At 69.9% G+C, this 56,861-nt stretch carries 55 protein-coding genes, 1 tRNA gene and 2 pseudogenes (2 of these 58 cut by a window edge); 25 read left to right on the top strand and 33 right to left on the bottom strand.

Translation table 11 applies throughout. From position 1 onward, the window contains the following. The 12 genes and pseudogenes from VM636_RS07065 to VM636_RS07010 form a co-directional block, all read left to right on the top strand. A protein-coding gene (locus VM636_RS07065) for a hypothetical protein (RefSeq protein ID WP_338483970.1) crosses the window boundary here: on the top strand, positions 1–178 show its final stretch. Its footprint begins 236 nt before the window's first position; 178 of the gene's 414 nt are visible here — the last part of the coding sequence; its start codon lies beyond the left edge, outside the window; it ends in the stop codon at positions 176–178. A gap of 42 nt (positions 179–220) precedes the next feature. Then, positions 221–1,063 carry a helix-turn-helix domain-containing protein gene (locus VM636_RS07060; RefSeq protein ID WP_338483968.1) on the top strand — a complete coding sequence of 281 codons (843 nt, stop codon included), beginning with the start codon at positions 221–223 and terminating at the stop codon, positions 1,061–1,063. Beyond that, positions 1,060–1,575 carry a regulator gene (locus VM636_RS07055; RefSeq protein WP_338483966.1) on the top strand — a complete coding sequence of 172 codons (516 nt, stop codon included), beginning with the start codon at positions 1,060–1,062 and terminating at the stop codon, positions 1,573–1,575. Before VM636_RS07060 ends, VM636_RS07055 begins: the two co-directional genes overlap by 4 nt. Beyond that, a complete protein-coding gene (locus VM636_RS07050) occupies positions 1,572–2,807 on the top strand; it encodes an MFS transporter (protein WP_338483964.1) in 1,236 nt (411 codons plus the stop codon). Before VM636_RS07055 ends, VM636_RS07050 begins: the two co-directional genes overlap by 4 nt. Positions 2,808–2,949: 142 nt before the next feature. Continuing rightward, positions 2,950–4,152, top strand: a complete 1,203-nt coding sequence (locus VM636_RS07045; RefSeq protein WP_338483962.1) for an ATP-grasp domain-containing protein — start codon at positions 2,950–2,952, stop codon at positions 4,150–4,152. Further along, positions 4,149–4,574, top strand: a complete 426-nt coding sequence (locus VM636_RS07040) for a hypothetical protein (protein WP_338483960.1) — start codon at positions 4,149–4,151, stop codon at positions 4,572–4,574. The genes VM636_RS07045 and VM636_RS07040 overlap by 4 nt, the downstream gene beginning before the upstream one ends. A 163-nt stretch (positions 4,575–4,737) precedes the next feature. Next, positions 4,738–4,992 (top strand): annotated as a pseudogene (locus VM636_RS07035) (DUF317 domain-containing protein); the annotation flags it as partial. A 182-nt stretch (positions 4,993–5,174) separates the two neighbouring features. Next, positions 5,175–6,194 (top strand): SpaA isopeptide-forming pilin-related protein, encoded by a 1,020-nt coding sequence (locus VM636_RS07030; RefSeq protein ID WP_338483958.1) that lies wholly within the window; start codon positions 5,175–5,177, stop codon positions 6,192–6,194. Positions 6,195–6,732: 538 nt separating this feature from the next. Next, positions 6,733–7,368, top strand: a complete 636-nt coding sequence (locus VM636_RS07025; RefSeq protein ID WP_338483956.1) for a transposase — start codon at positions 6,733–6,735, stop codon at positions 7,366–7,368. A 237-nt stretch (positions 7,369–7,605) separates the two neighbouring features. Then, positions 7,606–7,959 carry a DUF317 domain-containing protein gene (locus VM636_RS07020; RefSeq protein WP_338483954.1) on the top strand — a complete coding sequence of 118 codons (354 nt, stop codon included), beginning with the start codon at positions 7,606–7,608 and terminating at the stop codon, positions 7,957–7,959. A gap of 103 nt (positions 7,960–8,062) precedes the next feature. Next, positions 8,063–8,353 carry a hypothetical protein gene (locus tag VM636_RS07015; protein WP_338483952.1) on the top strand — a complete coding sequence of 97 codons (291 nt, stop codon included), beginning with the start codon at positions 8,063–8,065 and terminating at the stop codon, positions 8,351–8,353. A 15-nt stretch (positions 8,354–8,368) separates the two neighbouring features. Then, positions 8,369–9,187 carry a DUF317 domain-containing protein gene (locus tag VM636_RS07010; protein WP_338483951.1) on the top strand — a complete coding sequence of 273 codons (819 nt, stop codon included), beginning with the start codon at positions 8,369–8,371 and terminating at the stop codon, positions 9,185–9,187. A gap of 172 nt (positions 9,188–9,359) precedes the next feature. Here the strand turns inward: VM636_RS07010 and VM636_RS07005 are convergent, their stop codons facing one another. The 9 genes from VM636_RS07005 to VM636_RS06965 form a co-directional block, all read right to left on the bottom strand. After that, the gene (locus VM636_RS07005) at positions 9,360–10,052 is read right to left on the bottom strand and encodes a hypothetical protein (protein WP_338483950.1); all 693 of its coding nucleotides are present in this window, start codon (positions 10,050–10,052) and stop codon (positions 9,360–9,362) included. A gap of 79 nt (positions 10,053–10,131) precedes the next feature. Continuing rightward, positions 10,132–10,575: a hypothetical protein gene (locus VM636_RS07000; protein WP_338483948.1), complete on the bottom strand. Its 444-nt coding sequence runs from the start codon at positions 10,573–10,575 to the stop codon at positions 10,132–10,134. Positions 10,576–10,805: 230 nt separating this feature from the next. Then, entirely contained in the window at positions 10,806–12,548 is a 1,743-nt protein-coding gene (locus VM636_RS06995; protein ID WP_338483946.1) for a mobilization protein, read from the bottom strand. 14 nt (positions 12,549–12,562) lie between these two features. Beyond that, a complete protein-coding gene (gene mobC / locus VM636_RS06990; RefSeq protein WP_338483944.1) occupies positions 12,563–13,090 on the bottom strand; it encodes a plasmid mobilization relaxosome protein MobC in 528 nt (175 codons plus the stop codon). Positions 13,091–13,521: 431 nt separating this feature from the next. Then, positions 13,522–13,713: a hypothetical protein gene (locus VM636_RS06985; protein WP_007491133.1), complete on the bottom strand. Its 192-nt coding sequence runs from the start codon at positions 13,711–13,713 to the stop codon at positions 13,522–13,524. Beyond that, on the bottom strand, positions 13,710–15,746 hold the full coding sequence (locus VM636_RS06980; protein ID WP_338483936.1) for a hypothetical protein: 2,037 nt from the start codon (positions 15,744–15,746) through the stop codon (positions 13,710–13,712). Before VM636_RS06980 ends, VM636_RS06985 begins: the two co-directional genes overlap by 4 nt. After that, the gene (locus tag VM636_RS06975) at positions 15,743–16,384 is read right to left on the bottom strand and encodes a WhiB family transcriptional regulator (protein WP_338483934.1); all 642 of its coding nucleotides are present in this window, start codon (positions 16,382–16,384) and stop codon (positions 15,743–15,745) included. The genes VM636_RS06980 and VM636_RS06975 overlap by 4 nt, the downstream gene beginning before the upstream one ends. A gap of 160 nt (positions 16,385–16,544) precedes the next feature. Further along, positions 16,545–17,258 carry a hypothetical protein gene (locus VM636_RS06970; RefSeq protein WP_338483932.1) on the bottom strand — a complete coding sequence of 238 codons (714 nt, stop codon included), beginning with the start codon at positions 17,256–17,258 and terminating at the stop codon, positions 16,545–16,547. A 2-nt stretch (positions 17,259–17,260) separates the two neighbouring features. Continuing rightward, complete coding sequence (locus VM636_RS06965; protein ID WP_338483929.1) at positions 17,261–18,160, bottom strand: helix-turn-helix domain-containing protein; 900 nt, start codon at positions 18,158–18,160, stop codon at positions 17,261–17,263. A gap of 684 nt (positions 18,161–18,844) precedes the next feature. On the opposite strand from VM636_RS06965, the gene VM636_RS06960 reads away from it, so the two are divergent. The 4 genes from VM636_RS06960 to VM636_RS06945 all read left to right on the top strand — a co-directional run bounded on the left by VM636_RS06960 (position 18,845) and on the right by VM636_RS06945 (position 21,789). After that, on the top strand, positions 18,845–19,276 hold the full coding sequence (locus VM636_RS06960; RefSeq protein WP_338483927.1) for a helix-turn-helix domain-containing protein: 432 nt from the start codon (positions 18,845–18,847) through the stop codon (positions 19,274–19,276). 368 nt (positions 19,277–19,644) lie between these two features. Continuing rightward, entirely contained in the window at positions 19,645–20,010 is a 366-nt protein-coding gene (locus VM636_RS06955) for a hypothetical protein (protein WP_338483925.1), read from the top strand. Further along, on the top strand, positions 20,007–21,206 hold the full coding sequence (locus tag VM636_RS06950; protein ID WP_338483922.1) for an MAB_1171c family putative transporter: 1,200 nt from the start codon (positions 20,007–20,009) through the stop codon (positions 21,204–21,206). Before VM636_RS06955 ends, VM636_RS06950 begins: the two co-directional genes overlap by 4 nt. Beyond that, positions 21,196–21,789, top strand: coding sequence for a hypothetical protein (locus VM636_RS06945; protein ID WP_338483920.1), 594 nt, complete (start codon positions 21,196–21,198; stop codon positions 21,787–21,789). Before VM636_RS06950 ends, VM636_RS06945 begins: the two co-directional genes overlap by 11 nt. A gap of 105 nt (positions 21,790–21,894) precedes the next feature. Here the strand turns inward: VM636_RS06945 and VM636_RS06940 are convergent, their stop codons facing one another. From VM636_RS06940 to VM636_RS06840, 21 genes and pseudogenes are all read right to left on the bottom strand, one after another. Further along, positions 21,895–22,464 carry a peptide deformylase gene (locus tag VM636_RS06940; RefSeq protein ID WP_338483918.1) on the bottom strand — a complete coding sequence of 190 codons (570 nt, stop codon included), beginning with the start codon at positions 22,462–22,464 and terminating at the stop codon, positions 21,895–21,897. Between the two features lie 370 nt (positions 22,465–22,834). Next, entirely contained in the window at positions 22,835–24,343 is a 1,509-nt protein-coding gene (locus tag VM636_RS06935) for an NUDIX domain-containing protein (protein WP_338483916.1), read from the bottom strand. 50 nt (positions 24,344–24,393) lie between these two features. Continuing rightward, on the bottom strand, positions 24,394–25,482 hold the full coding sequence (locus VM636_RS06930; RefSeq protein WP_234340340.1) for an NUDIX hydrolase: 1,089 nt from the start codon (positions 25,480–25,482) through the stop codon (positions 24,394–24,396). 44 nt (positions 25,483–25,526) lie between these two features. Continuing rightward, positions 25,527–27,508 (bottom strand): annotated as a pseudogene (locus tag VM636_RS06925) (ABC transporter ATP-binding protein). A 235-nt stretch (positions 27,509–27,743) separates the two neighbouring features. Further along, positions 27,744–28,856, bottom strand: a complete 1,113-nt coding sequence (locus VM636_RS06920; protein WP_338483914.1) for a hypothetical protein — start codon at positions 28,854–28,856, stop codon at positions 27,744–27,746. Between the two features lie 4 nt (positions 28,857–28,860). Beyond that, positions 28,861–30,903 carry a methyltransferase, FxLD system gene (gene fxlM / locus VM636_RS06915; protein ID WP_338483912.1) on the bottom strand — a complete coding sequence of 681 codons (2,043 nt, stop codon included), beginning with the start codon at positions 30,901–30,903 and terminating at the stop codon, positions 28,861–28,863. 36 nt (positions 30,904–30,939) lie between these two features. Beyond that, positions 30,940–31,995 (bottom strand): lanthionine synthetase C family protein, encoded by a 1,056-nt coding sequence (locus VM636_RS06910; RefSeq protein WP_234340341.1) that lies wholly within the window; start codon positions 31,993–31,995, stop codon positions 30,940–30,942. An 11-nt stretch (positions 31,996–32,006) separates the two neighbouring features. Further along, a complete protein-coding gene (locus VM636_RS06905) occupies positions 32,007–34,046 on the bottom strand; it encodes a lantibiotic dehydratase family protein (protein WP_338483909.1) in 2,040 nt (679 codons plus the stop codon). An 89-nt stretch (positions 34,047–34,135) separates the two neighbouring features. After that, positions 34,136–34,321: an FxLD family lanthipeptide gene (locus tag VM636_RS06900; RefSeq protein ID WP_338483907.1), complete on the bottom strand. Its 186-nt coding sequence runs from the start codon at positions 34,319–34,321 to the stop codon at positions 34,136–34,138. 127 nt (positions 34,322–34,448) lie between these two features. Next, positions 34,449–34,916: a DUF6082 family protein gene (locus tag VM636_RS06895; RefSeq protein WP_053912446.1), complete on the bottom strand. Its 468-nt coding sequence runs from the start codon at positions 34,914–34,916 to the stop codon at positions 34,449–34,451. Between the two features lie 67 nt (positions 34,917–34,983). Continuing rightward, positions 34,984–35,559: a DUF6624 domain-containing protein gene (locus VM636_RS06890; RefSeq protein WP_338483905.1), complete on the bottom strand. Its 576-nt coding sequence runs from the start codon at positions 35,557–35,559 to the stop codon at positions 34,984–34,986. Further along, positions 35,556–36,206 carry a hypothetical protein gene (locus VM636_RS06885; RefSeq protein ID WP_338483903.1) on the bottom strand — a complete coding sequence of 217 codons (651 nt, stop codon included), beginning with the start codon at positions 36,204–36,206 and terminating at the stop codon, positions 35,556–35,558. Before VM636_RS06885 ends, VM636_RS06890 begins: the two co-directional genes overlap by 4 nt. After that, positions 36,203–36,676: a LuxR C-terminal-related transcriptional regulator gene (locus VM636_RS06880; RefSeq protein ID WP_338483901.1), complete on the bottom strand. Its 474-nt coding sequence runs from the start codon at positions 36,674–36,676 to the stop codon at positions 36,203–36,205. The genes VM636_RS06885 and VM636_RS06880 overlap by 4 nt, the downstream gene beginning before the upstream one ends. 137 nt (positions 36,677–36,813) lie before the next feature. Next, positions 36,814–38,067, bottom strand: a complete 1,254-nt coding sequence (locus tag VM636_RS06875; protein ID WP_053912449.1) for an acyl-CoA dehydrogenase — start codon at positions 38,065–38,067, stop codon at positions 36,814–36,816. 86 nt (positions 38,068–38,153) lie between these two features. Continuing rightward, complete coding sequence (locus tag VM636_RS06870; RefSeq protein WP_053912450.1) at positions 38,154–38,795, bottom strand: GAF domain-containing protein; 642 nt, start codon at positions 38,793–38,795, stop codon at positions 38,154–38,156. Further along, positions 38,795–39,457: an ATP/GTP-binding protein gene (locus VM636_RS06865; protein ID WP_338483896.1), complete on the bottom strand. Its 663-nt coding sequence runs from the start codon at positions 39,455–39,457 to the stop codon at positions 38,795–38,797. The genes VM636_RS06870 and VM636_RS06865 overlap by 1 nt, the downstream gene beginning before the upstream one ends. Beyond that, complete coding sequence (locus VM636_RS06860) at positions 39,429–39,836, bottom strand: DUF742 domain-containing protein (protein WP_053912452.1); 408 nt, start codon at positions 39,834–39,836, stop codon at positions 39,429–39,431. The genes VM636_RS06865 and VM636_RS06860 overlap by 29 nt, the downstream gene beginning before the upstream one ends. Further along, a complete protein-coding gene (locus VM636_RS06855) occupies positions 39,833–40,345 on the bottom strand; it encodes a roadblock/LC7 domain-containing protein (RefSeq protein ID WP_338483892.1) in 513 nt (170 codons plus the stop codon). Before VM636_RS06855 ends, VM636_RS06860 begins: the two co-directional genes overlap by 4 nt. A gap of 68 nt (positions 40,346–40,413) precedes the next feature. Further along, on the bottom strand, positions 40,414–41,928 hold the full coding sequence (locus VM636_RS06850; RefSeq protein WP_338483890.1) for an ATP-binding protein: 1,515 nt from the start codon (positions 41,926–41,928) through the stop codon (positions 40,414–40,416). Positions 41,929–41,955: 27 nt separating this feature from the next. Beyond that, positions 41,956–43,857, bottom strand: coding sequence for a glycoside hydrolase family 15 protein (locus tag VM636_RS06845; protein ID WP_338483888.1), 1,902 nt, complete (start codon positions 43,855–43,857; stop codon positions 41,956–41,958). Between the two features lie 233 nt (positions 43,858–44,090). Continuing rightward, on the bottom strand, positions 44,091–44,465 hold the full coding sequence (locus tag VM636_RS06840) for a DUF6415 family natural product biosynthesis protein (RefSeq protein WP_338483886.1): 375 nt from the start codon (positions 44,463–44,465) through the stop codon (positions 44,091–44,093). Positions 44,466–44,765: 300 nt separating this feature from the next. Between VM636_RS06840 and VM636_RS06835 the strand changes: the two genes are divergently transcribed. Next, on the top strand, positions 44,766–46,154 hold the full coding sequence (locus VM636_RS06835; RefSeq protein ID WP_338483884.1) for a Tat pathway signal protein: 1,389 nt from the start codon (positions 44,766–44,768) through the stop codon (positions 46,152–46,154). Between the two features lie 72 nt (positions 46,155–46,226). Beyond that, complete coding sequence (locus tag VM636_RS06830) at positions 46,227–46,709, top strand: SAM-dependent methyltransferase (RefSeq protein ID WP_338483882.1); 483 nt, start codon at positions 46,227–46,229, stop codon at positions 46,707–46,709. Between the two features lie 194 nt (positions 46,710–46,903). Here VM636_RS06830 and VM636_RS06825 read toward each other — a convergent pair whose 3' ends face one another. Continuing rightward, on the bottom strand, positions 46,904–47,545 hold the full coding sequence (locus VM636_RS06825) for an ATP-binding protein (protein WP_338483880.1): 642 nt from the start codon (positions 47,543–47,545) through the stop codon (positions 46,904–46,906). A 124-nt stretch (positions 47,546–47,669) separates the two neighbouring features. Next, positions 47,670–48,443, bottom strand: a complete 774-nt coding sequence (locus tag VM636_RS06820; protein ID WP_338483878.1) for a TauD/TfdA family dioxygenase — start codon at positions 48,441–48,443, stop codon at positions 47,670–47,672. Positions 48,444–48,611: 168 nt separating this feature from the next. Between VM636_RS06820 and VM636_RS06815 the strand changes: the two genes are divergently transcribed. The 7 genes from VM636_RS06815 (at position 48,612) to VM636_RS06785 (ending at position 56,522) form a co-directional block, all read left to right on the top strand. After that, positions 48,612–49,055 (top strand): NUDIX hydrolase, encoded by a 444-nt coding sequence (locus tag VM636_RS06815; RefSeq protein ID WP_338483876.1) that lies wholly within the window; start codon positions 48,612–48,614, stop codon positions 49,053–49,055. A gap of 6 nt (positions 49,056–49,061) precedes the next feature. Then, on the top strand, positions 49,062–50,243 hold the full coding sequence (locus VM636_RS06810) for a helix-turn-helix domain-containing protein (protein WP_338483873.1): 1,182 nt from the start codon (positions 49,062–49,064) through the stop codon (positions 50,241–50,243). Between the two features lie 261 nt (positions 50,244–50,504). Next, positions 50,505–52,007 carry a helix-turn-helix transcriptional regulator gene (locus VM636_RS06805; protein WP_338486312.1) on the top strand — a complete coding sequence of 501 codons (1,503 nt, stop codon included), beginning with the start codon at positions 50,505–50,507 and terminating at the stop codon, positions 52,005–52,007. Beyond that, positions 52,004–52,720: an HAD hydrolase-like protein gene (locus VM636_RS06800; RefSeq protein ID WP_338483871.1), complete on the top strand. Its 717-nt coding sequence runs from the start codon at positions 52,004–52,006 to the stop codon at positions 52,718–52,720. The genes VM636_RS06805 and VM636_RS06800 overlap by 4 nt, the downstream gene beginning before the upstream one ends. Positions 52,721–52,763: 43 nt before the next feature. Further along, a protein-coding gene (locus VM636_RS06795; RefSeq protein ID WP_338483869.1) for an IS5 family transposase occupies positions 52,764–53,638 on the top strand; the annotation gives its coding sequence in 2 pieces (ribosomal slippage) (positions 52,764–53,108 and positions 53,111–53,638; 873 coding nt in all). Between the two features lie 1,295 nt (positions 53,639–54,933). Next, positions 54,934–55,131, top strand: a complete 198-nt coding sequence (locus tag VM636_RS06790) for a helix-turn-helix domain-containing protein (protein ID WP_338483866.1) — start codon at positions 54,934–54,936, stop codon at positions 55,129–55,131. Next, the gene (locus tag VM636_RS06785; protein WP_338483864.1) at positions 55,128–56,522 is read left to right on the top strand and encodes a site-specific integrase; all 1,395 of its coding nucleotides are present in this window, start codon (positions 55,128–55,130) and stop codon (positions 56,520–56,522) included. Before VM636_RS06790 ends, VM636_RS06785 begins: the two co-directional genes overlap by 4 nt. Before the next feature lie 262 nt (positions 56,523–56,784). Here VM636_RS06785 and VM636_RS06780 read toward each other — a convergent pair. Then, positions 56,785–56,861 (bottom strand) — tRNA-Arg (locus VM636_RS06780); it runs 8 nt beyond the window's last position.

Below are 56,861 nucleotides of genomic sequence, written 5' to 3'. Positions count from 1 at the left end.
CGACGGCATCCGCCGGCTCACCGAAGCCGTCGCCATCCGCGAGACCCAGGCCAAGTCGGCCGCCGCCGTCCTGCAGAGCCTGGTCCGCGTCCCGGCCTCGACCTCTGCCTCCCCGGCTCCCACGCTGCCTGCCCCGGCCGCGCCCCTTGCGGCGCAGAGCGCGGCACACAGCCGCTGACCTGCAGGCACCCCCCTTTCCTTTCACCCAGGAGTTCCTCCCTTGGCCATCACCGCTCTGCCCCCCGATGCCGATGCCGACATCGCCCGGGTCACCGAGGCCCTCGCCATGATCACCCCGCGCTGGAACGTGAGGATCCTGCTGGCCCTCTCCGGCCCGCCGCTGCGCTACAGCGAGCTGGCGGCCAAGGTGTCCTGGCTGCAGAACGGCCAGCTCCACCCCAAGCTCAAGTCGCTGTGCGACGCCGGCCTCGTCGAGCGCACCGAACACACCGCACGCCACGTGACCTACGGCCACACCGAGCGAGCCACTGCCCTGCTGCCGATCCTGCCGGTGATCGTCACCTGGGCCGAGGAGCACTTGGAGAAGGCGGAACGCCCGCTGGCCGCCATCGAGCAGATCGAGGACAGCCTCACCCTGCTTACCCGGCGCCACGCCGCCGCCATCCTGTGGGTGCTCAAGTCGCGCGAGGAGGTCAGCGGCCGGGGTCTGGCCCGGATCGTGATGCCCAGCAGCGACTGGACGAACATCTATCCGCCGTTGCGGCAACTCGTTGCCGACGGTCTGGCCGACACCGAGGGCAACGGCCGGCCCTACCGGCTGTCCGCCGCCGGCGACGCCCTGGGCCCCGTCCTCGGCACGCTCTCCGCCTGGTCCGCCGGGCAGCCCCTCGACCAGGCGGCCCACCACCCCGTCTGGGGCCAGCCAAAGGCCAAGAGCAAGCCGAGGCCGTGGGTCAGCAGCCCATCACGGCCGGCGCCCGCGGCGCTGCCGCCCGCTCGGGCGGTTGGGTCGTCCCCGGCGTGGCACCACCGTGACCTCTTCTCGCACGCTATGACCAGCTACCCGACGGCAGCCCTCCCGGCGGGAGGCCCGCGCCGATGAGCACCCCCTTCGCCTCTGCCGCAGCGCGCCACGCTGTCGACGTGCTCGCCTCGTGCTCCCTGATCCGTCTGGTCACCGAGATCGACGACAACGGCGCCATACCGCCGCGACGTCTGGCCGGGACTCTGTCCGACCTCTCCCCGCACCAGCTGCGAAGTGCCTCCGACACGGCCCGCACCTACGGTCTCGTCCGGGTCGCGCCCGGCACCGGCCTGGAACTGACCGAATCCGGGCGGGAACTGGCTGACCTGTACGACGCGCTAGCCCGGTGGGCGCGGTGTCACTCGGTCCCCGCCGCCGTCTGCGAGTTCAGCAGCCGTGTCCGGCATGTCCTCGGCCTGCTGGCACCATCGCTCACTCCTGGGGATGCCGACCGCCCCGGCCCTCTGGCCCCTGTGCGCCCCATCAGCGTTGAGGCTGAGTCGGAGCTGGCCTGTGCCCGCACGTCTTTGATCCAGTGGCTGATTAGCAACCCCCAGGTGGCCAAGGCTGAGCCCGAGCGGGCCGCGTGAGCGCAGCGGTCACACCCCGGCACGCACGCCACACGGCCGGGCTGATGAGCAGCATCTACCTGCCGCGCACGGCGGATGCCTTGGCGTTCGCGATGTCCACCTACGGCATCCCGTTGCTCGTCTTGGCCACGACTGGCTCCGCCGTGCTGACAGGGGCCGCCTTCGCCCTGGAGTGGATCCCGCGCCTGGCTGCGTTCGGGTGGGCCGGATCGATCGTCGACCGGCGCGGCGCCTCGGTGGTCTTCCACCTCGCCTCCCTGGGACGGGCGGTGGTGCTCGCCGCTGGCGCGGTGTTCCTGTACCTCTTCCCATCCGGCACCGTGGCGAGCGCGACAGCGATGGTGCTCGCGGCGGCGACCGGCGTGCTCACCGAGTTCAGCTACATCGCGACCGAGACCGCCGGAGCCGCCGCTGGCCGCCGAGCCGGACCCCGGGCCCACCGTGTCCAGGCCGTCCTGCTCGGCATCGACCAGACCGCGACCTTGGCCGGACCGGCGCTCGCCGGCGTGCTGCTGCTCGCCGGGCCGCCGTCGATGCTCGCGGTGGTCACCGTGCTCTCGCTGCTCGCCGCGCTGCTCGCCCTGCGCACACCGCCCTCGCCCGTTGCCCCGGCCCGCGCGCGAAAGGGGCGGCCCGGCGCCGGGCTCGTCACGGGGTGGCGCACCATCCGCGCGCTCCCCGCGCTCGGCTGGCTGGTGGCCGGGCTGACCCTGTCCAACCTGTCTATCGGCCTTCTCCAGGCAGCCGGTCCGGTGATCGTCGTCCAGCACTTCGGGCAGTCCACTACGGCCGTCGGCCTGGTGTGGTCCGCCGCAGCGGCAGCCACCCTGGCGGCCGTCACCATCTGTCGGTTCGTGCTGGATCGCCTGGGCCTGTGGCCAGTGGGAGCCGCCTGCTCCGCCATTGCTTCGCTCGCCTGCCTCGCCGCCGCCCTGGCCCCCGGCTACCTGTCCTACCTGGTCATGGTCGCGGTCCTGATGGCAGCCGATGGCGGCCTGGCGGTTGTCTTGCGCACCCTGCGCTCCCGCCTGATCCCTCCAGAGGCGTTTGGCAGCACCCTGTCGGCCACCATTCTCATCCTCCTGCTGCCCTTCCCGGTCGCCGGCGTGCTCACTGCGCTCACCCCGCCCGACGCGCTGGGACACGTCATCACCGCCTGCGCCGCCCTGCAAACCCTCGGCCTGTTCTGCGCCTTCGCCCGCCTGCGCACCGACCCTGCCCTGCGCACCTGACCCAATTGTCCCCAGCCCGTGGAGAGCTGCGCCGTCGCCGCGCCGCCTGAACACCCCCTTTTTTTCCTGCCCTGCCGTCCCTCGATACGGAGAAGCTCTCTTGCCCGCTCGCCCTGTTGTACTTGTCGTCGCTCCCGGAGATGTGAACTACCGCGGCTACTGCCTTGAGCAGGTCGCCGACGTCTACGACATCGTGCTGCTCACCGGCACCGAACCCTCTTGGGAGGAGCCGCACATCACCGATCACGCCGTCGTGGATCTCAGCGATCCTGCCGCACTGCTGGCAGGAGGCCACGCCCTGGCCGGACGCCACAACCTCGCCGGCGTCATGACCTGGGACGAATGGAGCGTGGTCCCGACCGCCCGCCTCGCCCGCCAGCTCGGCTTGTCCACCACCGCACCCGAAGTGATGCAGGGATGCCGCAACAAGGCCACCGCTCGCTCGCTGTTCGCCCGCCACGGCGTGCCCTCGGCCGCTTCGGTGAGCGTGCGTACCCGCCAGGAGGCCGAAGCCGCCGCCGAACGGATTGGCTACCCCGTGGTGCTGAAGCCCGCCTCACACGCGGGTGCCATCGGCGTGCGCCGCGTCGACGACCGCGACCAGCTCACGGCCGCCTACCAGGCAGCCGAACGGGCTGCCGGTCAGGGCACCGAGAGCACCAGCGTCCTCGTCGAGGAGTTCCTCGACGGGCCGGAGATCTCCGTGGAGTGCGTCACCTACCGCGGCGCCACCACGGTGGTCGCGGTCAACCGCAAGACCATCAGCCCCCCGCCGCACTTCGAGCAGCTGGCCCACAGCGTGGACGCCGACGACCCGCTCCTGGAAACCGTCGCGCCAGCCGCCCGGGCGGCCATCAACGCCCTCGGCATCACCGACGGCGTCAGCCACATCGAGATGCGCCTCGTCGACGGCAGGCCCCGTCTCATCGAGGTCAATGCCCGCCTGGCCGGAGACATGATCGGCCACCTCGTGCGTCTCGCCACCGGCATCGACCTGCCCCGCGCTGCCGCCGATATCGCCTGCGACCGTGCCCCCGACCTCACGCCCACCAGGTCCTCGGCCGCCGCCATCCGGCTGCTCTACCCGGACACCTCCGGCACGCTCACCCACCTCATCTACGACGGGCCCCACCCGACGTGGCTGGACCGGGTGCACTACCAGTGCCGCCCCGGCGACCAGCTCCTCGTCCCCTCCGACGGAGGAAACCTGTACACCGGCCGGATCGGCTACCTCATCACCACCGCCACCACCGGCCAGCAGGCGCGTGCCCGCGCCGACCAGGCCGCTCGTGCCGTCACCGCGGTCCTCGACCGGACCCGCGGTACCCGCAGCACGGCGGCGTGAGCGCGGTGTCTGCGGCCGACCGGCACAGCCGGGCGCTGCTGACCTGCTACTTCCTCGGCCTCGGGGCCATCATGGCGGTGTGGGGTGCCCGGATGCCTGCCGTGCAGCAGACTGCCCACCTCAGCACCGCAGGGCTGGCCCTGGTCCTGCTGGCCGCCGCCATCGGCATGGTCGCCGGCCTCCAGATCGGAGGCCGCTACACGCGCCCAGCGCGGCTACCGGCCCTGCTCACCACTGGGTCCCTTGCCCTGGCCGGATGCCTCGTCCTCGTGGGCCAGGGAGAGAGCCTGTCCGCGTTGCTCGCGGCGGCTCTCGCGTTCGGCCTCGCCCACGGCGTCCTTGATGTTGCCGCCAACAGTGCGGCCGTCCGTTGCCAAACGGCCTTCGGTCGGCCCATCATGTCTGGTCTTCACGCCGCATAGTCCCTCGGCGCCCTGGCTGGCGCCGCCTGGCCGCCCTCACCGCCCAGGCCCCGCACAGCACCCTCTTCACCGCAACAGGCACCCTCCTGGCCGGCGTCGCGATCGCCCGTGCCGGTCACCCGAAGCCTGAGCGGCGCAGACCGCCCCGCAATGCGCGCCAGCGCTGGGAAGCTGCCTCTGCTTCCGTCGCCGGGAAGGCTCTGGCTTCTGGCCGCGCTGGCCGCAGCGAGCCTGCTGCACGCAGACCTTCCTGCCTCCAGAGGGCCTTGGCGGCGTGCGCCACCGGTACGCCACCACTGGGTCCAACGGTCCGGTCTGGCGGGTCTGGGGCGGATACCCGAGCGAGCCGCACTGGCAGGCCCAGTTCTCTGCCGCCGCGCCCACCACCCTCGCCGCGGCTTTCACCGCCTCGCTGATCTCCACCGAACCGCTGCACCGGGCCGTGAAGCAGATCCCCTTCCACACCCGTCGTCACCTCTACGTCCCACCGGCTGCAGCCCCGCAGCCGCCTAACCACATGCCGCCCGCTCTGCCGTCCGCACCCACCCCCTCGGCCGCGCCCGCTGACCTCCCCCGACCGATCAAGGAGCCTTCTTCCTCGTGCACGCACGTCTCGTCCGATCCGCCGCCGCCATCGCCGTCGCGGCGGCCGGCACCCTCACTTGGGCACCGGCCGCGAGCGCCGAGCCCACCGAACCGACCCCCTCAGCCTCCGCCGCCGAGACTCCGGCCCCGGACCCGGGCAGCGTCGAGATCACCACCAAGGACACGGCCGGAGACGCCCTGCCCGGCGCCGTGTTCCTGCTGCTCGACTCCGCCGGCCAGGAAGCCGGACACGGGAAGACCGACGCACAGGGAAAGCTGACCTTCTCCGACCTCGCGCCCGGCGTCTACCGGCTCAAGGAGACGGCCTCCGGCAGCCCGCTCCACGAGGTCGTCGTCGACCAGGACGTCATCGTCACCCCGGGCGCGACCACCCGGCTGACGATCACCGATCCCTTCAAGGCCGCCAAGGTCCTCCTGCAGGCCAAGGACGACAAGACCGGCAAGCTCCTGCCCGGTGCGACCGTGAACATCGGCACCGGCACCTCGACGCTGCTCACCCTGACCACGGGAGCCGACGGCACGGCCTCCGGAGAGCTGCCCATGTCGAGCCGGAAGGCCCAGTTCTGGGTCAAGGAGATCAAAGCCCCCGCCGGCTACGACCTGAACAAGCCCACCAAGACGTTCACCGCTGCTCCCGGCGACCCGGTGACCGTGACCGTCAACAACGCCAAGACCCCCACCGACTCGAAGCCCGAACCCTCGGTCAAGCCCACGCACACGCCCACCGACACCCCCTCCAGCCCCGGCAAGCCGAACAGCGGTACCGAAGGGGCCACTCCGTCCGCGTCGGGCAGCGACACACCGGAATCCGACTCCTCCACCGTCGCCGCCACCCCAGTTGGCGACTCCACACCGAAGACGCCGACGGGTACCCTCGCCCAGACCGGCGCTAACGCCACACCATGGCTGATCGGCGGAGCGGCCGTCTTGATCGTCGGAGGCGGAGGCGCCCTCATCATGGCCCGCCGCCGACCCGTGGACGACTCCAACGATGACGGCTCCGCCGAGAGCTAACCCAACCGACCCCATGAAGCCCCCGGAATCATTCGATTCCGGGGGCTTCATCGTGCGAGCGTGAACGGAGGCGCAGCTCCTTGGCTTGAAAACCAGTGACGGTACTTTGTTTCAGGCTGATGAATGTGCGCTCTACCGTGCTCTGAAAATCACCCTAAGGATCCGCTCAGCCCTCGCCCTCATCTGCGGATCAGGGTGTGCGAGTGCTGCGGCGAACAGTGTCGTGAGCAGGGCGAAGATCGGGCAGGATGTGATCGTGACCTGCGTTTCGAGTCCCATGCGAAGCGATGGTATCGGATGCCCACTTGCGGCTCGAGTTTCCTCTAATGTGCCCCCGAGGGGGGAATTGTGTTTAGGTAATAGAGTCACCTCGAAAGGATGGCTGGTCACGCGCATAAAGGTGCCCGGATTCTTCGCCCCGCCGCCGGAGTAGGGTGCAATTCGACTGTGACAGATCTCACTTAGAGCTCGTAACGCGATCTTGTTGAAGTGGCCTGGTAGGCCGTGACCGATGTGAGGATTCGGCCGTTCGGAGGGTGTGACGACCCGGCCGTGGATCGTGGACGACGACTTGTGGGCGCTGATCGAACCGCTGCTGCCGCCCTGGCCCGAGCGGTCGCCGGGGCCACGACCGGTGGCGGACCGGCTGTGTCTGCAGGGCATCCTGTACGTGCTCCACAACGACATAGCCTGGCAACTCCTGCCCTTGGAGCTGGGGTTCGGCTCTGGACAGACCTCCTGGCGCCGCCTGGAACGGTGGCAGCGGGCCGGCGTCTTCGACCAGTTGCATCGCATCCTGCTCGCCGAGCTGAACGCGGCCGGCGCACTCGACTGGTGGGAGCGTGCCGTGCAGGCCCAGGAGGAGCTGGAGGATGACGTTGCCGCTGCGCTGGGCGGGAACATCATGGCCCAGCCCGGCCGCAAGCTGGCGCCGGAGCACGAGGCCACACTGCCGCCCGCCGTCCGGCACCTCCCGCCGTCCCTGGACGACATCCGCGCCGCCCTGCGCCACGAGAGCGTCCGCGCACGGTTCAACCGGGAGTTCATGGACGCGATCCCGCCGCACTATCCGGCGCTGCTACTGCGATGGTGGGACATCGCCCGCCTGATGGCCGACCCTCGCGGCGATCGGGCCGTACGCGCTGTTATCAACGGCCGTCGCGCCTCGGACTAGGGCGTGCCGCAGGGCACTGTCATTGACCTGCGCTGTCTCACGGCCGCCTCACAAATGCAGCCGATATGAAGTCGGCCGTGAGAACGTGCAGCCGAACTTGAGCCCCCACAGTTGGCAGCGGTCAGTAGTTCGCCGGGGGCAGACAGGAAAGACCTCGGAAAGACTGGTCAACGGGCGCGAGCGCATGTCAACGTAGACGACCTTGCAAGTAACCCCAGGTCAGAGAGGTGATTGCCCGTGACCGTGGCTCCCCTGGGCCCTGGTCTCTCCACCACCGTCGAAGCCTTGCGCCTGCGTGAGTGGCAGCTCGGCCCCGGCCAGCCCACGCTCGTCACGGATCAGTTCTCCGCGGAGGACTTCCACCTCATCGTGGACGACCGAGCGGACGTGCACATCAGTTCGAAGGATGGCCGCTTCTACCTCGGCTGGTTCCCCAACGGCCGCCCCGGCACCGACGGCGAAGGTTGGACGATCGCTGTCACAGGCACAGCCAAGGTGCGCGGCTACCACCTGTCGTTCGACACTGAGACGCCGGCCGACATCGTCGCCGCCACCGTGGCGAGGGTGCTGGAGACCTCGCGCCGCCTCTGACAGCGCGGACGCTGACACGTAGTGCCCGCCCTGTGAGCGCTGGCCGTACCGAGGCCGGCCCAACTCCACCGCCCCCGTTTCCCCGAACCCCAGGAGGCTGTCCGTGACGTCCCCGGAGATGACCGTCGGCACTCTCATTGACCTGTTGTCCGGCTGCGACCGGAGCGCTCCGGTCCGCCAGGCCATGAACCCGTTCTTCCCGATGGCGCACCGCTTGGCGCAGGTCCTGCAGTCGGTCGACGAGACCGGCCGGACCGTTGTCTACCTCGCCGAAGGGCGGGACGAGGATGCACAGCTCGGCCACCTTCCGCCGGAGGTCGCCATCGCCCTGACCTGGCAGGGCCCCGTCCAGGCGCCCCCGCGCCGCCCTCGCCGCCGCGCCGGCGGCAACTAGACACGAACCGAGCCCTTGGAGGTGCCCCTGTACCCCGACCTTCCGCCCGACCAGTCCGCCCCGCGCGGCGGCCAGCCCGCGTTCTGGGTTGGCCCCCGGCACCTAGCCGGTGACGACGGACGGCTCTACGACGTCGTCGCCGACGCGCTCGCCGGCCTGGGCTGGACGAGCCTGACGATCGTCCGGGGACGGCACGAGCCGGACGAGGAACCGGAGGACCGCCAGGTCCTGCGCAGCACCGTCCTGCACATCAGCCCCGACGCCTTGCGTTGGGCCCAGTGGGGGCTGGCGGACGAACCGTTCCACCTGGGTGGGCTGCCGATCGCCTGGCAGATCTCCGCCCGAGCCGAGGCGAGCAGCCCGCTCGCGCAGTGGTCCGCCTACTTCACCCGTGACGTCCCCGGCGAGGCGGTGGTCGACTTCCTCGTCGCGCTCGACGCAAGCAACCAGCCTGCCGTGCCGCTCGCCGGATCTGAGCTGGTCCTTGACGCTGTCGCCGCCCACGGATGGTTCCGAGACATCGACCAACCCCAGGCGGCGACGGACCCGACGTTCACCTCGCACATCAGCCTCGGCGAGGTCCCGCCCCTCATCCAGGACGGCGACCTACGGGCCTTGCCCGCCGAGGACGACGAGACGCGACCGGCCGGCTGGCAGGCGTGGGCCGAGCCCGTGCTCGGCGACCCGCTTCTGTGGGTGGCCTCGTTCGCCGCCAGCGTCCCGCACGATCTCGTCGCCGCCTTCGCCGCCTCCCTCAGCTCGACCGCACCGGTCCTGCGGCGGGTCCTGCCCGAGGCCACCCAGGAGCGCCTCCTGCGCGCGCCGACCATCTAACGTCCCGCGCACCACTCTCGATGATCGCAGTCCGGCATCCTCCCAGTTGGGGGTGCCGGACTTTCTTGCTTACCGGGTGAAGTGGCCGGTCGGGTCGTCCATGCGCAGCCCATAACGCACTGCTGCCCCCGACCAGCGGTGGTCGGAGGCAGCAGCGTGACGCGCGCGCGGGTCAGCTCGTTGCCGTGGCCTTGGCAAGGGCCTTGTCGAGGTGGCGGTCGACGAGGGCCGGGGAGCCGGAGACGACCAGCAGCAGGTTGCCGTCGCGGATCGCGGTCTGCTTGACCACGGTGCTCCGGCCCTCGGCGATAAAGGTCAGGAGCAGGCTCCACCGCTCATCACCGCCGACGGTGGGTGCGGGCAGCTTCTGCGAGGTCACGTCGACCGGGGTCCCACCGGAGACGACCTGATAGGCCGGGCAGCCGGCCATGGCGTCGAAGATCCGGCCGACGCCGTCGGAGAGCTTGTTCACGCTGTCGCTGTACAGCTCCTCGGAGATCTCCGAGGAGCTGCCGCCGTATGTGAAGTCCACCTCCGCCTTGTGCGGGAAGGCGAGTGTGCCGCCAGTCGCCGCGTCGCCGCCCAGCTCGCTCAAGGCCGGGCAGCCGATGACGGTGACGTCGTCGTGCTGGGCCGGACGCTCCGGCTTGGGCAGGTAGCCGCTGCCGAGGTCGCGCGGGTCGAGCAGGCGGGACTCGAGCGCGGCCGAGGAGAGCGCGGCCGGCTCCTGGGCTGTCTCGGTCGGCTTTCCCGTACGGGAGGAGGAGGTCTGGTGCTTGGATCCGGTGGTGTCGGTGGAGCAAGCGGGCACGGCGAGGAGGGCGGCGGTGATGCCGAATGCGGTGGTGGCGACGCGAACGCGCATGACGGAACTGACCCCTTGGTGCTAGGCGACGGGTGGTCAGTGCGGGCCCGCGGGCCCGGTGGGGTCGTAGGAGTGGTGGTCAGTGCCCGAGGTGGCGCAGGCAGTCCTCGAACGTGGCGTGCGTCGAGTCCGCCGGCCCGGAGTGCCGGTTGTACCAGGCGGTGTCGATGCGGGTCTCCAGCTGCTGATGTCCGGCCCGGCAGCGCAGCCAGATCTCACCGCGGGTGGAGAGGATGAGCCAGTCCCGGTACGCGCCGCACTCGGCGCAGGCGGCCAGCTCACCGTCGAGGACCAGAGGCTGCTGCCACGGCATCATCCTGCCTTCGACCTGGTCGTGGCTCGGCACCCGCAGCTCCGGCGGGAGGAAATCGTCCACGACGGCAGCCGGTTCGACGGACTGCGGCTCAGGTGCCGGCACTCCGAAGCCGGGCGGGACCTGGCCCTGCAGCTGTGCGTGCAGCTCGGCGAACCGCTTCTGAGCTTCGCTCGGCTCCTTGGCCCTGCGACGTATCCGGTGAAACACCCTGGCGTCCTCCTCTACCTCGGCACCTCGTCCTGCGCGTTTCATGATCGTGCCTCACGCCCCCGTGGTTTCAATTCACAAACTCCACAGCCCCCTCCGGCCAGGTCAGCAGGGGCACTCGACCGCTCGTCTGCCCGGATGACGAGTGGGCCACGATGCGTGCTTAAGTCGCCGTGGCGGCATCACAACGGCGGCGATGCGGTGAGACTGCGTGCCGATATCCGGTGGGCTCACCGCGTCTGACGCGATGTCTCCTCTCCGCTGCGCCGCCTGCCGGGCGCGGAGGGTCTGGCGGCCATCCCGCGCGTCACGGACCGGTTCCCTGCGGTGCTGGTCTCGGGAAGCTGGGAGGCATCGGCGGGCAGATCGGCTGTCCGTCGCATCCGCCACACGAGCACGTCGCTGACGGAGTCCGCGGTGCCCAGTTCGCGCCGAGCGACAACGTCGGACAGGAGAGCGGCTGGGTCGTGGCCGGCGGCTTCGGCTTCCGCAATGGTTGCAGCCAGGGCGTACCAGCCGGGTTCGGCAAGGATCTGCTCGGCCAGCTCCGGCAGCGCCTCGCGCAGCAGCACGGTCTGACGCTGGAGCATCGGTCGGCTCAGACGCCGACCACGCTGGTAGAGCACACCGAGCGGCTGGGCCGAGGCGGCCCGGTAGGCGGTGCGCAGGTGCTCGGCGGCCCGGGCGGCGGCTTCTGCTTGCTGGGCGTGCCCCTTCCTGGCGTGCCAGTGCGCGGTGGCGGTGATCAGGAAGACCAGCATGTCGATCGCCATCGCCGTAGTGGCTCCGTCCTCACCCCGGCCGAGGGCCGGACCGCCCTGGACGAGGTCGCGGGCAGCCTGTCGCAGGGCTCGATCGTGCCCGCGTACGGCGCGGACGTGAGAGCGCGAGGCCCGTTCGAAAGCCGTTGCCGCGTCGCGCAGTTCGCGGCGGGTGTGAGCGGCAGACGTCTTCGCGAGTGCGTCCAGGACCTCGCCGACCGCGGCGATGTGGGCGGCGGCGACCCCGTCCTCGCCGTGTTCGACGACGAGCACGGCCTGCCACACGGCCGATGCCGTGCCGCGGCGCGCGGAGGCCGGACTGCCCGGCCCCGTACGAATCGCTTCCTCCCGCCGGGCCGCAGGCACATCCTGCGCATCACCGGACCACCGCTCGCGGATGCGAGGCAAAGACAGGTCGGGAGCCAGGCGCGCGCCAGGGTAGAACACCGGCTCGCCGTCCTTGTTCAGGTCGTCGGGCAGGGCGACCTTGTATCCGAGCAGGTCACCGGAGGGCGCGGCGCGCTTGCGGATCAGGAGGCCAGCGGCGGCGAGCCGGTCGAAGAACTCCTCGTCGCTCCGCGCTCCGCTCACCGCGCGTCGTACGGTTTCGCGTAGCTCTTCGCGGGCGGTGCGCTCGCGACCCTGCCGCATCGCTTTGTGGCGTTCGGCGCTGGTGGGCCGCTTCGCTGCGGTGCCGTCGCCGGGCTTGAGACGGCGCAGGCCCAGCTCCTTCTCCAAGCGCCGGGCCTCGGCTTGGACCCGGTTGGCGTCGCGGTCCAGGTAGGGCCGGTAGCCGTCTTCACGGGCGAGCGTGGCAAGTATGTGGATGTGGTCGTCGGCGTGCCGGACGGCGACCCACCGGCAGCCTGCGCCCTGGTCGGGGTCGTCGATGCCAGCGGCGGACACCATGCGGCGGGCAACGTCGCCCCACTCCTTGTCCGTGAGGATCCGGTCGGTCGGACCGTTGCGCACCGACAGGTGCCATACGTGCTTCTTCGCCCGCTGCTTGTCATCGAGGAGCGCGAGGGGCTGGTCCAGGAGTTGCTGGAGTTGCTGGTAGGTGGCCTGCGCGTCGCGACCGGGGTCAGGGGCGGCGTGGTCCCAGGACGCCACCAGATGCGGGTCGATGTGTTCCTCGGCCTTGCCGGGGCCGTAGAGGTAGTAGATCAGGCCGATGGTGCGCTTCCCGCGCTTGTGGATCTTGGGGACCATGACGGGTGGGATTCCTAGCGGTGTTCGAGGAGAAGGTCGGCGACGGCTTGTACGCGGGCGGTGGCCCGTCGCACGGCGGTCAGCACGGCGTCGAGGTGGGCGTCCGCAGGCTGGCTGCCGGAGTTGATGGCCTTGGCTATCTGGTTGAGGTTGTTGCCGACCTGGCCGAGATTGCGGCGGGCGGCGAATACTTCGGAGATCAGTTCGCGCTCGCCGGCGATGGCACTGGCGGCATGCTCGGGGTCATGGGCGGCGGCGAGTGCGCTGCGGGCGAGGAACGCGGGCAGGCTCGTACGGGCTGCTGCGGCTGCGACGGCAATGCGGTGCTTCTCGTCGTCGTTGAGACGCACGCTGCACACGTAGTTGCGCTTGTTGACGGAAGGCTTCGGCGAGCGCTTGCGTGAGGCGTTCTTCACAGCGCGGCGCTCGCGACGCGGTACAGGCTTCTCCTCTGGCTGCGACCCGCCCTCGGTCGCAGCCTGACGGTCCAGCACCCCCCGGTGCTGGACCGCTTCCGCCGCTTCTGGGGCGGCATTGGCCAAGACGCGCTTCCCCGTCGGGGAAGAGTGTCTTGGCCGATAACTTGCTCGCCCCGAGACCGTGTTGGAGCCGGGATCAGGTTCCGGGGTGGTGCCGTTCTTGGGTGCGTTCGTCATTGAGATTGGGGCATCGTAGAGCGGGTGCGGTGCTGGATGGTTGCGGCCAGCGCGAGAACTTCGGCTGGGCTGGCAAGGACGCGAACCGGTCTGTTGGGACGGTCCTGGACGAGCCACTGCCCGGTCGGCGTGAGGACGACGGCGTGGAGGAGTTGCCGGCGGACCAAGACGTCCGCCCAGGCACCGGCCTCGGCGGTGGTGGGCCCGGAAAAGCGAGGGGGACGAGGAATCATGGCGTACCTCCTAAGCGGGGCGGTGGCCCGGCGTGGAGCCGGGCCACCTTTACGGATACGGGCCTTGTGCTGGGATTTGCCGGTTCAGCCGCATTCGGGGCAGCGTCCGACGTGGCTGTTGAGCGCGCGGGCCATCCGCTGTTTCGCCGAGGCTGCCTGCTTCGCACTGGACTTTGCCGCCGGCCTGCCCGCATGCCGCTCGGAGTGAGCGAGCATGAATCCGATCTCGCGCTCGTACTCGGCGCGGACCGTCTTGAACTGGTGGCAGGTCTTCATCGGGTGGTGCTCCTCGTCGTCGTGATGTCCTCGTTCCGCAGCTCCTGGAGGACCAGGCCGAGTCGGTCGTTACCGACACCCGTCAGGCCCTGGCGGCGGATGATTTCGCGCAGCTGCACTCGGGTGATCGCGCCGTTGCCGTCCCGTTCGAGCAGGGCCGGCACATGGGGGCGCACCTCACGGACAAGCTGGCGCTCGGATTCACCCAGCTCGCGTGCCTGGCGCTCCGTCTGCGAGCGGGACCGTGCACGCTTGTCCTTGTTCTTCGTCCGGGAGGTCCTGGTCGGCTTCCGGCGAAGCGGGACCTTGTGTCCTCGGTCCTGGGTGGTCTCGGTCCCGGACTGTGGGGCGGTGGGTCCTCGGTCCTGGGTGGTCTCGGTCCCGGACTGTGGGGCGGTGGGTCCTCGGTCCTGGGTGGTCTCGGTCCCGGACTGTGGGGCGGTGGGTCCTCGGTCCTGGGTGGTCTCGGTCCCGGACTGTGGGGCGGTGGGTCCTCGGTCCTGGGTGGTCTCGGTCCCGGACTGTGGGGCGGTGGGTCCTCGGTCCTGGGTGGTCTCGGTCCCGGACTGTGGGGCGGTGGGTCCTCGGTCCTGGGTGGTCTCGGTCCCGGACTGTGGGGCGGTGGGTCCTCGGTCCTGGGTGGTCTCGGTCCCGGACTGTGGGGCGGTGGGTCCTCGGTCCTGGGTGGTCTCGGTCCCGGACTGTGGGGCGGTGGGTCCTCGGTCCTGGGTGGTCTCGGTCCCGGACTGTGGGGCGGTGGGTCCTCGGTCCTGGGTGGTCTCGGTCCCGGACTGTGGGGCGGTCGGTCCTCGGTCCTCGGTGGTCTCGGTCCTCGACTTCGTGATGCTCGGTCCCCGATGAAAGTCCGGTTCCTGAGCTGCTACTTCTCGCGTGCTGTGGCCGGTCCTCATGGCCGCTGCGTCCCGCGCTGCGGCTTCCGGGCCGGCGAGTTCGGTCCCTGGGACCGCACCGTCTTCAGAGGGCTTGGTTCCCGCGGCCGTTCCCGTTGCGTCGCCCTTGGCCCTTGCGCCGACCTCGGCTTCCGGGTTCTCGGGGACGGGGCCCCGAGGAGCCCTCGGTCCTCGGTCCCGGACCGGCTCGTCGGAACCGTCGGGACCGGGGACGGTGGCCGGCACATCCGATGTCGGCTGTACAGGGACCGTAGCCGCCGATGTGCTGCTGTGCGCCGGGCACCAGGGAGAAGGGAGCGGGACCGTGGCGAGCGCCAGCGCGTGTCGCCGAGCGGCGAGCTGGTCGAGCAGCTGCGCCCGCTGGTGAGGATCGGTTCCGACCGAAGCCCTGCCGACCGCCTTCGACAGGCGTCGCGTCAGCCGCCGGCCGCGACGGTTCCGCTGCTGCTCGGGTGTGCGCTCGGCGAGGCGGGCGGCGAGGGTGACCGCACGGGCGGTGGCCCGGTCCCGGGTGATCTGCGCGGCGTCGCGGTCCCGCGCGGCGATGCCCAGGCGGGACAGCAGTCGCTCGCGTGCCTCCCGGCCCAGGACGGCGAGCAGTCCGTGCGAGGCTGCACCCGGGGTGCGCAGGCGCAGTTCGATGCCCATGGCCAGGTGCCACAGCATCGCCGCCATGACCGGTCCGACGAAGGCGCGGACCGTGCCGCCGATGGGGCCGCTCTCGGCGTAGGCGGGGATCACCTGCACTGTGGTGATCACCCAGACCAGCGTGCCCGGCAGGCCGGGAGCGCCCTGGACGGCGAGGTTCTGCCGTGCCATCAGCGCGGTGGCGAACAGGGCGAGTTCGGCGGCGGCGAACATGCCGGCGCGCTCGGCGGTGCCAGCCATGTCGAGGTAGTCGGCCGCAAAGCGCCAGCTGGTGTCGGCGCTGTATGCGGTGCAGCCCAGGGCGGCGACGGCAGCGACCTTGACCGCCGGGCCGCCGAGACGTTTCCGCGGGCGGGTTCCCCGGCGCCGGATGGCCCAGGCGGTCAGCATGAGCGCGAGGGCGGCGGGCACGACGGCGGCGAGGAGGAGAGGGAGGTCCGAAGGAGCACCGAAGGCGAGGACAGGGTCGGTCATGCTGCCTTTCCGAGAGGGGCGTGCGCCGGGGTCAACGCCGCCGGGCGGCCTGTCGGCTGCTGAGTGCCGGGAGCTGCGGGCGCGGGGGTGCCCTTAGCCTTGGAGGTCTTCTTCCGCTTCTTTTTGGAGCGGGGCACGCCGTAGTTGCGGTCACGGTCGAAGACCTTGTTGGCCGCTTGCCGGAGCAGGTCGCGGGCGTGCTTGTGGCTGATCTGCAGGGCGGCGGCGAGCCGGTCGGGCTGCCAGCCCCGGACGTAGGCGTGGTCGATGGCCACCTGCCGCTCGGCTTCCGTCAGGTGCACGTCGCGTCCCTTGAAGAAGGCGGTCACACGCCGGTAGTCCAGGCGCCGGTGCAGGTTGTCGTGCAGCGGGCGCCGCTCGGCTTCGGTGAGCCCGCCCCAGACGCCCTCCTTGAGGACGTTCTCCAGGGCGAAGTCCAGGCACGCGCGGCGGACGGGGCACCAGCCGCACAGCTCCTTCGCCTCCGCGATCTCCTCGTGGTCCCGGGGGCCGGGGAAGAACACGGCGTCGGCGTCCTCGATGTCCATGCCGTGGCACGCTCCGCGGACGTGCCAGCTGGTGTCTCCGATGCCGCGCAGGCCGGTGGCTGGCGCGTCGTGGGTGGTGATGTGGCGCAAGGCGAGTCTCCGATGTGCTGCCACACCGGCCGGCTGGCGCAGTGCATGGCGGGTGCGGCGTCGGGCACCGGCTGCGGCGCGTGGGTGTGCGCCGCAGCCGGTGCGGGACGGTGAGGTTGCGGCGGTGCAGCGGACGGGATGCACGCGCCGGAGGCGCCGGTCAGGCCAGGGCGGGCTGCTGGGCCTGCTCGGCATGCTGGGCCTGCTGGGCGGCGAGGTCCACACGGCCGGGGTGCGGGGTGGCGCGCGGCGTGATGGCGCGTACCCCGTCGTTGGGGCCGATCCGGCGGCGCCGGCACGGCTCGCCGACCGGGGCCAGACACCACTCGCATCGCACGCTCAGGGCATCGGGCAGCCCTTGTGCGACGGCGGCTTCGCGTGCTGCCCGGGCGGGCCGGAACGGTGCGAGAGCGGCGCGGGCAGCGGGCGGTACACAGGAGCCGATCTGGTCCAGCCGAGCCTGCAGCCTCGGGTTGATCCCCTCCTGACTGCTGGTGATGGCCGGGGCATACGCGGGCTGTGCTATGCCGGCGGCGACGGCACGGCGGGTGCCGACCAGTTCTGCGGTCCAGGCGGCCTGGTCGTCCGGGTCCGCGGACGGTGTGGGGTCCCAGTGGAGGGCCAGGCGGTTGCGCCGGTAGCTCTCCCAGGGGCGGACCACGTCTGCGGGTTGGATCTGGTACGGCGAGGTGCGGTAGTGCTGGCGGGCGGCGATGCGGGCGTCCCAGCCGTGCGGGGTGGCCATCGGCACGTCGCCGAGCAGTTCGTGCCACTGGGCGAGCTGGTCGCGGGCCTCGCCCTCGTCGGTGCGGATGCTGCGGGGGTCGAGTCGGCCGATGTAGGCCAGCAGGGCGGCGATTTCGCGGCGGTCCACGGTCAGCCCTCCGTTCCGGTCGGCTCGTCCAGGGCGGCGAGAAGGGCGGCGGTGTGCTTCTCGGCCCGCGTCATGCCACCGGGCGCGGCGGTGTTCTGGCCGGGCACGGCGTAGAGGTTCGGGCGGTTGGGGGCGTGTTCCCGGGTGATCCAGGCTCGCCAGTCGGCAGCCCAGGCTTCCGCCGGCCTCGGGGCATGGGCCGCCCGGTGGGCACGCCACTTCGCGTCGGCGGCCTGCAGGCCATGCTCGCCGAGGCGGTCGAGGTGTCCCTGCTGGCGGGCCCAGGTGAGGGTGGCGGGGTCGACTTGCCACTCGGCAGCCGAGGTGACCGCAGCACCACCACTACTGCTGTACCTCCGGTTCAAATCAGGTTCACTACGGTTCTGTGTGCCGGTGGCCGGTACATCGCTGTGCCGGTGGCCGGTACGCCGCTGTGCCGGTTTCCGCCTGGACCTGCCGGTTTCCGGTACTGCCGGTTTCCGGGCCCTAGCGGGGGATTCCGGCACCTCACGCGGGCGGATTCCGTACCGCCGCAGCGCCGACAGCCGGAGCTTGGCAGGACCAGTGGGCTCGTCCGGCACCGCCGTGTCGCCCGCTTCCTCCCGCTGCTCTCGCAGCGCCTGTGCGACTGCTTCGGCGGCGAGCGGCAGGCGGTAGACCGTGCTGCGCTGCGGGCCCACCAGGTCGTCGAGCTGTTCCAGCTCGCCGGCGAGGACGAGGCGTTCGATGGCTTCGCGCACCGTGGAGACCGAGGCGTGCGTGCGCTTGGCCAGGCTGGACAGGGAGGCCCAGGAGATGCACTGATCGTCGGCTACCCGGTCGGCGATCGACAGCAGGACCAGACGCGCGGCCCCTCGGCTGGAGCTGTGCTCCCACACCCACTCGCGGGCTTCGCTGCTCATCGGCCGCTCCCGGCAAGCGAGCGGGAGCGTCGGCTCGCCGGGGTTAGCGTGGTGCGGTCCGGCTCGGGGCGCTGAGGCGCCGAGGCGGAGCTAGCTGCCGCGCAGGCCGGACGCCAGAGCCTTTTGCGCAGGGCGGAGCGCATGCAAGAATCTCCTTCGGTGTTGCCACGCTGAGACACCCCGTGGAAGGGATCAGCGTGGTGATGGTGGCGATCTCCGCCCTTGCCGGGGCGGTACAGCCGTTAAGCGTCCGGCGTCCGGGAGTTGCAGCTCTCGGGCGCCGTCGCTGTGTCCTGGGACCTATGAGGCCCGGAGGTTGTGCACGTCATTGCTCCTGTGCTCGTCCGCGCGGGCGGTCTGCCCAGCGGGGGACGACGAACATCGCACGGCTCCGCGTCAAGGTCCAGAGTTGGTTCTTAAACCCTGTAGAAGCCGCGTGAGCTGCTGCGACGGTGGTGGAGCGAGCATGGGCAAGTCCTAGCGCGTACGTAGGCCACGACGGCCGGGCAAGGAGCGCTTACCGCACCCCGCCGGCGTCACAACACTTCAGTGAAGCTGTGATCGAAAACCTACGCCAGGGTGATCCCAGTCTGTCAACACTGAAGTGAAGACTCTCGGCCTTTGATCCTGGGAACTACACTGCAGTACAGTCCGGAGTCGGCGTCTAGATGAGAGGAGTCGGTGATGGTGGAGTCCAGCGGACCGGCCGACGCTCGGCGCTCATTCGCCGACAAGCTCAACCACCTGTTCCAGACCGTGACAAACCGGGAGACCGGCAAGCGCTACACCAATGCCGAGGTCGCCCGGGCGATCTCCGTGTCCGAGAGTGCGATCTCGCAGCTGCGGACCGGTGCGAAGCCCAACCCCACCTACACGACGGTGGAACGACTGGCCGGCCACTTCCACGTCAAAGAGCAGTACTTCTTCTCGGACTACGACGCCGAGGAGGCCGAGAAGGTGCGCGCCTCCATGGAACTCATCGAGGCCGTAGCCGACAGCGACGTCCGCGGCCTTGCGCTTCGAGCCAATGGCCTCTCGGCGGACAGCTTGAGGATGATCACGGATGTGATCAACCAGGCGCGACGGTGGGAAGGGCTCGACCAGCCCGAGAAGTGATGTGACCTCCCTCACCTGCTGGGTGGATTTGACTGGTATGCCGTACATGGCCCTTCAAGTTCGCCTGGGCAACCATCTGGACATATGCAAAGCTCCGATAGAACCACGCGGAATGGCGGGTTCCAGTTAGCGCAGGCTGTGTCAGCGCTCATTCGGGGGCTACAGCAAGGATCTCGTCCATGTTTAATCGGCAATTTGCGCGCAGAGAGGCGCAGCTGAGGCGACTGTGTGAGGAGCAGTTTCGGGGGGTCGAGATATCCGATCCTTACGCGGTGGATGAGATATGCAGGCAGCTCGCCATCAAGCGTGGCCGCCCTTTGCACGTCCATGAATTGCCTGAGACCGGAGGGGCCAACGCTCCTTGTGGAATGGTTCTCTCGTTCGACCACGGGGATTACGTCTTTCACGTCGCGGCTACCAGCGAGCGGCATCGTGCGCAAATCGTGCGCCACGAGCTAGCGCACCTGCTGCTCGGTCACGCCGGGAACAACGAGAGCGTCGTTAATTCACTACTGGGAGTGCTCCCTGACGGGGTCGACCCCTCTGCCGTGCTCTCCGCTCTCGGTCGGACGAGCTACGACAGCGAGACCGAGTACGACGCCGAGGTGGCCGCCTCCTGCCTGGGAGAACTCTTTCACGATCTTGCTCACTCGGGCCGGGAACGAGGCCGGTCCGGCGCCGTGGCTCGACTCGACGACGCCCTGGTCCACCCACGGAGGAACCGCCGCTCATGAGCACACCCACCATCGTTGCCGGCGTCCTCTGGCTGGTGGCTCTATGGCGACTGCCGTCCCTCCGGCACTCTCACAAGCAGCGAAGCCTGGCGCTGACCCTGGTGACTCTCGCGGCTGCCATGACGTTCGAGGTTCCGCCGGTCAAAGAGGCAGTCGATGCCGCCGTCGGCGCAGACGCCAGGCTGTCGCCGCTGCTGAAGCACCTGCTCGGCGTTACCTCGGCGGCATATCTGCTCGACTTCGTCATCGCAGTCGTTCGACCGCAGGGCCTGGCAAGTCGCACCCGGCTGGTGGCCGCCGGCGTGACGTTGCCCCTCATGATCGCCTTCTACGCCCTGGCCAACTGGACGTCAGGAGGGCCCGTCAGGCTTGGGGAGGGCCGTGGCGCCCTCTTCCCCGTCCTCTACATGACGGTCTTCACGCTCTACATCGGCATCGCCATGGTCGTAGCGACATGGCTGTTCCTCGGAGGCGTACGCCACAGCCGGACTCTCCTTGGGAAGGCCGGCCTCGGATTTCTGGGCTTGGGAACCCTGCTCGGAAGCCTGTACGCCCTCCAGCGCATCGTCTTCGTGACGGTTCAGCTCGCCTCCGGCACCAGCTATCCAGCCTTGGAGAACCTTCTCTCCACAACGCTCAAGCAAGCCACCGTCCTGTCGGTCGCAGTCGGCGTCTGCTTGCCTCCCCTCTCCGTCGCCGTGGAATACGTCGCCGCGTGGAGCACCCTGCGGAAACTGCGTCCCCTCTGGGTGCAGCTCACGGAAGCAGCCCCGTACGTGGTCCTGGCGACATCTGTAGGCAGGTGGCGTGTCCGCTTCCGGCTGGAGCGGTGCGTCATCGAGATCGAGGATGCCTGCCTGGCGCTTCGCGAGTACGTGTCAGTCGACATGCACACAAAGGCCCGGAGGTTCGTCCGTCAGGAAGGGGTCGCTGCGCAACTCTCTGACGCAGTGGCGGAAGCCTGCTGGTTGCGTGCAGCCGTCCAGAGCGCACGAAATGGGGAACGGCTGCGGGGAGTTGAATATCCACCCCTCGGCGTCACTGGCCGAGACAGAGCGAGCGAACTGTCATGGTTGCGTACCGTTGCCCGCGCGTACCTCTCCTCGCCAGTCGTTTCCGAATTCGTCCGGCAAGAACATTCGTCCATTTCCCACGAGCAGGGCGCTTCGGAAGGGATCTCCTCAAATGGCAACTGATGTCCGCCCTAGCGAGTCGCGGCTGGCCCGCCGCATTACAGACTGGCTTGAGCCGAAGAACTGGATCATCGCTGTCACGCTGCTGGTCGGCTGGCACACCGCACAATGGACAGGTGTTGTCTGGGGTGTGGTCGGCGCCCTCTTCGCGGCCGTCATCCCGATCACCTTCATCAAGTACGGCATTCGCAAGGGTCACTGGGGCGACAGACACGTCGGAGCGAAGCCAGCACGGCTAGTCGTGATGGCTGTCATCCTGCTCTCCGTAGCCACCGGCATCGTCCTGATGCTTGTCGCGGGGGCGCCGCGCACCATGGTTGCCCTCATCGTCTCGATGCTCGTGACGCTCGCGATTCTCACCGCGATCACCTTCGCCTGGAAGATCTCCGTCCACCAGGCCGTGTCCGCAGGTGCCTGCGCGATGCTCGTGCAGACCTACGGCCCGTGGATGGCCCTTGGCTTCCTGTTGGTCGTCGTCGTCGGCTGGTCCCGCGTCGAGCTGCGGGACCACACACGCAACCAAGTGATCGCAGGCACCATCCTCGGCACCATGGTGGCCGCAGCCGTCTTCCACCTGGCGCGCTGATCCGAGGGAGGGGCGTGGTTGAGAGCGACCGCTACGCCTCTCAGGTATCTCACCCGGCTTTCGGGCCCCTGCATCCCCGAGCTCGGGGGCCGGCAGGATCGGGTTTCAGTGCTCGTAGGACCAGGCCCGTCCGGTCTGCCGGTACTCGGTCACGGAGATGGGCTGTACTCCGGGGCGCATCCGGGCTGTGTACAGGTGGCCGTCGAGGTGGTCGATCTCGTGTTGGACCAGACGGGCGAGGCCGCGTTCGTAGTCAGTGGTCACCGTGGTCCCGTCGAGTGTCGTGGTCTCGACCGTGACCCGGAGGGGGCGAGGGACGGGGCCGCGTACGTCGAAGAAGCTCAGGCATCCCTCGTACTGGTCGTCGGTCTCCTGCGAGGCGGCGATGATCCGGGGGTTGAGCAGTACGATCGCGCCCGCTCCTGGCTCGGCGGGCTGGACGACGGCCGCGGCCCGGCCGATGCCGATCTGTGGGGCTGCAATGCCCATCCCCTTGGCGAACGTGTGGACGCCTGCGATGCGCTCCATGGAGGTGAACAGGCTCTCCACGGCTTGCTCGGCGGCCTCACGTTCGGCAGGGAGTGAGAAGGGGCGGGCTGGCTCGGCAAGGATGGGGGCGCCTTCCTGGACTACGCCGAGGTTGCGCATCTGCTCGCTGGGCCGCACCTCGTTCACGTGAACTCCTGTTGATTCGCGTCGTGTTCGCGCCGCTCGAAAGCGCCATTCAAGACGATAGCGGGCGTGCAGGAGCGGATGGCCAGTCGACCAGGTGAAGACGGTGGTGCCGTTCTCCTCGCGCCGGGTGGGTGCCGAGTTCAGCGGTGACGCCTCGGAGGTCATCGACGTCACGGTCCCCTGAGCACGTCCCGGTGGATCACGTCCTGGCCCACGATCGCGATACCGCGGCCGTAGTGATCTCGCAGGCCCTGGGCCACGCTGGACTTGCCTGACACCGAGTTCCCGCGGATCACCACGAGGCGGGTGTCGTGACGACCGGTAGCCGTCGTGGCGGGCGCAGGGTGGTGTGTGTGGCTCGGGGGGCGGGTCATGCGGGCCAGCCCGTCTCGCTGTACGGCTCGCCGTTCCGGATCTTCGTGATTGCCAGGCGGGTATAGGGGACGAGGTCGTCGGGAAGGGCGGCGGGATCCCAGAACTTCCACTGGGTGCACTTGTCCGGCTCGCGCAGCACCGGCTTGCCGCCCCAGGTACGGGCGCGGAAGAACAGGGCCATGCGGGGCGGGTTCCTGGGCTGACCGATGTGGTGGACGACATGGACGAGTTCCACGTCCTGGCGCTCGATGCGCAGCCCGGCTTCCTCCATCGCCTCCCTGATCAGGCAGTCGATGGCGTTCTCCTGCTCGCAGTGGCCGGCCAGGACGTGCCAGGTGGACGGCGCGAACGCGGAGTCGGGGTGGCGCAGCCCGAGCAGCACCGTCCCGTCGGGGCGTTCCAGGTAGAGGTGGACGCCGATGATGTGGGGGACCGTGCCGTGCGGTGACGCCGGACGATGTTCCGCGGGCGCGGGCGCGGGCGCGGGCTCGGGTCCGGGTCCGGGCTCGGGTCCGCTCCGCATCGGCGGGAGGCCGGCGGCGTGGCGCCGTACGAGGGCGCTGGTCGTGTCCGCGATGCGCAGGCGGTGAAGGTCGTCGGGGGCGAACCAGGCGAGCATCACCCCCTCGGTCAGGCAGAGTTCGCGCGGGTCGCCGTTCCAGCGGCCGGCGTAGACGGCCATGGGTACGGTCGTGCCGTCGTCGTGGGAGGCGTACTCGGTGGTGAACGGGGACAGGTCGGCGAGATCGAGGCCGGCTTCCTCGGCCAGTTCGCGCCGCACGGTGTCTTCCAGGGTGGCGTCCTGGGGCTCTCGGCCGCCGCCGAGCAGGGACCACATGCCCGGCTCCCAGATCTGTCCTGGGAAGTAGTCGCGGAGATGGAGCAGGTACTCGCCGCGGTCGTTGTAGATCAGGGCCGAGGCGTTGGCCGCCTCTGGCTCGACCGGGAGCGGCAGTTTGAGCAGCTTAGTGCGCAGCGCCGGGGAGGTCACCTGGTCCACGGGACGCCACTCGATGCCGCCGACCTCCTCTTCCTGCAGCGCGACTGACACCTCGGTCGTCTGCAGACGGAAGAGGAACCGGAGGTCGAAGTGCTGGTGTCCGGGCTCGCCCTTGCCCGGACGGGCGTCGATGTCGTGAATGTCGATGTCCAGCGGCACGGTCTCGTAGCCCGGCCACGGCGTGACGGCCCCAGGCGGGAACCCGGTCTCCTCGTGCAGTTCACGCAGAGCAACCGCTGCCAGGGAGTCGTCGGTGGGCTCGGTGTGCCTGCCGGGAACGAGGACCTTCCCGCTGGCCAGGTGCAGCACGTGCAGGGTACGGCCGAACTGGTCGACGACGATCGCGCCGCAGGTGACGTGCCCGGTGAAGGTCGAGCGGCTGGCGATGTCCTCGCCAGGCCGGTCGAGGGCGTCCAGGAGGACGCTGAGTTGCTCCCGCTCGTGGGGGTGACGGGCGAGGTAGGTGTCGACGGTGGTGCGGATGCGGTGGTGCGACAACGGCATGGGGACAACCTCAGAGGTGCGGGAAGGAGGCGAGGTGGGCGGGGCCGAGGTCAGCTCAGCCGCATCCCCTCCGCAGGGATCTCCTCGATGGCAGAGGGGGAAGTGGTGGGCAGGCCCCACCGCTCGCGTGCCGTGTCCGCCGCGAGTTGGGCCTGCTGGGCTCCGGGCAGGCCCCAGCCCAGCAGGGCGGCAGTCTGGGCGGGGGTGGCGAGCAGGCGGGCGAAGGGATGCCCGGTGGCGGGGCCGACGGCCGCCAGCCCGATGTCGGTGACCCGGGCGGCCAGGCGGAGCCGGGCGTTGGGTCCCACGCCTCCGTAGACCTCGCCGGTCTTGTCCAGCACCCAGCCCAGTCGCACCGGGTCGGTCAGGGTGAGCTGGGCTTCCTCGGCGGCTTCGCGATGCAGGGTGTCCTCGGGCGTCGCGTCGGTGCTCTCCACGGTGCCGCCGGGCAGCATTGGCAGCGCGCCCCGCGGGCCGGGGTCGGCCACGACGACGACCCGGCCGTCGGGGATGAAGCACCACGCCCAGGCTTGCCGCACGGGCAGCCGCTCGGGCACGGGGCTGCGGTGGAGAGGGCTGTCCCACAAGGGCCGGTAGCGGACGTGGACGTCGTGCCGGTCCAGCGCCGGGACCTCAAGGATGTGCTGGCCGTCGGCGAGGTGCGCGGTGGCGGTGTTGCCGAGCCGGGCCCGGTAGGCGGCGAGCATGATTTGCCCGTCCACGGGGCGCAGCCGCTGGACCGCATCCCGAGTGTCCAGGAAGGCGCACTCGGACAGCTCCTCGTGCGGCAGGCGGATCGCCTCCACCTGGTCGGGGGTGAGGACTCCCCCGTCGAAGACGAACCGGACCTCTCCGGGGCAGTGCGTGCCGGGCCGAAGGCCGGGATGGTGCGCGGAGAAGGAGTGGACGGCGAGTACGGCCGACAGCGGCAGGTCCAGCCCCACTTCCTCGGTGATCTCGCGCCGACAGGTGACATGCGGGTGTTCACCGTGTTCCACGACACCGCCGGGCAGCACCCACGAGCCGTCCTCACGGTAGGTGGGGTGCACCAGCAGGACCTGGCCCACCTCGTTGGTGATGATCGCGGCGGCACCTAGCCACGCGGTATGTCGGGCCGCGGCGTACTGATCTGCCGGCACACCCGCACCCGCTGAGACATGATCCGAAGAGGACACGGGAGACGTCACGTAGCTCCGCCTTCCGACACGATGGACGGGCGGGTCTTCAGCGGGACTTCGCCGCTCATCCGGCGCTGCAGTTCCCACAGGGGCCGGAACAGCCCCGGCTGCCGCGTGAGTTGGGCGTAGGTGCCCTCCTGGACGATCCGCCCTTGGTCCAGGACCACGATCCGGTCGGCGACGGCCACGTTGGTGAGGCGGTGCGTGATCAGCAGGACGGCGCGGTCCTTGGCGAGTTCGCGCAGGCCGGCAAAGATCCGGTGCTCGGCGCGGGCGTCGAGGGCGGCCGTGGGTTCGTCCATCACCAGCAGCGCCGCCCGCCGATGGAACGCCCGGGTGAGGACCAGGCGCTGCCACTGCCCGCCGGAGAGCTGCTGTCCTCCGAACCACTCGCTGGTCAGGAGGGTGTTCAGGCCCGAGCGGAGCTTGGGAAGCATCTCCGCGGCGCCGGACGCCTCGCACGCGGCGAGCAGGGCGGCGTCGCTGGTGTCGCCCTGCCCGAAGGTGATGTTGTCGCGCATCGTCAGCGGCAGGTAGGTGAACTTCTGCGGCACCAGCGCGACGTGCTCCCACGCCCCCACGGGTCCAGGTCCGCCGTGGAGGCGTGGTCCCAGGCCACGTCGCCCTCGGTGGGCAGCAGCAACCCGCACAGCAGACGTGAGAGGGTCGTCTTCCCGGAGCCGTTCTCCCCGACCAGCGCCACGATCTCGCCGCGCTTCACATGGAGGGAGACGTTGCTCAGGCTGTCCTTGGGGGCGCCGTCGTAGCGGTAGGTGACGTCACGGACCTCGAAGCGCTCCGGGGCCGCGGGGAGCGACGCGGTGCCGCGTGAGTCGATCATGGCCTGGCCGTGAGCGTTGTCGAGGAAGTTCTGCCAGTCCTGTACGTACCAGCCGGTGCGTACCAGGCGGGCCCCGCCGTTGATGATGCCGCGCACTGAGCCGGTGGCGGTCTGCAGGGCGAAGACGGCGCCGCCGCCGGCCGCCAGGCTCATCCGCCCGGAGGCCAGGAGCCAAAACAGCGCCGCCCACACCGCGGCCGAGGCGATCCCGCCGGCCACGGCTCCGGCCAGCCCCATCCACGCACCGGTGTTCGCGGCCTTGCGCTCGGCGGCGTTGACCGAGGCGGCCAGCCGCCGGTACCGCCCGATCAGGAAGGGACCGGCGAGGCAGGCACGCATCTCCTCACTGGACTCCTGATAGGCCATGTGCCAGCGGAGCTTGTTCAGCATCCGGCGCCGCCCGGAGGTCTCCAGTCCGGCGAGGTAGAGCACGCGTGCGGAGCGCACGTACGCGGCGGCCTGCGGCAGGCACGCGAGGAAGAGCAGGGGGAGGAGCAGGGGGTGCAGGACGGTCAGGACGGTGGCGCCGGCCGCCAGCGTGGCGGTGGCTGCGAGCACGTCCTGCGCTTCTTCGACGAGGTCGGGGGTGACCTGGGCGCCGCGGTCGGCGATGTCGTAGGCGTCGTTGTAGCCGGGCTTGTTGTTGGCGGCCAGTTCCGCGCCGAGCGCGGCCTCGATCATCGTCAGCTCCGCCGCCCGGCCGAGCACCGGACGCAGACGCCCGGTGAGCCAGACGACGGCGATGCCCAGCAGCGCGCGCAGGCCGGCGGCGGCGGCGATCACGGCCAGCTGCGGGGCGGCGTCCAACAGCCGCTCGGTGATGTCGCCCGAGGATACCAGCGCGGTGATCGTGCCCGTGACGGCCAGGAGGCCGAGGGCCGCAAGGACGCCCGTACCGATCTGGCACAGCAACAGGCCGACGGTCGCGCCGTGGTCCACGCGCCAGGCCATCTGTACCGAGCGTCGCACCAGCGAGGGCAGGCGCCGCGCCATGGTGCGGGAGGTCAGGAGGGACCCGGCCCGGAGTCTCGACTCGTCGCGGTAGAGGTATTCCTCTTCTCGAACACCGGCATCCTGCTGTTCGCCGTCCGGCGCGGTCCCCTCGGGTGGTTGTGGTGGCGGGTCCTGAGTGATGGCCGAGGTCATCGTTCCCCCTGGGACGGTCGCTGCGGCAAGGTCGTGAGGTCTAACGACGCGGGCGCGATATCGAACACACGTCATTCGGTCGTGCTGGAAAGCCCGTGATTCCCCGCGTCCGTGGAATCCGGGGGCGACACTTCCCTGGTCCGGCTTGGAGCGGCTGCGGGCAGGAAATGGCCGAAACGCCGACACCGCCACACCGCGTGGGCAGTACGCCGCGGCACCGCAGGTCGCCCGCCTCCTAACCGGGATTGGAATCGGCCTGCAGCAGCCTTTCCAGCTCCCTCTCGGCGTGGCCGACCGCGCCCATCAGGGCCTCGTGGTCGGGGGCGGACAGGGTGCCGGCTCCCAGTCCGGCCGCAGCGATCACAGCGGTCAGCGCTCCCGTCGCCTGGTCGTCCAGGGCTGACGCGGCGACGGGGTGGTGCAGAACATCTCGTGCGGCGTAGGCGTCGAGTCGGGCGACGCCGACGAGGCAGTCGAGTATCCGGGCATGATGACGGCTGGCGTGGTCCACATCCAGGGCCGACAGGCCCGTTCGGGCTTGGAAGACGGCGGTCGGCGGATCGGGATGGGCAAGGAGCTGGACGGCTTCCTCCACGGTGCGGTCGAGATCGGCTATGGGGACGGGGGCGTCTGCGGGCCGGCAGTGCGCGTGCAGGAGGAACGCGACGGTTTTCTCCCAGGGCTCGGCGGGCTGGGTGGTGTCGATCAGGTCGCGGGCCTGCTGGTCCAAGCCCTGCTCCATCAGGGCCATGATCTTGATCTGGCGGCCGTCGAGGAGGCGGTTGCCGATGCCGCGGTGCTGGGCCATGGCGTCGGCGGCCTCGGTCCACCGCCCGATCTGGGCAAGGGCGCGGGCGCCGTCCACGAGCAGGGTGACGTACAGCTCCTGGCACACCGTGCGGTGGTCCTCGTCTGTGCCGGTCAGGGGCGAGAGGTCGACGGTGCGGCCGTCGATGTCGGTTTTGTTGCGGTGCCGGGCGGCGTGGTTGAGGCAGTGCAACAAGCTGTAGGCGAGTTCGCCGTGGCCGGCGCGGGTCTGCAGCCGGGCGAGGTTGACCAGCGGCATCAGCGACATGACCGCGATTCGTCCGCTGAGGCGTCCGGCGTTGGCGAAGACCTGGTGCTGGCGCCAGCACAGATCCTCGGCTAGGTCGGGCTGGCCGACGTCGGAGGCGATGAGAGCCGCGTAGTTGAGGACCCCGCAGGTGCGAGCCACCAGGTCGTGGTGGCTCGCACCTGCGGGCGCGACGGTCAGCCCGGTGAGGTGGTTGATGCGCTCCTCCAAGGGGAGCGCGGGCGCCTTGGTGCGGCGGACCAGGGGAACGCGGCTGGCTATCGCGGGGATCATCGGCTCAGCCCTTGCGCGCCCAGTCGACGACCAGTCGGCTGTACGGCTTGTCGACGACGAAGCGTGGGTCGTCCGCCGTCAGCCGGTCGCGCGAGTCCGCAACAGCCATCCGGAAGCCCGGTTCGGGGGCGTCGTTGCCGCCGGTCGCGTCCCAGGCGCGGATCTCGCTCACCACGCGCTCGGCGAGGCCGGCGCCGCCCTCGCCGTGGCCGATCACGCCGACCTCCCAGTACCGGCCCTGCGCGTCCTCGCCCTCCCGGATGGTCAGGTACGCGAGCGACCCGCCGTCGAGGGCGGCCATGGAGCCCCACCCGAAGTGCGGGCTGAAGCCGGGGCGCTGGCCCGGCAGGCGGGACAGGCCGTTGGGCAGCACGCAGGCCATGTACAGGTACAGCCACTCCCAGGCCGAGCCCTGCCGGAACTTCACCCCGGTGTAGAGCTTGGTCTGCTGCTGGTCGAGGACGGTACGCAGGGCGTCGCGGTCGATGTCCTGTTCGCTGAATGTCTCCAGGCGCACGTTGCCGTCTCCGGCCATCGGCACGAGGGTGTAGACGTCGTCGCAGACGCCTTTGCGCAGCGGGATGAAGGTGGCCATCTCGCAGGAGACGGTCTTCCACGTGTCGCCGTCGCGTTCGAAGGCGAAGGAGCGGGAGATGCTGCCCCGGATGCGCATCGGCAGGACCAGGCGCCCGCCGGGGGCGAGCTGGTCGAGGATCTTCACGGGGACATCGCCGGCGCCGACGGTGAAGATGATCCGGTCGTAGGGGGCATGTTCGGGCAGTCCGGCCGCGCCGTCGGCCATGACCGCGGTGGCGTTGTCGACGCCCGCCTCGGCGAGGTGCCGGCTCGCGCCGGCGACGAGGTCCTGGTCGACGTCGAGCGTCCACACCTGCCCGCCGGGGGAGACGATCTTGCCGAGGAGGGCGGCGTTGTAGCCGGTGGCGGCTCCGGCCTCCAGGACCTTGTGGCCGGGCTGGGCGCCGAGCTGTTCGAGCTGGGTGGCGACGATGGACGGCGCGGAGATGCAGGAGATCATCTCCCCGTGTTCGTCGTGCTTGATCGGGACCGCGTCCTCCTTGTACGCGCTCTCCAGGTCGACGCCGGGCAGGAAGGCGTGCCGGTCGGTGGTGCGGAAGGCGTCGATGGCCGCCTGGCTGCGCAGGTGGCCGCTGTCGACGAGCCGCTGGGCGAGGGCTTCGCGCAGCTGGATAGGGTCAGTTACGGGTGTCACGGTGGTCTCCATTCGGGGGAGGCTAGGGTCCGCCGAGGCGGACGTGCGGGTGGACACGTCGCCATCTCCGGTGGAGAAGGCGACGTGACGGCCGAGCCACGCGGTGGCGGCCTGCACGTCGGCAGGAACGCCTGCGCGGTTGAACGCGAAGATCGCGTGATGGGCGATGACGCCCCGGATTCCGCGTATCAGTCGGCCGTCGGCGGCGAGCCGGCGCAGCCGACGCCCGGCGTCCTCGAACGCGGCGACGCGCTCGACCCAGCCGGCTTCCGCGTCGGGGCGTAGGGCGGCGTCCGCGTTCATCAGCCGCCGCATCGCCGATACGGCCTTCTCCAGCGCGGGGCCCTGGGGCGGGGCGACGGGGGGCCGCAGGGCGGCCCACTGGGCGTAGACGTCTCCGGCTTCGAACGGGTCCAGCCCGGCCTCGCGGATCATGGCGGACAGCAGCATCACGCTGCACTCGCGGGCGCCGGGGGTGCCGGTCTCGGCGAGCGCGGCCGGGCTGTCGGCGCAGAACACGCCGTGCGCAACCTCCATGCCCTCGGGGCCGCCGAAGGCGTGTGTCTCCGGCTCGTAGATCCCGCCCACCCAGCCGGTGATCACTCCGTCGGCGACGAGCTGGTCCAGCAAGTCGGCGACGGGCTGTTCGGTGCGCAGGCGCACGCCGGCGTCCTTGCGCAGGAAGTGAAAGCGGTGTTTGGCTAGCGCTGATGCCAGGGCGCGAGCAGCGTCCACGTGCGGATCGGTGAAGGCCACGGATGCGTGCCACCAGGACGTGGCCGGAGGGGTCGGCAGGTTCTCGTCGTCGAAGGTCATGGGGAGGCAACTCCTTGCACGTCGGCAGGTTCGGGGTCAGGTGAGCAGGAGGGCGCGGCTCCAGCCGGTGGCATCGGGGGCTTGCAGGGCGAGTTGGGCGCCTGCTCGGCCTTCCATGAACCCGGGTTTGGGCAGGAGTTCCCAGCTGGTGGCCAGCCGTCGGTGCAGGTCTTGGATGATCGGGGTGAAGCGGTCGGGTGCGGGGCTGTCGGCGGCGACCGCGCGGGTGAGCGTCAGCAGCCCGGCCCAGCCGTGGCAGAGAGTGGAGTCGGTGATGCGGGCGAGGTGCAGCGGGTCGGTCAGGATGGTCTCCACGGTGGTCTCGGCCGCCTGGCGGCGGGCGGGGTCGCCGAGGGCGAGCGCGGCGAGCTGCTGGGCGCGGGCGATGCCGGGCTGGCCGTAGCACCAGGACTGGCGGGTCGGCTCAGGCGCGGGCGGCTGGTCGGCGTCCAGGTGGGCTGTGGTGGACCAGTAGTGGTCGCCGTGCCGGTCGAGCCAGGTCGCGAAGGTGTCGACGGCTTCCTCCTGACCGGGGACGCTGATGCCGTCGCGCAGTGCGAGGGAGAGCACGGCAAGGGGCCCGGCGATGCCGTGGGCCATGCCGTTGTTGCCGTGCCCGCCGGCCATCTCCTCCCCGTCCGGGCCGACAGGCGACCACCACCCGGGCAGTGTCCGGCCGTCACCGGGGGTGGGGTGGGCGAGCGCGACGAGGCAGGTGAGCACGTCGGGCAGCCGGGGCGCGGGCGGTTGGCGGGAGAGCAGGAGGGCGGCGAGTCCGCTCAGGCCGCGGATGAGGTCCCATTCGGCGAGGTGGGGCAGCGCGCCAGCCGCCTGGCGGCGGTGGGCGGCGGCGAGCCGGGCGTCCACGACGCGGTCGACGGCCGTGCGGACGTTGTCGTCGGCTCCGTGGGCGCGAGCCAGGACGAACTCTAGGGCGGGCGCGCCGTGGAAGAGGCTGGCGTTGCTGCCGGTGCTCACTCCTCGGGCGGTGGCTTGGGTGAGGTGGCGGCGGGCGGTCGATAGGTCGCGGCGCTCGATGTCGAGCAGGGCCATCCCCAGGGCGCCCTCGGACAGGTCCTGCGTGCGAGGCACGGTCGTCGAGGTCATGAGCGCCTGGCCAGGGGGACGACGATGCTGTGGGCCCGGCCGCCGATCCACCCGTCGGCGTCCGGCGGGGGCGCGTCGTGCAGGGTGGCGATGCCGAAGGGGCTGGCGTCCAGGTGCGCGCGCAGGAGGTCCAGGTCGATGTCGCGAGCGAGGTCGAGGGGCAGATGCTGGTCGTCCTCGGCGAGCAGGACCCGCTCCGGCATCCGGAACCGGGCACGCCAGGCGTGGAGTTGGTCTGCCCACTGCTGGAGTGGTGCGGTGCGGGCGGGCAGCGTGCGGCTGCGGATCTTCCACCGAGCGGTGGTGAGGATAGTGCGCCGGTAGGTGAGGGCCGGGGTGAAGGGCAGGGTCCAGGCGGCGCCCCAGTCGAACCAGGTCACCTGCGAGGAAGTGGCCCTGCTGATCTCACCGAGGAAGCGGGCCATCGGCGGGGTGTAGTTGTTCCACAGAAAGTTGATGGCGGTGGGGGCCAGTAGCTCCAGCGGCTTGCCCGTCGCGGATTCCACCAGCTGGGGGCGGCCGTCGGTGACGGTGACCGCGAGGTCGCGGGGGAAGAGGACGTGCGGGGCGGGGCGGCGGAATTCGCCGACGCTCACGATCCGGGGCAGGGCCTGGGGCGCGCGGGTGAGCAGGTCGGCCGCCACCCGTCCGGCGTGGAAGGAGAGCTGCGCGAGTTCCACCTCCGGATCGACGGTGGGCAGATGCGCGTACGCCGTCTCGATGCCGGGGAAGAGGTACCAGAACCGACCGGTCATCGACCCGGCTGAGCGAGAGACGGTCAGCACACGAAGCCGGAAGTCACCCCGGTTCAAGGCAGGGACGGAGGTGGCGTGGACCTGTGCGGCCAGTTCGAGGTGGGGCGCCGCGTCGCGAGGCTTGCCGCCGGCCGCTGCTTCCAGTTCCTCGATCATCGCCCCGGTCACCGTGACGGTGCGGCTGCCTTCGGCGGCGGCGGTGCCGGCCAGCTCCAGCAGCAGGCGGTCCCGCCGGGACATCGGCCGAGGGGGTTCGCTCGCTGTGACGAACCCGGCCGGGAAGCCCACGCCCCGGTCGGGGTCCGTGGCCACGTCCACCGGCACCGCAGTGTTCTCGCCGTAGCACTCGGAGAACTGCTTGATCCACCGACGCCAGGTCAGTGTCCCGTTCGGATGGGTGACCAGGCGGGCCAGGACGGTCGCCGCGGTCTCCACTTCGGTCAGCACCTGCTCGGGCAGCCGCACCTCGGCGTCCAGCCGCAGGTCGCACGCGGCCCGCAGGCCGGCTGCCTGAGCGCGCGCCGCAGGCGGTAAGACGTCGGTGGGATCGGCGACGGTGGCGGGCGCACGCAGCGACGAGCGCAACAGCCGCACCCTCAGCAGTTCACCGAGCAGCCGGTCACGCGCGGTGCCGTCCACGGCGGGGAACTCCGCAGCCAGCTTCTCTGTCAACTGGCGGTACGCGACGGGTGATCGGGCCAGGTCGAGTACGAGACGCAGTGCGGGGCTCAGAGCCAGGCGGTACTCGGCGTCGCCCTCGGACGGTACGTGGATGTGCTGGTCGCGCTGCCGGATCAGGGTGTTGACGCAGACCTCGGCGTCGGCCATGCACGCCGCGTCGCTCTCCCAGGCGCTGAGCATTTTCTCGAGGCTGTCCGGCTCGGGGCGAGCCACGACCTGGTGCTCGTCGCCGACGCGGACGGACGCGGCCTGGCCGAAGCCGAGCGGCGCGACGCCGGCGAACAGGCCGAAGGGGGTGGAGCGGCGGGCGTAGCGGATGGCGTAGCGGGCGGTGGCCAGCGCCGCCCGGCGCATCCGGCGCGCCTTCGGTGTGCGGCCGTCGATGATGCCCTGCAGCTGGTCGGCGAGGTGAGGGCTCGCCTGCGTCACGGTCTGGCGGAAGTCGGTGTCGGACCACACCGTGCGCAGCCACGCGCGCCACTCTTCCACGGGCGCCGTGGATGACGGCCAGGGCGGCATGGCGGGCTCGGTCGTGTGCACCGCGGCGCGCAGCATGGCCTGCCCCGTGTCCTCGTACAGAGTGGGCCGTCGCCGTGTCATCAGGGCTCTCCTCATCTTCTGGCGTGGCGGGCTGGGCGGGCCGGACGGGGAGAGCCCCCGTCCGGCCCTCGTTGCCGGGGCGTCCCGGCTTACGAGGTGGTGCAGGCGCTGGGGCAGGAGCTGCCGCAGGTGTCACCCGTGCTGCACATCAGGACCGTCTCGGTCGCCGGCGTGCCCTCGATGAAGGTGATGTCGAGCTGGAACGGGTCGTCATCGGTCTTCGCGAGGTTCGCCTGCGCGGGAGCGGTCGGCCTCTCGGCCTGGATGGCGGTCATGCATGCCTCCTAGGAGTGGGTGGTGCGGGATGCCGAGGCCCGGTCGGACCCCGGGGTCTGCCACCAGACGGCGACGGGCGGCGAAGGCGCCTGCGTGGTCGCGCGCCGGGGAGTCGGTGTGGTGCCGTCAGGCCGTAGCGGCCTGTGCCCGCGGGGGATTCTTGGCGGCTTGGTCCAGCACCCGGGTGAAGTGCTCGGCCTGCTCATCGCCCTCGGCCTCCTCGGCTCGGAGGCCGCCGAACCGCTTCCAGTAACGTTGGCAGACGTTGCTCTCCATCAGCTTCGCGGCGTACCACGGCAGATGTCCGGCGCGCACGAAACCGAGGCGGTTGCGCAGGCTGAGCATGCAGATGAGCTGATTGGCCTTCAGCAACTGCATGTACTCCTCGACGTCCATGTCCTCGGGCGTCCAGAGCTTGGCGAGGTCAGGGTTGGTGGACATCTGGGCCAACCAGTCGAGCTGGTTGCGGGCGAGAACCGTCTCGTTGCGCTCGGCCTGGTGCCGCGCGTCCTGCCTGAGCCGGGCGGCTCCGACCACGGCGGTGGTGAGGGAGACGGCCGCACCAGCAGTCAGGACGGCGGTGGTGAGCTTCATCGGTCAACGATCCTTTCGCAGGGCGGGGTTGCGGCCGGCAGGCCGACTGGAACCTGGAGGCCCGTGTTCACGCGGCCCCCGCGAGGACGACGGTCGGGGTTTTATCGGCAGAGTGGTCCGGCGTGTAGCGGCGGCGCACCGCCTTGAGGGCAATGGCAAGCGGCGGCAGGCCCACGGTTGACCTGCGTGCGTCGACGGACTCCGGCGCACGCAGCGGGCACAGCTCGATCCCGTCGGCGCTCAGCAGGAGCTGGGTGCCGTACTCCTGGTCTTGGCCGGTGTTGATGAGGGTGCGGTCGTGCAGGTGTGCCCAGTGGTGGACGAGCGCGTCACCGGCCTCGACCGCACGCCCGAGCAGGATGGTGGCGGCGCGCTGGAAGACGAGATCGTGGTCGCTGTGCAGGGCGATGCTCCAGGTGGCTCGGGCAGCAGCAGGGCCGACGAGGCGGTGGCCGGGCCACTCGTATTCGCCCAAGACGCGGCGCAGAAACCTGGTGTTGGCGTAGTCGGTGTGCCGACCACGGCCGAGTTGGACGCCGTCGAGCTGGTTGCGCACGCGTGTGGCCCGGTGCGCGGCCGATTCCGTGGCGCGGGCGATCAGCTCGCGGGCGATGTCGGGCCGCTGCGGCTTTTCGGTTGTCACGTGCTGCTCCCTTCTTCCGCGGCAAGACGGGGAGCTTGGGTTTGGCAGCTGATTAGTGTGCTGAGTCGGGGGCGGTGCTCGGCGGCCAGTTCGAGGCGGGCGACCCGGTCCCCCTCCCGTCCCGGACCGGAACCCCGCACGTCCCAGCCCATGTCCGTGAGCCGACGCAGCAGGGCGGCGATGGGTTCGGCTTGCAGGGTGTGGCGCGCCAGGATTTCGGCCCGTACGAGCGGGAGGCTCTGCCGGGCGGCGAAGTCGGAGGCCCACAGGGTGATCAGCCGGGTGATGTCGTCGGGCTGCTCGGGCAGGGTGTGGACGCGTCCCAGACGGAGGCAGGGGCCTTCGCCCCAGCTGAGGCCGGGGTCGCGCGCGGGGACCATGCAGGCGAGCAGCTTTCCGTCCTCGAACAGACCGGCCGACGTCGTGTGCGGGTCGCGGAACAGGGCCGGCACGTCGGCTTGGGCGGGCACGGGGAGACCGCGCAGGGTGAGCCAGCGCTGCCGGTCCTGCACGAGAGCAGCGGCTTCCTCGCGCTCGGCTTCCGTACGTAACCTGCGCACCGCGTACACGGCGCCCGGGTACTTCGCTGCGAACGAGGTGGAAGCCGGAGCCTCCTCGTTGGCCAGGGGGGTGGGGGGCCTTCTCACTGGCTCGCTCCGCTCCGCGCCGCCGGGTCGGTCGGCAGCAGCTTCCAGCCGTGGGCAAGGACCACCAGGTGGGTGGTGTCCCGCGCGCCCGTGTCGGCGAGGAGTTGGTCGAGTGCGGCGCGCTGGTCGGCGGGGGCGAGCTTGGCGGCGACGGCGATGTCACGGGGGTCGCTGTGCTCGGCGACGGCTCGGAGCAGCAGCCGCTGCTCCGGGGTGAGGGATGGCGCTGGCCGGTCCGCCGTGGGTGAGGCCACCTGCTGGGTGGTGAACAGGCGGTGCACGATCACCGGGGGCTTGCAGCGGGGCGGGCAGTGCAGGCTCTCACGGATGTCGCGCATGTACTGGCGGACGGTCACGGCCGACAGGCTGGTCTCTGCCGCAATCTCCTTGGCCGTGAGGCCGTTCGCGAGGTGCTGGGCGACGCGCTGCAGGGTCGGCGTCAGGGGCGTGATCGGTGCGCTGGTCGTCACGGGCGGGGTCACGGTGTCTCTCTCGGCTGAGTGGATGGTCACTGGGAGGGGTGCCGCCGGTCCCCGCGGGGGACGGGGGCCGGCGGCACGGGCCCGTGCGCGGCGGTGGGGAGTCACGGGGTGCCGCGCACGGGGGCTCATGCGGCGGTCGGGTCGGGTCGTGCCCAGGCGGCTTCGGCGGCGAGGCGTTCGGACCACTGGATGTGGTCCTCTGCGAAGGCGGCGTCGGCCAGGCGTATGCGCTGGACTTCGCCGGTTCCGGCCGGTGGGTAGGTGTGCTGGATGTCGCGCCACAGGCGCTGGACGATGTAGTCGCCATCGAGGGCGTTGGCGCCGTGCAGTTCCATGGCGTCCTGGGCGGACTGGACGGCCCACTGGTGGCCGAGGTATTTCGAGTTGATCAGGTCGGCGTCGCAGGGCAGGCCCTGGTCGAGGAGGTGCACGGCCTGGTAGGCGAGTATCCGGGCGGCGCGCAGGCGGGCTTCCATGCCGCCGACGCGGTCCCGCAGGACCGGCAGGTCGGACAGGGCGCCCTGGTAGCGGGGGCGGGTCTTGAGCCGGCTGGTGGTGGTGTCCACGACGGCTTCGTGGATGCCGAGGCTGACGGCGGCCAGGTTGGGGCGGCCGTAGAGGATGCTGCTGCTCTGGGCCACGGCCAGGCCCTGGCCGACCTCGCCGACCACGTTGTCCTCGGGGACGCGGACGTGGCCGAGGTCGAGGCGGCCGGCGGAGAAGCCATGCAGACCGAGCCCGGCACGGTGGTCGGAGACGGAAAGTCCGGGGCGGTCGGCTTCGACCATGAACGCGGTCAGCGCCTGTGAGGTGCTTACTCCCGGCTCGGCGGTGCGGGCGACGACGAGGTGGGCTCCGGCGAGGTGGCTGTTGCCGATATGGATCTTGCTGCCGGTGATCACCCATTGGTTGCCGATGTGTTCGGCGGTGGTTTCGATGCCGCCGATGTGTCCGCCGGCGAGCGGTTCGGTCACGGCGATCGACAGCAGCACGGACCCGTCCGCGACCCGGGGAAGCCAGTGGCCCTTCTGCTCGTAGGTGGCGAAGTGCAGCAGGGCGCCCACGGGGATGAGGGTGGCCTGGAGGATGGCCGCGGCAGCCGCCGAGACCCGCGCGATGCGGTGGACCAAGACGGTCCTGGCCACGTGTCCGGCGCCCAGCCCGCCGAAGACCGCCGGGACGGTGACGGCGAACCACCGCCGGGCGGCCATCAGGTCGGCGACCTTGCGCTCCACCCTCCGCGGAGCGGCCTCCATCCGCGCGGCGCGCGGCGCGACGTGCTCGGCCGCGAAGGCGTCCGCCTCCTGCCACAGCAGATCGTGGCGGGCGGTGAGGTAGGGACGCAGCGCCGGTGGCGGCGTGGTGGGTGTGGCGGACATGGTCTCCCTCTCCCTGGATGAAGGTCGCAACGCGTGGAGCGGCCGGGGAACGCCTACGGCTCCCGGGTGGGAAGTTGTGGAACGGCCTAGCGGACGGGGGCGCGGGCGATGTGGTCCATCACCTGTGCACTGGCGTTGATGACGATGTCCCGCAGACGACGTGCCTCAGCCAGGGGCCGCTTCTCGGGGTCGATCACACACACCGTGCCCAGCACCGTGCCGCTGTCGTGGATCAACGGAGCGCCGAAGTAGGAGCGGATTCCGACGGCGTCGACCACCGCGTTGCCGCTGAAGCGCGGGGACGCGTGCACGTCGTGCAGCGGGAGGGCCTTCTTGCGGGCCATGACCTCCGGGCACCAGCCGTGGTCCCGGCTCATGGTGCGGCCGACGATCACGAACCCGCTGTCCGCCGGCGGCTGGTGCAGCCCGACGAAAGTCTGCTCCTCCAGGAACAGGTTGACGAACCCGTACAAGAACCCGGCCTGTTCAGCCATGTTGCGGGTCAGGTCGTCGAAGTCCTCGTTGGCCACCGGGGGCACGCCCAGGCGGTTGAGTAGCTCGTAACGCTGAGCCAGTTCCAGCGACTGCTGAGGTCGCTGGCTGGTGAGGGCGGTGGCGGGCGGGGTGAACGGGCCACAGTTGGGGTCCCGCATGTCGCGCCGAGGCAAGGACCGGGCGGGCGGGGCAGTCTGCGGCGTGCGGTAGGGGTCGCTGGGGTGCTGTGACATCAGGCGTCCTGGAGGGTGGTAGAAGGGGTGTGCCCAGCGCGATTGGTGGTGGCGGCGCTGTTCACGGCGTGGTCGACGAGGGCCAGCAGAACACCGGCGACGTGATTCGGCTCGCGGGCGTCGCAGGTGACCACCGGCACGGCGGCGGGGAGTTCGAGAGCGGCCCGGACCTGCTCGGGGTGGTAGCGGTGTGCGCCGTCGAACTGGTTCACCGCGACGACGAAGGGCAGGCCGATGTCTTCGAAGAAGCTGACGGGCGTGAAGCTGCTCTCCAAGCGGCGGGTGTCGACTAGGACGACCGCGCCGACGGCGCCGCGGGAGAGGTCGTACCAGAGATCGACGAACCGGTCCTGGCCCGGCGTGCCGAACAGGAACAGCTCCAGAGGCATCGGCGCGTCGGGCAGGCTCAGTCGGCCGAAGTCGAAGGCGACCGTGGTGGTGGTCTTCGCTTCGATGCCCGCCAGACTGTCGACGTCTGCGCTCGCCTCGGTCAGGTACTCCTCCGTACTCAGCGGCGTGATCTCGCTGACGGCGCCCACGGCGGTGGTCTTGCCCGCGCCGAAACCGCCGGCGATCACGATCTTCAGTACGGTCGGCGCACCGGCCTGCGAGTGCGGCGAAACCGTGGTCGGGTCATCCGGCCTGGGGATAGGCGACGGCATCAGGCCACTTCCTCTTCAAGCCGGCGGAAACGGCTGCCAGCATTTGGATAGACGGACCGGACCCTGCGCCGGTATCGGCAGAGGACTGGGTCAGGGGGACGACGAGGGCGTCGGCGTCCAGGAGGTCGGAGACGAGCACTTTGACGGCGGTCACGGGCCGGCCGAGGCGGCCCGCCAGCTCGACCACCGACCGCCGGCGCTCCCGGCACAGGGCGAGAATCTCCTCGCACTCCTCGGCCTGCGCCGGGCCGGGCCGTCCCTGCCCGGCCTCCAGCACGGTTTCCAGACCGAGCAGGTGCCGCGGCTTGGTACGCCCGCGCGTCACGGCGTAGGTCCGCACGAACGCCGACTCCTCGGCCGCGCGGCCGTACGTGGTCACCGGACCTCTCCGCCCGTGCCAACGCGGACGGGGATCAGCATGTACGGGGCGAACTTCTGGACCAGGCGCCCCATCTCGAAGCCGACGGTGCCCACGTCGGCGTCCCTGGTGGCGATGACGGCGAGGATCGTGTCCACCTCACCGCGTTCGGCCCCGGGGTGGTTGTCGAAGGCCGCGCTGCGCCCGGCGCTCTGGACGAAGAACAGGCAGTCGTCTCGCTCGATGATGACCTGCCGGGCCGGCCTCTTCTTGTGGCTGGGGCCGGTGATGTTCGCCGCGAGGGAGGCGACCCCGCTGAAGGCGGCCGACAGTTCGTCCGCCCAGTCCTTGTCGACGTCGCTGTCCAGCAGCCGCAGTCCGTCGCGCGAGAGCAGGACGGCGTGCGTGACGCCCGGCGTCTCGGAGGCGAACTGACGCAGCAGCCAGGCCATGCTGTCCCGCTGTCCGCTTGTCGTCGCGGATGCGGGCGTGCCGTCGGTCACGTTGTTCATCGCGGGGTGGGTGCTCATGGGGATCGCTCCAGAAGGGGGAAGGGCCAGTGGGTGTACTGGGCCGCCGGGAACGCGGAAGAAGCGGGTCAGGGGGTGGGGTCTTCTGTCGAGGCGGGAGGGGGACTGGCGGTGCCGCCGGCCTGGAGGCCGCTGCGGAAGGCGGCTGCCAACCCGGGCGTCGCCGCGGACACGGGGGCTTGCTCCCGCTCCTGTGGCGGACGGAAAGGTTCCGACCGACGCGTGCGCGTGGGAAGAGCGGGCGCGTCGGCCGAATGACCCGCCGAGGTCGATGCCCCAGCGGCGCCGGGGCTTGCGACCTGCCCCACCCCTGGGGCGGCAGGAGCCGCGGCCACCTGATGCGGCTGCTGCCCGGACATGCGAGCTTCCTCGGGCTGCGGCGCACCCGCGTCCTCGACCGATGGAATGGCTACCAGGAGCCGTGCCGGTATGACGACCAGGGCGGTGGTGCCTCCCGTCGCGTTCTCCTGCAGGAGGACGGACAACCCGTGTGACTGGGCGATCTTCGCGGCGACCAGCAGGCCGAGCTGTCCAGCCCGGACCTGGCCGCTGACGTCGACCTCGTCCGGGGCTTTGAGCAGGTGGTTCATCTGTGCCCGCGTCTGCGGGTGCATGGGGATGGCGCGGTCCTCGACCTCGATGGCCAGCCCGTGTGGCACCCGCTGCGCGCGCACCATCACCCGCGTCTCTGGATCCGAGCACTCGCAGGCGTTCTCGATCAGCTCGGCCAGCAGGTGCGTCAGGTCCGGCCCCACATGGCCGGGCAACCCCAGCTCGGCGCCCACGGATCCGGCCGCGACGGCCACCCGCGGATACTGCACGACCTCGGAGACAGCGCCACGCAGGGCCGTCGTGACGGGAACGGGCCGGCGCACGCTGCGCAGGGACTGTCCGCCCAGGACCGCCGTGCTCTCGACCTGGCGGCGCATCCGCGTCACGAGGTGATCGATCTCGAAGATCTTGGCCAGCAGTTCCGGGTCGTCGGTCAGCATCTCCAGCTGGCTCAGTGCCTGGAGTGCCTTGCTGACCAGGGCGTGCTCGCGCATGGCCAGGCGGCGAAGCACTTCGAGGAGGACCACGGACTGGGACTCGTCGTGCACGCGGATCAGCGACATGATGGCCTGCGCCTGGAGGGCACTCAGCGCGTTGTCGATCCCGGCGTTCGCAGTGGGCGACTGCGCGGTGTGCGGGTCCGGCAACGCTGGACGTTTTCCGCGGCACAGCTCGTCCGCCGACCACTGCACCGACTTCTCAACGGCTGCCGCTGCCCCTGTGACCGTTGTCAGCGCTGCTGCCTGGGACTCCTCCACTGACGACTGCACGGCACTGGCGACGGTGCGTGTTCCGTGTGCCGCCACCGCGACGATCGCCGCCAGTCCGCAGACCAGGCCGGCCAGGACCCAGCCGGGGCCTACGACGGACCCCGACCGGAGAGCGAAGGCGGCGAGCAGCAGCGCGGCTAGGAGTGCCAGGGGCAGTGCCACGGCGCGACGGGCGAGGTACAGCGTGTTCGCGTCGACCGGGGGCAGCCGTCTGCGGTGGCCGGTCGCGGCCGGCCGTGCCGGGAAGGCGCTGTCAGGCATGGGAATCCTCGTCAGGGGGTGGGGTGGCTATGCGTGCTGCGGCGTCAGGTCTGCGGTGGGCTGGCGCGTGCTGCGGGAGGTTGAGCGGGGTGCTGGAACCGCGAGCGCGGCGTGGCGGGGGGAGGACTGCGTCGCCATCTGTTGAAGGAGCAGGGCGCTTTGGATCAGGCCCATGTGGCTGAACGCCTGCGGGAAGTTGCCGAGTTGGCGCTGCTGGACGGGGTCGTACTCCTCCGCCAGGAGCCCGAGGTCGTTGCGCAGAGCCAGGAGGCGTTCGAACAAGGCACGGGCCTCGTCGGGGCGGCCGGTCAGGGCGAGGCCGTCGACGAGCCAGAAGTTGCACAGGAAGAAGGCGCCCTCGTCGCCGGTCAAGCCGTCCACCCCGACGTCCTCACCGCAGGTCGGGTACCGGTACACGAGCCCGTCTTCCGTAGAGAGTTCACGACGGACCGCATCCACGGTGCCGATGACGCGCGGGTCGTCGGGCGGCAGAAAGCCGGTGCGGGGGATGAGCAGCGTGGCAGCGTCCAGCTCCTGCGAGCCGTAGGACTGGGTGAAGGTATTGCGCACCGGGTCGAAGCCCTTGTCACAGACCTCCCGGTGGATCGTCGCCCGCAGCTCGACCAGCGGGGCCACGTCCATGTCGAGCGCGCCGGCCTCGGCCAGGCGGATGGTGCGGTCGACCGCCACCCAGGCCATCACCTTGGAATGAACGAAGTGCCGGCGGGCCCCGCGGATCTCCCAGATTCCCTCGTCGGGCTCCCGCCAGCGCTGGACCAGGTGCTCGATGAGCCGCTGGTGCAGGACCGCGGTGTCGGCGCAGTGGGCGACTCCGCTCTGGTGCGCGAGGTACAGGGTGTCGATCACCTCGCCGTACACATCCAACTGCAGCTGGTCCGCAGCCCCGTTCCCGACCCGGACCGGAGTCGATCCCTCGTACCCGGGAAGCCAGGGAAGCTCCCGCTCCCGCAGATCACGCTCCCCGGTGATCCCGTACATGATCTGCAGGTTCTCCGGGTCGCCGGCCACGGCCCGCAACAGCCAGCGCCGCCATGCCTGTGCCTCCTGCCGGTATCCGGTCCCCAGCAGCGCGGCAAGCGTCGTGGCGGCGTCGCGTAGCCAGGTGAAGCGGTAGTCCCAGTTCCGGTCGCCGCCGATCTCCTCGGGAAGCGACGTGGTCGGCGCCGCGACGATCCCGCCGCTCGGCCCGTAGGTCATGGCCTTCAGCGTGATCGAGGACCGGACCACGGCCTCGTGATAGGGCCCGTCGTAGGTGCACTCCTGCGTCCAGTCCTGCCAGAAAGCGAGCGTCTCGGCGAGGGCGGTCTCAGGGGCAGCAATGTCAGGGGCGGCTGCATGCGACGGGCACCAGCTGAGCACGAACGCCACACTCTGGTCGGCGGCGATGGTGAAGGCGCTGACGACGACGCCGTCCTTCTCCACCTGCGGGACGCAGGTGTCGAGCCACAGAGCGTCCGCGCCGGCCTCCGCGACCATGCGCCCACCGACCTCGTGGATCCACGGGCTGACGCTGCCGTACCCCGGCCGAGGACGCATGGCCGAGACCATCTCCACTTCGCCAGTCAGGCCCTCAGCGATCCGGATCACCTGCGGGGCCCCGTCGCGCGGCGGCATGAAATCCAGGACCCGGACCGAACCAGTCGGGGTACGCCACAGTGATTCGAGAACGAGCGAGTCACCGCGGTACCGGCGCTCAGCCACTCTTCCGGAGCCGGACCAGCCTGCGGACGAGGCCGGGGCGATCTGCCAGGTGCCGTGCTTCTGTGTGCCGAGCAGACCGGCAAACACGGCCGGTGAGTCGAAGCGGGGCAGGCACAGCCAGTCGATCGTGCCGTCGTCGCAGACGTGGGCGCTGGTCTGCGTGTCGCCGATCAGGCCGTACTGCTCGATACGCGGAAGGCGTTTCATCGTGTGTGGATCTCCGTTAAGCCCCGCTGGTCTGGGGGTGTTATCGGGGCCGCCGAAGCGGCCGGGGACAGGCCGGGAGTCAAGGAGTCAGCGCTCAGCGCGGGGACGCAGGCTCGCTCGGAGGTGGTGTAGAGGCCCTGTCTGCGGGATCGAGGCCAGTCGCACGAGTGCCTTGGCACACCAGCCACGCCATCGCGACGAGGATCAGTCCGATGAGGAGCGCTCCGGTAGGGTCATGTCCGGGGCACCGAAGCGGCCCACACCAGGCAGGTGAGGGCGACGGCGAAGATCGCACCACGCAGCACGTTGATCTGCGGCGTCCATCGAGTCAACCTCCGTGCCGGTCGACTCGCTCCGACGTGGTCCAGCCGGATCTTCGCGATGAGTTCCTGCGTGGCCTCGGCGAGTCTGACGAGGTGCACCCGGCTGGGCAGATAGCCCTCCGGGAGCCCGACCGAGCAGAGTTGCTGCGCACGGAGCAAGGCCGGCTCCTGCGAAGGCATCAGGGTTCCGAGCTGGTTGACGTGCCCTCGCAGCCGCAGGACGAGGTCCTCCACATCGGCGGCGGTCTCGGGCACCGGGGAGTCCTCGCCCAGCACGAGCGTCACCGTCTCCGTCGCGGACACCGCTTGGTCACGCCCGGCACCTGGATCACCGAGACTCCGGCCCTGACCACTGCGCTGGCAGAACGCCCGGCGAGGGGCCAGCGAGAGACGCATGACACAACTCCTATGTGAATCAAGCCAAATTGAGTGAGAGACGCCGTGCACCACAGTCGGTCGGCGTGCATGGTGAGTGATCCGGCCGCTACGTTGAGCGAACCGCGAATCCCCGCTGGGGGGTATGCCTGTGCGGCCCGCAAGGCCGTCAAAGGCGTCAAAGATCATTTCGGACCCGAGGGGCAGCCCATGGCCCGTGAGCGAAACGTCGCCCTCGCCGCACTCCTGCGCGAAGCGGGCTGGTCCCAGCCCCAAGCAGCCGCCGCGGTCACTCGTGTCGCCGCGGAGAGCGGTGCTCGCGAATTGGAGGCCATCTCGCGCTCGCACATCGCCATGTGGGTCCAGGGCACCAAGCCCAGCGGGCGAGCGCCTCATATCCTGCGTGAGACGCTGTCCCGCAGGCTCAGTCGCCCCCTCACCCTCGCTGACCTCGGGCTGGAAGACGGGCCGACAGGCTCGCCCGACAGCAGTTCCGACTGGAGCGTCGACCCTCTGACCGTGCTGGCCGAGCTGGGAAGCGACGACCTGGACATGCACCGACGCAAGCTGCTGGCGACCGCCGCGTACTCGGCCGCCGGCCTCACTCTGCCCGCGAGTTCGTGGTGGACAACCGCCCCAGCCGCTGCAGCATCGCGCCCAGCAGTCTCCCCACGGCTGGTGACCCAGGCCGACATCGATGACGTCCGCAACCTGACAGCCTTCTACTCCGCACGGGACCAGCAGCGTGGTGGAGCCTCTGGGCGCTCGGCTCTGGCCGGTCACCTTCGCGACGAAGCGGTGCCCCTGCTGGGCAGCAGGTTTCGAACGGAACGGCACCGACGGGACACGTACTCGGCCGTGGCAGAGATGACCTACATCGCCGGCTGGATGGCGTTCGACGCCTCGGAGCACCGCACCGCCCAGCGCTACCTCACCCTCGCCGCCCGCATAGCGGCCGAAGCCGGCGACGGACCGCTGGGCGGCCACATCCTGCGCGCCCTCGCCCACCAGGCAGTCGACCTCGGACACCCACGAAGGGCCCTCGACCTGGCCGATGCCTCCATGGCCCGCACTCACTACGGCCAGGCCAGCTCGCGCGAGAAGGCCCTGCTCTCCATCGTCCACGCCCGTGCCCTGGCCGCCGACGGCGCCAGGCCCGGCACCCTCGCGGCCATCAGCCGAGCAGAGCGGGACCTCGCCCGCGCCGACGACGAGGACGCCCCCGACCGCGTCGGCTTCTTCCAGGAAGCCTCTCTCGCCCACGAAACTGCCTGCGCCCTGCGCGACCTGGGCAACCCCGTCGAGGCGGAGATCCATTTCCAGCGCAGCGTCCGCACCCGCCGCCGGCAGCAGTACGCCCGCACCCACAGCGTGACACTCGGCTACCTGGGCGCCGTCCAGGTCCAGCAAGGACGTCTCGACGAGGCGTGCAGTACCTGGGGACAAGCCCTCGATGCCATGGTCGGCGTCCAGTCCGGCCGCGCTCGCGACGTCATCGTCCGCATGCAGAGCGACCTGTCGCCCGTCCGGCAACGCGGAGGCCGCCACGTGGCCGAACTGGACCGCCGGGCACGGGAAATGCTGCGCGCCATAGGCTGACCACACGGAAGATCCGCGGCTGCAGCTGGCGGCTGCTGAACACGCGACTCCAGGAGAGAGGAACGAGCGCCGATGGCAACGTACGAGGTCGAATCGATCGCAACGGTCGTCGGGGGCCACACCCGCGTCCAGGACGACTACCAAGGCGGGGTCGAATCGATCATCCGACTGAACGACGCCTTCCCGCTCGAAACGCTGCAGGGCATCGAGAAGTTCTCCCACCTCACGGTGACCTGGCGCTTCCACTTGGCGCGTCCCGAAGACGTGCAGCTCCACGCGCGGAGCCCACGGGGAAACCCGATCTGGCCGGCGACCGGCACGTTCGTCCACCGCAACCACCGGCGCCCCAACCAACTGGCGATCAGTTACCCGCGACTGCTCAAGGCGGACGGCCGGGACCTCGTCGTCACCGACCTGGATGCTGTTGACGGCACTCCCGTCCTCGACATAGCGCCGTACTTCGCACAGATGGGGCCCCGAGGCCCGGTTCATCAGCCAGCCTGGCCAGCCGAGATGCTTGCCACCTACTGGCTGGACGCCTCGGAGCGCCCATAAGTCGGCCTGCCGTGGCGATTTGTCGCTCGCAGCAGCGCTCATGAGGGCCCCGCCCGCAGAGATGAGAGGGGTGCACCAAGTAGTCGGCTGGTCTCGCTGACACTCCACTCTCAGGACATGGCTTCGATCAAAGCCTCCGGCCGGTACCGACAGAACGGACCAGGCGGCTGTGCGAGCGCCGCGGCTGCGGAGGTTCACGACGTAGTCCCATCACCGGGGACGTCCAGCTCCATCCAGACCGTCTTGCCCCCGCCCGGACCAGGATGGACTCCCCAGCAGGTGGCCAACGCGTCGACCAGGAGCAGGCCCCGGCCTCCCTCACGCTCGTCGCTCGGTGGGCTCTGGAACGGCCGTCTGCCGGAGGGGTCCTGCACTTCGACCCGGAGACGTCCGCTGGAGTGGGTGACCTTCACCGTGAACGCCTTCGCCGCCTGATGGCGGCACCCGTGAATCACTGCATTTGCCATCAGCTCATGGGCTCCCAGAGCAACAGCGTCCGCGATGGCCGCCAGTCCCGTCAGCACCATCAACTCGTGAAGCTCGCGCCGGCCCCGCGAGATCGCTGCCACCTCCGCCGGGTACACCGCCACAATTTCGAAGGCACGCCTCCGATCCGAGATCGGCACGGTTTCGACCGGGGCACTGGGATGGGGACCAACGAGACTCTGAACCGCCACGTCAAGGACTTCGTCCGGCCGCTGAAGAGCGGCGTCGGAGGAATGCACGTTCATCAGCTCCCCTTCTCGGTCCCGACAAGGGACAAATACGGTCACCATCTGTGCTTGAAGGCGTTTCCCTATCGGCGCCGGGTGAGCTAATGCGACGTCGAAAGCCACGTTGCCTTCCTCCGGGCGGTTTTGGACTGATCAAGGCGGCCGGGGACTGTGCCTGCGGCGAGACCGTGTCGTACGGGTCGCTCCGCGGCAGCGTTCGGCCGCTAGGTGTCGGCGGGCCCGTTCGTCACGGCGCGGGGCAGTGGGTCTGGAACGGGAAGCCCGGGGGTATCGGGGTGCGGGGGTCGCCCAGGGCGCGCAGACACACGCGGTCGCCGTAGAAGCCGGTGCGGGCGTGGAGCCAGCGGCTGTTGTCGATCAGGTAGCCCTGGCCGACGTCGAGAGTGATGCGTTGTTGGAGCGCTTCGATCGCCGTGCGGAGGTGGGGCAGGTGCGGGGTGAGGAGAGGGCTGAACGCGGCGAGGGCATCCTGGCGCAGGCGGATGGAGACCCGCTTGCCTCGGTGACGGGTGAAGATCTGAGAGGGGTGTCCGCCGCCGTCGCCGTAGTAGGCGGTACCAGGCAGGGCCAGCATCTCCAGGGCCCGGGGCGCGTGTTCCAGGAGGAGGGCGTGCAGGGCGCGGCCGTCGGTCAGGAGCACGTCCCCACCAGAGGCGGCGGGCTGCTGGCAGACCAGGAGCATCAGGCGAGGCGGACGGGGGAGGCTGGAGCGCTCGGTGTGCGCGAGGAGTTCTCCAGTGCCCAGCCCCGCTAGCCCGGGGCGGCGGGAGGCGGCGCCTCTGTCACGAATGGTGGTCAACCGATCCGAGTCGCTGTCCGGGTGCGGCACCAGCGTCATCACCTGCCGGGCGAAGGCGAGAACTGCGGCCCGGGTGTTCAGACCGTCGACGGTGGCGATTCCCCGAGTCCGCAGGAGTTCCATCACGGTGGTGGTTCGGTCGAAACCGCTGATGAGGGGCGCGGCGTGTGCCTCGAACAGGGTGAGCGATCGGGTCTTCATCGACGTGCTCCTCTGAAATCGGGCTGGACGTCCAGCGTCCGGACGAACGGCGGGCGGCGTAAAGCGACAAACTGTCGATCCGGACAAAGGCGGCAAGCCCGGCTCCGTCTTGCAGACGGGTGCTACGTTCCGAAGGACCTGCCCGCCCTCACGTCTCAGGGACAGCCCATGTACAAGCCGTCGTTGTGGCCAGTGTCCGTCAAGGGTGTTGCCCTTGATGCCCGCGAACGCGTGTTGCTGCTGCACAACGAGCGCGGCGAGTGGGAACTGCCGGGCGGTCGGCTGGAGATCGGTCCCGCAGGTAATGGGTCGGCGCCAGCCGACGTGAGTCCCGGTGCGGCGCTGGAGCGCGAGGTGGCGGAGGAGAGCGGCTGGATGGTGAAGGCCGGGCCTCTGCTCGACGGCGGGACCTGGATCTACGAGCCGATTCCCGACCGCCGGGTCCTGATCGTCACCTACGGCTGCGCGGTCCTGTCCCCCGAACGTATGCCGGTCCTGAGCCACGAGCACAAGGAGATCGGGCTCTTCAACCGGCACGAGGTCGATGGCCTGACCATGCCCGATGGGTACAAGCAGTCGATCGCGGCCTGGTACGACCACCCCGGAAGGTGACCCGTCATGGACGTCTTCACTTCTGTTTCCGGGTCGGCCACGCGCCGCTCGGCGCGGCTGGTCTCCTGGCGCTGGGCGACGCCGGAGGCTCAGGCTGTCCTCGCTACGCGCGACCTGGCTTCGATCCTGAAGTACTACCGGCACGTCCACGGCACCAGCCAGATGGAGACTGGTGAGCTCCTGGGCTACGACAAGACCTACATCTCGGCCCTGGAACTGGGCAAACGGCATCTGAGCGATGTCGGGAGCCTGCGTCACGTCGCCGAGCGACTCGCTCTGCCCGCGCATGTCCTGGGCGTCACCGACCCGGCCGACACCGACCACCGGGCGATGATCCAGTTCGGCACCTCCACGGTGCGGCTCGCCGAGGTCGCCCGCCAGTGCGGGCGAGCGGCCGAGGCCGTCGCTGAACTGTGGCCGCTCGTGGCTCGCTTGGAAGCCCGCGCCCGGGACGGGAGCACCGAACGAAATGTCCTCCGGCTCCTTGCGCACGCCCGGCTGAGTCTCGGGACGGCTCTGGGAAACGTGCTGCCTGAGGAACGGCTGGCCACCGCCGCGCACTGGACCGCCAAGAGCCTGGACGTTGTGCGCGCCTTCGATGACCAGGCTCTGACTACCACCGCCCTGCGCATGCACGGAAACGAGCTGCGCAAGGCCGGCCTGCTTGGCGCGGCCATTGACCGGCTCAACCAGGCCGCGGCCACCGCACCCGGCACCGAACAGCGAGCCGCGGTGCTGCCGCTCTTGGCTCGTGCCGCCGGTGCCCTCGGCAATGCGGTGCTGTTCGACCAGGCCGTCCGTGAGGCCCACCATCTCCTTGACACGGTCGAGCACACCAGCCTCGTCAACCCCACTGCTCTCTACGAGATCCATCTTCGGGGCCTCATCTCCACCGGCCGCACCCGCGATGCGATACGGCATGCCGAGGCGGCCTCGCCTGCCCCGACCATCGCGGTCGCACCTCAGTGGCGTGTCATCGAACTCATCACCACGGGCCGCGTCCGCCTTCTCGCCGGCGACAGCCACGGTGCTACTCAGCTCCTGGCCGCGGCTGTACAGGAAGCACAGGCCCAGCGCCTTCCGCACCAGCTCCAACGCGTTCAGCGCACCACCGTTGGCAGGCTCCCCGATATCCATGAGGCTGCCACCCGTGCCCTGGCCCAGCTCCGCACGGAGATCGCCGCATAGCCGAGGGCAGGTGCCATGTGACGGGGGCACAGCCAGGTGTCCTGTTCCCATCGGGCGCCTCCTTTCTGGGCCGGCGGTTCAAAATGGCCTGTTACCAGCGCGGTTAGACGCTGAGCGGCCGGTGCAGTGCCATGAGTCTGGAGCCGCGTCGGCTTCGAGGGCATCGCTGTGGCGATATCGCTGCAGCGATATCGATCTCCACCTAGCCTGGTTCTCACGGCTGGGGCGAGCTGGATCGCGAGAAGAAAAGCCGAGGTGACCATGTCAAAGGGACCAGGGCGCACGTGCGTGCGGTGCGGACTGCCGATCAGCCGGTACAACCCGGATACCCGCTGTTCTACCTGCGCCCGGACCGATGCGACACCGACGATCCCGGACCGGGCCTGGCGCGACGAGGAAGTGCACAGGGCCCTTGCTGCCTGGGATTTCGGGACGGTTGTACGTCTGGTCCGCCGCCGCTCCGGGCTTTCGCAGAAGGCTGTACGGGAGCTGACCGGACTCACTCAGGGCTTCATCTCAGACCTGGAGCGCGGCCTCAAACAGGTCAACGGCCGCGAGACGATCATCGACCTCCTGAGCGGACTTGGGCTTCCCGCCGACCTTCGCCCGCTCCTCCTCGCCCCTTTCGCGCAGGCCGAATCGCAGCGACTTGTCGAGGTCATCGACCCGGCTCTGCCCTGGACGGCGGCTCGTATGGTGACGTCACTGGAAGCAGCCGTCGGAGGAGCCATGACCGGATTGAACCGCCGCAGCGTGATCGCCGCCCTGGGCGGGGCCGGCCTCACGCAGTACATCCTGCAAGCAGCCGTCGCCCCTCCCGAGGCCGTCGCCTCCACCGCCCGGAACGGAATCAGCGTCTCCGACCAGCTTCTCACCAGCCTGCAATCCACCACCGACGCTCTGCGCCAAGCCGACGCCAGCCATGGCAGCGGTAACCTCGCCCGAGCCGCCACAGCGCACCTCAAGGTCCTCCTCCGGTTTCTGAAACAAGGAGACTTCAACGAGGCGACCGGGAGGCGCCTCGCAGCGGTGACCGCGGACACCGCCATCCAGACCGGCTGGTACCACTTCGACAGCGGCGCCCACACCGTCGCCCACAACCTCCTCGTCGGAGCCCTCCGCGCCGCCCATGCCAGCGGCGACAGCAGGCTCCGGGCCGGGGCGCTGTCCTTCATCGCCATCCACGGCTACTCCGCCGGCGACCCCCGCGACGCGGTCACCGCCGCGCGCACCGCCCGCCAGGTCATTGCCGACCAAGACGCGCCCGCCCTGCACGCGATGCTCCTCACCCGTCAGGCCCGCGGGCACGCCCGTCTACGTGAGGACCGCCAGGCTCGCACTGCCCTGGAAGAGGCACAGGCCCTGTGCGCCCGCGGACGAGGAGAGGACGACCCACACTGGCTCTACTGGATCAACCCCGGCGAGATCATGGGCCAGACCGGCAGCTGCTTGCTCGACCTCGGCCGCCCCGACCAGGCCGCCCAGGCGTTCGCTGACGCCCGCAACGCCTTCAGCCCGGACGAGATCCGCACCCGCGCCCAGTTCCTCTCCCGCGCCGCCACCGCCCAGATGCGCGCTGGCGACGTCGACGCCGGATCTGCCACCGGACACGAAGTCCTCGCTCTCGTCTCCGGAGTCCGCTCCGCACGCTTGGACGACAACCTGGACACGATGCTCGCCGAAGCCCGCCGATACTCCGCGGCGACTCCCGCCCAAGAACTCGTGGAACGCGGTCAGGCCGTCATGGAAGAACGCGCCGCATGAAGCGCATGATCCTGCTCCTGTGGGACATCGACCGCACTCTGCTCTACACCGGTGACATCGACCGACGCGTCTACAAGGAGACCTTCACCAGCGTCGTCGGCTGTTCCCCGACAGCCCTGCCGGCCCGGGGAACCGGCGTCACCATGCCCCTGGCCGTCCGTGAACTTCTGCGCGTCAACCAGGTACCCGAACAGGACGTGGAGACATTCGCAGCCCGCATCGTTGACGAACTTCCCGGACGCCTCGCCGCCCACCGGGAGCTGCTGGTCAATAACGGGGTCATCATGCCGGGCGCCGTGGACGCGCTCGCCGCGGTCCAGCAGACGGGGCACCTAATCCCGACCGTCGTCACCGGAAACCTACGGGGCAGCGCCGAGACCAAGCTGTCCGAGCTGGGACTCATTGGCTACCTCGACACCACCATCGGCGGCTACGCGTCCGACGACCCTCACCGCCCGGCTCTCGTACGCATCGCACAAGACCGGGCAGCCGCGAAGTACGGAGGACCGTTCAACCGCGAAAACACAGTGATCGTGGGCGACTCGCTGGAAGACGTGCGCACCGGCCTGGAAGGGGGAGCCAGGGTGATCGCGGTCGCCTCGGGCACCACCACCGAACAGCAACTACGCACTGCAGGTGCACAACACGTTCTGGCCGACCTCACCTCCACCACCACCCTGCTTCGCCTCATCGACCAGGACCAGACTCTCTAGGGTGCGTTTCAGAAGTGGATCTTGATGTGTCAAGATCCACTTCGTGGGACGGCATGATCTGACGAATGCGCAGTGGGCGAAACTGGAGCCCTTGCTCCCGGTCGGCAAGAAGCCCGGACGGCCGCCGGTGCACACCAAGCGGCAGTTGATAGACGGCATACGCTGGCGTACCCGCGCCGGTGCTCCCTGGCGGGACGTGCCCGAGCGGTACGGCCCGTGGGAGACGGTGTACGGACTGTTCCGGCGGTGGCAGCGGGACGGCACCTGGCACCGCATCTTCGAGCAACTGCAGGCCCGGGCCGATGCCGAGGGGCTGATCACCTGGGACGTCTCGGTGGACTCGACCATCGCCCGCGCCCACCAGCATGCGGCGGGTGCTCGCAAAAAGGGGATCTGCAGGTCGAGCCGCCCGGTGGTGTGTTCAGCGAGCCCGACGACCACGGGCTCGGACGCTCCCGGGGCGGACTGACCACCAAGCTCCACCTGGCGGTCGAGCAGGCCCAGAAACCGATGGCGCTGGTCATCACGGCCGGACAGCGCGGCGACTCCCCGCAGTTCCAGGTGGTCCTGGGCCGTATCCGGGTGCCCCGGCTCGGGCCGGGCCGCCCGCGTTCCCGGCCGGACAAGGTGCGCGCCGACAAGGCGTACGGCTCCCGCGCGAACCGCACCTACCTGCGCAAGCGGGGTATCCGCTGCACGATCCCGGAGAAACGCGACCAGATCGCCAACCGCAAGAAGCGCGGCTCCCGCGGCGGCCGGCCACCGACGTTCGACAAGGCCGACTACAAAGAGCGCCACGCGGTGGAGTGCGGCATCAATCGCCTCAAGCGCCACCGCGCGGTGGCGACGAGGTACGACAAGCTCGCCGTTCGCTACGAGGCGACCGTGCTGGTCGCAGCCATCAACGAATGGCTGTGACCAGCACTTTCTAAACACGCCCTAGGTCTCACCTGCCCAGGGTGGTTCCCTGCGGACCGCGTTGTCGCGCCAGTCTGGGTACGGCCCTTCTGCGTGATCGGCCAATCGTTGGTGAGGCATAGCTCCACGCTTCCTCATCGCCGCGACCGGCTCACGGCGTCCACAGCGAGGAAACCTGCTGCGGCGTCGAGGAGCCGGCGAGCAGTGATGTCGCCCGCCGGGACACCGAGCCTCCCCAGAGCCCAGTCGAGCGCAGCCGCCTCAGAATCGCACATTCTGGCTATCAGGCTGGTCTTTTCAGGCAGAAGGATTCGCTGGGGACCATGGTCGTCTCGCGGACCCGGTCGAGGGGCAGTCCCCATCGGGATCCCTGCACGGCGGGCGGTTGACGGCATCGCACCCGGTCTTCGAAGTACGCCGAGTGCGGCCTGGCGTCCCGCGTCCAGCGTGAGAAGTGCTTGCCCTCTGCCGCTTGATGTCCAGCGCGCGGCTGGTGACGTATGGGGCGGTGACCTGTCGGCCGGTGTCGTATTCGAAGCGCGCGGGCGGCCCGGTAGACGCAGTAGTTGGTGATGTCCTGCACGGACATCCATCCGGCCCGACCGATGACGAGGGCTTTCCAGTCGAGCCGGAAGTGGCATTCGCCCACGGCAGACAAGGAAGGACATCAAAAGACTGGAAAGCTGCGTCGAGACCATGTCAACGTACAACGTCCCGGAAACACCAGACCAGACGGCATAGCGTTGCGAGGGTTTGTGACGCCCCGCAGCGCGCGGCTGTCTCGATGTCACGGTTCCTACTTGGGAGGCTCGTCTGCCTGAAATCGCTCTCCGATATATACGTTCATCGTCCCTGTCCCCTTCGAGGTCGGTGCGCTAAACGTTTGGTCGGGCCAGGTAGCAGGGGGCGCCTAGGGCTAGCCGTGTCGGGTCGATCCCATGCGGCGCGCAACATAGCCGACGATCGCCGGTTAGCCAAACCGGCGATCGTCGCGACCATTGAGGTGTTCGCCTTCCGGCTGTGCTTGGCGGTGGAGCCGTGGCGGACGCAGGCAGCTTCGCGTTGGCAAGAGGAGGCGCGAGGTAGCTCTGCTGCGGCTTCTCTGCCGTAGGCAGCGTGCGCCGCTGGCAAGCGGCCCTCCTGGCGCTGACAACGCGAGGTGATGCTGCCGCGCCCCTGTCGCTCCTCGCTCCCCAGCAAGGAAATCCTGCCGTGCGCCAATCCGTGATACCCCCTTCCATTTTTCGCCGCGAGACGATACCGAGTTCCGCCCTCGGTGTCCGGGAGGTGACGTCGTGGCAGTAGCCGTGCGGCCTGGGACAAAGCTGACGGTCGATGACGTGTGTGACGAGCTTGGGATAGCTCGATCCACCTTCTACGACTGGCGACAGAAGGGGCGAGGTCCGCGCTGCATCCGACTTCCCAACGGAAGCCTCCGGATACGGCGTAGCGATTTCGAAAACTGGCTTAGCGATTGTGAGGATGCATCTTGACCGATGGCACTTTTGACGTACGGATCTACGGCATCGAGCGCCGCACGCGAGCTAACGGGTACACGTACAAGGTGGTCTGGAAGGTCGGAGTGAAGAAGCACAGCAAGACCTACCCGACCAAGGCACTCGCGGATGCCCGACGCTCCGACCTGTTGACCGCAGTCAAGCGCGGCGAGCCCTTCAGTACCGAGACTGGACTGCCGATCTCGTACGCCAGCAAGGCCGCGGACACCAACTGGTATGATTTCGCGGTCGAGTTCGTCGACAAGACGTGGCCGCAATTCTCCGCCAACCAGCGGATGAACGTGGCCAAGGCGCTGACCTCCGCGACCGTCGCCTTGCTTCGGACACCTCCGAAGCAGTTCGATCCGGTAAAAGTGCGGACCGCGCTGCGCGAGTGGGCCTTCAACTCCAAGCGCCGGACCAACCCCGAAGAGCCGATACCCGACGATGTTCGGGTCATCCTCGATTGGGTCCAGCGCAACACCTTGTCGATGGCAGCGTGGCAGCAGTCGGACCGAGTCGACACGGTCGTCTCCGCTCTCGGAACGCTGCTAGACGGCACTGCCGCAGCGTCCAGCTCCGTGTCCCGCAACCGGCGGATCATGAACCTGGTAATGGAGTACGCCGTCCGTCACGGCATCCTCCGGCAGAACCCCCTGCCGAAGGGCAAGGGCAGTGGAATGGGTGCCCCCAAGGTCGCTCAGGCCATCGACAAACGCTCTCTGCTGAATCCTGAGCAGGTCACCGCGCTCCTCGATTGGATCGGCAAGCGACCCCTGCGGCGGGGGCCCCTCTACAGGGCCTTCTTCGCCACTCTCTGCTACGCCGGTCTCCGCCCGGAGGAAGCCGTCGCGCTCCATGTGAGTGACGCCACGCTGCCGGAATCGGGCTGGGGCGAGTTCATCGTGCACAGCGCCCGGCCGGAGGTCGGCAGCCAGTGGACCGACAGCGGAGAGCCCCACGATGACCGTGACCTGAAGGGGAGAGCGGAGGGCGACACCCGGACTGTGCCCATCCACCCTGACCTCGTCGCCTTCCTTCGCGATGTCATCGTCCAGTACAAGCTCCAGCCGACCGACCTCCTCTTCCCCGGAGAGTTCGGCGGCAGGCTAGCGGGCTCGGTCTTCCGGCGAGTCTGGGACAAGGCCCGAGCGGAGGTCCTCCAGCCGCACGAGTACAAGTCGCCGGCGGGTAAGCGCGTGTACGACTGCCGCCACACCTGCCTCACCGCGTGGCTCAACAAGGGCATACCTCCGGCCCAGGTCGCCGAGTGGGCCGGGAACAGCGTGCCCGTGCTCCTGGCCATCTATGCGCGGTGCATCGTCGGTCAGCGGGACAACTACCTGAAGCAGATCTACGACGTCAGGTATGTCGGCAAGGCCGGGTAAGCCGGACGCGTGAAGGGCGGTGTGGGACCCCCATGGAAGGGGCCCCACGCCGCCCTTCTGTGTTGCTCGACAGACGTCCCTTTGACGCATCTGGGTGGTGGAGGCTGGGGGACGCATGGGGGACAGACACCCGTAGAAACCCGGTTTCAGCCGGTGTCAGCCGGACTCCCACGCTTCTCGGCGGTCCGGCGTACGCTGGAAATGCGCGGAGGTCAGACACGGTCTGACCAGGCAAAATAAGGTCCGCCTGACGTCAGGCCAGTGGCGCCCCCGGCAGGACTCGAACCTGCGGCCAAGCGCTTAGAAGGCGCCTGCTCTATCTTCGCGTTCCCTGACCTT

It is taken from the genome of Streptomyces sp. SCSIO 75703, from assembly GCF_036607905.1.
Classification (GTDB): Bacteria; Actinomycetota; Actinomycetes; order Streptomycetales; family Streptomycetaceae; genus Streptomyces.
This window is presented reverse-complemented; position numbering and strand designations above follow the sequence as displayed.

Excerpts from the sequence above, each read along its gene's own strand:
- VM636_RS06845 (WP_338483888.1), bottom strand. The coding sequence starts at position 43,857 with ATGAAACGCCTTCCGCGTATCGAGCAGTACGGCCTGATCGGCGACACG.
- VM636_RS06900 (WP_338483907.1), bottom strand. The coding sequence starts at position 34,321 with ATGACCGCCATCCAGGCCGAGAGGCCGACCGCTCCCGCGCAGGCGAAC.
- VM636_RS06985 (WP_007491133.1), bottom strand. The coding sequence starts at position 13,713 with ATGAAGACCTGCCACCAGTTCAAGACGGTCCGCGCCGAGTACGAGCGC.
- VM636_RS06950 (WP_338483922.1), top strand. The coding sequence starts at position 20,007 with ATGAGCACACCCACCATCGTTGCCGGCGTCCTCTGGCTGGTGGCTCTA.
- VM636_RS06835 (WP_338483884.1), top strand. The coding sequence starts at position 44,766 with ATGGCCCGTGAGCGAAACGTCGCCCTCGCCGCACTCCTGCGCGAAGCG.
- fxlM (WP_338483912.1), bottom strand. The coding sequence starts at position 30,903 with ATGACCTTCGACGACGAGAACCTGCCGACCCCTCCGGCCACGTCCTGG.
- VM636_RS06810 (WP_338483873.1), top strand. The coding sequence starts at position 49,062 with ATGGACGTCTTCACTTCTGTTTCCGGGTCGGCCACGCGCCGCTCGGCG.
- VM636_RS06960 (WP_338483927.1), top strand. The coding sequence starts at position 18,845 with ATGGTGGAGTCCAGCGGACCGGCCGACGCTCGGCGCTCATTCGCCGAC.
- VM636_RS06955 (WP_338483925.1), top strand. The coding sequence starts at position 19,645 with ATGGTTCTCTCGTTCGACCACGGGGATTACGTCTTTCACGTCGCGGCT.
- VM636_RS06820 (WP_338483878.1), bottom strand. The coding sequence starts at position 48,443 with ATGAAGACCCGATCGCTCACCCTGTTCGAGGCACACGCCGCGCCCCTC.
- VM636_RS06875 (WP_053912449.1), bottom strand. The coding sequence starts at position 38,067 with ATGTCCGCCACACCCACCACGCCGCCACCGGCGCTGCGTCCCTACCTC.
- VM636_RS06980 (WP_338483936.1), bottom strand. The coding sequence starts at position 15,746 with ATGACCGACCCTGTCCTCGCCTTCGGTGCTCCTTCGGACCTCCCTCTC.
- VM636_RS06850 (WP_338483890.1), bottom strand. The coding sequence starts at position 41,928 with ATGCCTGACAGCGCCTTCCCGGCACGGCCGGCCGCGACCGGCCACCGC.
- VM636_RS06830 (WP_338483882.1), top strand. The coding sequence starts at position 46,227 with ATGGCAACGTACGAGGTCGAATCGATCGCAACGGTCGTCGGGGGCCAC.
- VM636_RS06965 (WP_338483929.1), bottom strand. The coding sequence starts at position 18,160 with ATGAGCAGCGAAGCCCGCGAGTGGGTGTGGGAGCACAGCTCCAGCCGA.
- VM636_RS07005 (WP_338483950.1), bottom strand. The coding sequence starts at position 10,052 with ATGCGCGTTCGCGTCGCCACCACCGCATTCGGCATCACCGCCGCCCTC.
- VM636_RS06800 (WP_338483871.1), top strand. The coding sequence starts at position 52,004 with ATGAAGCGCATGATCCTGCTCCTGTGGGACATCGACCGCACTCTGCTC.
- VM636_RS06895 (WP_053912446.1), bottom strand. The coding sequence starts at position 34,916 with ATGAAGCTCACCACCGCCGTCCTGACTGCTGGTGCGGCCGTCTCCCTC.
- VM636_RS06865 (WP_338483896.1), bottom strand. The coding sequence starts at position 39,457 with ATGCCGTCGCCTATCCCCAGGCCGGATGACCCGACCACGGTTTCGCCG.
- VM636_RS06945 (WP_338483920.1), top strand. The coding sequence starts at position 21,196 with ATGGCAACTGATGTCCGCCCTAGCGAGTCGCGGCTGGCCCGCCGCATT.
- VM636_RS06805 (WP_338486312.1), top strand. The coding sequence starts at position 50,505 with ATGTCAAAGGGACCAGGGCGCACGTGCGTGCGGTGCGGACTGCCGATC.
- VM636_RS06815 (WP_338483876.1), top strand. The coding sequence starts at position 48,612 with ATGTACAAGCCGTCGTTGTGGCCAGTGTCCGTCAAGGGTGTTGCCCTT.
- VM636_RS07055 (WP_338483966.1), top strand. The coding sequence starts at position 1,060 with ATGAGCACCCCCTTCGCCTCTGCCGCAGCGCGCCACGCTGTCGACGTG.
- VM636_RS06995 (WP_338483946.1), bottom strand. The coding sequence starts at position 12,548 with ATGGTCCCCAAGATCCACAAGCGCGGGAAGCGCACCATCGGCCTGATC.
- VM636_RS06855 (WP_338483892.1), bottom strand. The coding sequence starts at position 40,345 with ATGAGCACCCACCCCGCGATGAACAACGTGACCGACGGCACGCCCGCA.
- VM636_RS06870 (WP_053912450.1), bottom strand. The coding sequence starts at position 38,795 with ATGTCACAGCACCCCAGCGACCCCTACCGCACGCCGCAGACTGCCCCG.
- VM636_RS06905 (WP_338483909.1), bottom strand. The coding sequence starts at position 34,046 with ATGACACGGCGACGGCCCACTCTGTACGAGGACACGGGGCAGGCCATG.
- VM636_RS06920 (WP_338483914.1), bottom strand. The coding sequence starts at position 28,856 with ATGATCCCCGCGATAGCCAGCCGCGTTCCCCTGGTCCGCCGCACCAAG.
- VM636_RS06935 (WP_338483916.1), bottom strand. The coding sequence starts at position 24,343 with ATGCCGTTGTCGCACCACCGCATCCGCACCACCGTCGACACCTACCTC.